The organism is Gammaproteobacteria bacterium, assembly GCA_022450155.1.
Taxonomy (GTDB): Bacteria; Pseudomonadota; Gammaproteobacteria; order Arenicellales; family UBA868; genus REDSEA-S09-B13.
The window spans coordinates 1-57671 of sequence record JAKUQR010000004.1 but is presented as its reverse complement, the minus strand read 5'-3'; the positions used below and the strand labels follow the sequence as shown (position 1 = coordinate 57671).

Here is a 57671-nt window from a genome sequence, read left to right as displayed (position 1 = left end):
CCGTGGCGAGAGGCCAAAGTTCATGTGCTCACCCATTCACTGCATTATGGACTGGGTGTGTTTGAAGGCGTGCGGGCCTATCAGAGCGAACAGGGGACAGCCATTTTTCGTCTGCACGACCACACGAATCGGTTTTTTCGATCAGCACACATTCTCGGTATGAATATGCCCTATGATGCCGACACACTGAATGACGCCCAAAAACAGGTGGTCCGGGCCAGCGGCCTTGAAGCTTCCTATATCAGACCACTGGCTTTTTATGGATCCGAGGGCATGGGAATTCGTGCCGACATGCTCACAACACATGTGGCGATAGCGACCTGGGAGTGGGGTGCTTATCTCGGTGATGACGGATTGAAAAACGGCATCAAGGTCCGCACTTCGTCCTTGACGCGGCATCATGTCAACATCACCATGTGCAAAGCCAAAGCTTGTGGTAACTACATCAACTCGATTCTGGCCCTGCAGGAAGCCGTCTCGGCCGGTGCAGACGAAGCACTGATGCTTGATGCTGAGGGGTATGTCATGGAAGGCACTGGCGAAAACATCTTCATTGTGCGCGATAACAAGATCTACACGCCTGATCTGACCTCCGCACTGGAAGGTATTACCCGCGATACAGTAATTACGTTGATCAAAGAACTCGGTATCGAGTTGGTGGAAAAACGGATCACCCGTGATGAGGTCTATATCGCAGATGAGGTATTTTTCACCGGTACAGCCGCTGAGGTCACACCTGTCCGGGAACTCGATAACCGCACCATCGGTTCGGGTAAGCGCGGTCCGATCACTGAAAAAATCCAGTCATTGTTTTTTGACTGTGTCCTGGGTCGCCACCAAGCGCATCGTGACTGGCTGACCCCAATATAACAAACACTGCCGAGATGCCAATTCCAACAAAGTTCCCGATCGACCCGACCGAGACGGTAACACCCGATCAGCCTACGCCAGTCCAAACCAGGGAGATCACACATAGCGAACTGCCCCTTTTCTGCCCCCGTGAAGACACGACGCTATGGAGCCAACACCCGCGTGTTTATCTACCGATCGAGCAGGGTGGCGATGCCCTATGTCCTTATTGCGGTACGCGATTCATTCTTAAAGACAGCCCCTGACAGGCCAACCTCGGGAGGTGGGTCCACCTGATCTGGTACCGCCATGACCACAATCGCCTCTAATATTCTGGTGGTGGGTCCGGCCTGGGTCGGTGACATGATCATGGCGCAGAGTCTTTTCATTAAATTAAAACAGATCCGGCCCCAGTGCCGGATAACGGTCGCCGCCCCAGAAACAACTTTACCCTTGTTGAGCCGCATGCCGGAAGTCGATGACGCCATTGCGACGCCTTTTGTACACAATCACCTGCAACTCACTGACCGTATCCGCCTCGGCCGGCAACTGCGACACCACAAATTTGATCAGGCCATTGTCCTGCCGGGCTCGATCAAATCGGCGCTGGTACCGTTTATTGCGGGTATCTCGCACCGGACTGGCTACCGGAAAGAACCCCGTTACGGATTGCTCAATGACTTGCGCACACTCAACCAGGAGAACCAGCCCCTGCAGGTACAGCGCTTCGTGCAACTTGGGCTGTCGGCGGATGCCCCGCTTATCGAAAACACCCCGAGACCCCGGTTAGCATCTAGGCCTGAATCTGTGCCCGACATCCTGGCGAAACTCGCCGTCCCAGTCGCCGATACCCCGGTCCTGGCGCTGTGTCCCGGTGCAGAGTACGGCCCGGCAAAACGCTGGCCAGCCAGGCATTTTGCCGAACTTGCGTCTCTCAAATTGGACGAAGGCTGGCAGGTCTGGCTACTGGGCGCTACCCGGGACGCGCCTTTTGCCCAGGCTGTCAATGACACCGTCAATGGGCGCTGTGTCGACCTCACCGGGCGGACCAGTCTTGGCCAAGTTGTTGACCTGCTGAGCGCAGTAACCCAGGTCGTCAGCAACGATTCTGGACTGATGCATATTGCAGCCGCTGTCGGTAGACCGCTGGTAGTCGTTTACGGTGCGTCCACCCCTGAATTCACACCACCCCTGAGCCGTATGGCTCGAAGCGTGTCACTGGAACCCGACTGTCTTTGTTTTCAGCGATCCTGTCCACTGGGACATACTCGATGTCTTGAAGACCTGTTACCTGAACGCGTCGTCAGCGCATTGACCGAACTCAATCAGATACGGGAATGATCAAACCAGAAAGGGTCGCAGGCATAGATATAATGCCCGTTGTTGCAACCGCCTGAGGCCTAGATTTGCCGACATCACCCCTAAAAATCCTGGTTACCGGTGGTGCGGGATATATTGGCTCGCACACCGTCCGGCAATTGCTGGCAGCCGGACATCAGGTGACCGTTGTCGACAACCTGTACAGTGGCCATCGTTGGGCAGTGCCACCAACGGCTGACTTTCACCAGCTTGATGTCAGCGATAAGACCGCCATGTCGTCACTCCTACGCCAGCAGCGGATCGATGCGGTCATCCACTTTGCCGGGCATATCGTTGTACCCGAATCCGTCGCTGAACCAGCAAAGTACTATCGCAACAACGTGGTCGCATCGTTGAACCTGATCCGTGCATGTTGTGAATCAGGAGTAGGGTACTTTATTTTTTCTTCCAGTGCCGCTGTTTACGGAGACCCCGAACAAGTCCCGGTTGCAGAACACCATCCCACGATACCGGTCAACCCCTACGGCCGGACCAAGCTGATTACCGAATGGACGCTGCGTGATATGGCGCTCGGCGGTGGGCAAGGCGATACGGGTCTCAAGTACGTTGCACTTCGCTACTTCAATGTTGCCGGTGCCAGTCTTGACGGCACTCTGGGTCAGGCGACTCCGGAGGCAACCCACTTAATCAAGGTCGCCTGTGAAACCGCAACCGGGCAGCGCCCGTCGATATCGATATTCGGCCACGATTACGCTACACCCGATGGCACCTGTATCCGGGATTACATTCATGTCGAAGATCTCGCAGCAGCCCATCTGTGCGCGCTCGATCACCTGCAGTCAGGGGGCGAATCACAGGTTCTGAATTGTGGTTATGGTCGGGGTTTCAGTGTCCGTCAGGTCCTTGATACCATCGAGCAGGTCAGCGGCAAGCACTTAGCCATCGTAGAGGCGGACCGTCGGGCGGGGGATCCTGCCCAATTAGTGGCCGATAACCGTGCGATTCGGGAGGTCTTGAAGTGGACACCGCAATACGATGACCTGGCGATAATCTGCCGCACGGCCTACAACTGGGAGTGCCGTTAGCTGCAATAGCCGGCTATCTACTTGCATTAATTCTGATCCCGAAAATCGGCAGTAAAGACGGTTAAACTATCCACAATGGCCTATCGAATAAGGGGCCGTTCTCCTCATGAAAATCGCATTCTGTCTGTTTAAGTATTCGCCCTACAGCGGTCTATCACTCGACTTTGGCCGTATTCTGGAGGAGTGCCTGAACCGAGGACACAGTGCACACGTTTTTGTGTCGGAGTGGCAGGGAGAGCGTCCGGAGGGGGCCCAGTTTACAGTTCTAGAGTCTCCGAAGATATCGTTGAAATTCTCAAATCATGCCCAAAATGAGCAGTTCCATAACAAACTACAGGTAGAGCTCAAGAAACAGGCCTTTGATGTAGTCGTCGGCTTCAACAAAATGCCCGGTCTTGATCTTTACTATGGAGCAGACAGCTGCTACGTCGGGGATAAAGGTACTCAGTACCCCGCCATCTACAAACTGACGCGACGCTACAAGGGTCGGTATTCATTTGAAGAAGCTGTATTCGGCGTGAAAAGCCAAACACTCATTCTTTCGCTGTCAGAGCGACAAAAAAGCGAGTACCAAGAGTATTATTTCACTCCCAATGAGCGATTCCACTTGCTTCCTCCGACACTGGACGCAAGTTTTTCACCAATTACAGATCGCGTTCACCAAAGAGAAAAGCTCCGCGTAGAACTCGACCTGCCTATCAACGATCTATTGCTGATGTTTATTGGTTCTGGCTTCAGAACTAAAGGGCTTGATCGGGGCATCACTGCTCTAGCCAGTCTGCCAATAGATATCCAAGAACGCACTAGTCTGATTGTTGTTGGTGACGATGATGATGAAAAACAATACCGAAAACAGGCCGATAGGCTGTCGGTATCTAAGCAAGTCCTTTTCCTAGGTGGGCGATCACGAGAAGACATCCCCAAACTGCTTGCCGTCGGTGATCTGATGGTGCACCCGGCACATAACGAAAATACAGGTACGGTTCTGCTTGAAGCTATATCTGCAGGACTCCCCGTCTTAGCAACGGATGTGTGCGGTTATGCGGACCATATAAAAGCCGCCGAGGCAGGTATCGTGTTGGACTCACCGTTCGACCAGGAAGCGCTGAATTCCCAGTTGGAGAGCATGCTAACCTCACCTTATCACGACCGATGGTCTGAAAATGGCCAACGCTACGGCAAGAATCCGGTCCTTTACAAAATGCCAGCTAGAGCCGTTGACGCAATTGAGACTTACGAACGTAGAAAAATCTCCCCGATAAACTGCATACCTGACACCCAAAATATACATAACATCTACTTGCGCGAAGATCTTGGCCAATTGAATTTTGATGAGCTCTTGGATATCGGGAAGAACGCAATTGGTGGTCGCCATAACGTCGTAGAGGCTCGAGACAAGCTAGCTGATGAGGGTCGCCGAACTGTTTCCTTCAGTCACAACGGTCAACGTTACTACTTGAAAATCCATGATGGTGTGGGTTGGAAAGAAATTGGGAAAAACCTGACCTCCCTCCGGTTGCCCGTACTCGGTGCGGAAAATGAATGGAAAGGTGTCCACCACCTTCGTCGCCTGACACTGCTCCAGAATATTGGACTGAATACCCTCAACATCGCGGGTTATGGCACCCGGGAACGCCGCTTTGGGAAGATATTAAACAATCCTGCTAAACGCCAATCGCTGATCGTGACAGATGAGATTCCAAGAGCTATAAGTCTTGAAGATCTGTTCAAAGATAAAAAATTTTGGGGGCGTAATGCCAACAAGCTACCCGACAAAATTTGCTTTAAACGCTGGTTAATCGAACAACTAGCACAAACAGCTCGAATTCTGCACAACAGCGGTGCCAACCATCGGGACTTCTACCTCAGTCATTTCCTGCTGCAGCGGACCAAAGAGTCGCATGAACCAACTCCCGAAAATTGCAGTCTTTTCCTTATCGACCTACACCGAATGCAGATTCATAAACCAACGAAAAGCGCCTGGATCAAGGCGATCGTACAAGGGGCGCTAAAACTGCAGCGACCCCAACCACCACAGAGCGTAACTCCCTCCCGCTGGAAGATGAGAGACGTGTCCGGACTGCACTACTCCAGTATGGGTCTCGGCCTAACCAAACGCGACCTTATAAGATTCATGTCTACTTACGAAAATATCAGCAACCGACAGGTACTCGAGGCGTTGCAAAACAACAACCGCTTTTGGCGCAAAGTGCGATCACGCGCCCAGAACCTGTATCGTTCTGAACCGCGTCGGACGAGAAAGACAGGCAATGTTGCTAACACCCCTCTGACACCGGCCAGGATCCAGCACTGACCTTACCAAGGGGCGCGACACGGTCTGGGATGCGCGATTTACAGATGGAAACACAATCGCAGATCCCGACGGACAACCTCACGCTGCTCTCCGATATGGCGAATCAACTTTCCTCAGGTCATCTACATATACACCATTATTTACGCGATGATTCACCGCTGATACGCCACACTCTCAAGAACCCAGATCTAGCACTGTCCGATCCAGAATGTCACATCGTAAAAAACGACAACACAACTACGGTTGGACTAATCTTCCGAGATAGTCACACATTTGTAATCAAGCGTTACAACACCAAGAATGCCTGGCATCGTCTCCGCCGCACCGTTCGCAGCTCACGAGCTGAGAACTGCTGGCACTTCACCCGAACCTTGCGGAGCCTGGATATTTCTGTGGCACCGGCCGTTGCCTGGATCCAGGAAATCCAGGTTGGTTTAAAGGGTAGATCCTGGTTTGTATCTGAATTTGTGGATGGAATCAGCTGTCTAGACCATTTCAAAGGTGATGTTCCCCCTGCCGAGATCGAAAGAACCTTGGGCGAGATAGTCGAGATCCTGTGCAAGCTGAGGCGTGAGCGGATCTCACATGGTGACCTTAAAGCCAGCAACATTTTGCTGTCGAGCCGTGGGCCGGTACTGATCGATCTCGACGTCATGCGGCAGCATAAGAGTGAATCAACTTATCAACAGGCCGCCAGAAAAGACATCAACCGCTTTCTTCGAAACTGGCAAGACAACCCGGTTTTACTGGCGACCGCCCGGCAATTGCTGTCGGCCCAAGGTTTCCTGACCGACCACCCGTCTTAGAAGGAAACGCGCACCGCGTAGAACGGATGGTCTGATGGTCCGGCCGGGGTGTACCACGCATCAATAATCTTCAACCCGCGAACAAGCAACCAGTCAATGCGCCCGGGTGGCCCTCCGGCCTGGCTAGCTGCGTCCTGCGCTGCAAGCGTTCGCAGTCGGTCAAGGCACTCGTGACCCGCTTCAACGTTAAAGTCACCGAGCAGAATCGCGTGATCGTATTGTTCAAAAACATCCAATACCCGTTCAAACGGATGGCGTTGACGATCCGGATGAGATAGGTGCGTGTTAATGACATGCACCGTCTTGCCGTTCACACCGATCTCGTATCGTGTCAGGTTGCGATAACGCTTGCCGTGCGTCGGCAATAAGGGTTCACGATGCCAGCGTTCGACGGGAATACGCGTAAGCAGGGCATTGCCTCGATTCGCCACCAGACATCGCCGCCGGGTGGGCGCGAAATGAACCGCGCAAGCGAGCTTTTCTGACAACAAGTAGGCCTGGTTGTTCAGTCCGCGCCAGGTTGATCCTTCGACTTCCTGCAATCCAACAATGTCACAGTCTTTAATAACCTCGGCAATACGATTAAGGTCGCGTCGGCCGTCAGTCCCCCGGGACCGGTGAATATTGTAGGTGCCGATGGTAAAGCTGTCGCCGGTCGGCGGATCCACCCAGGTCATGTGCTTAACTCCTGAGCCTGCGGCGGGACCCAACGGCCAGTACTTAAACAGCAGCAGATAACCGCCAACTGCTGCCACTGCCGAAACCACGACATCAAGCAGCGGCATCCGACCACTCGGTTTGAGTATCTATCACGTCTGGTCCATCGTCATCGACCAGTGTTGCGTCAAAACAATGGGGTCTTGTCGATAACATCAAGTCTGCAAATCCGGTCAGTTCAATCGTGCCGCATTGACGAGGCATGCTTGATCAGGGACCATCATTGTAGCGAGGTTCTTGAATTCGGATAAACACCCTATGAAAACCGCTTTTCTGACCGACCCGAGGTTTGCCGAACATGAAACCGGGCCTGGACATCCGGAGCGCGCCGCCCGCCTGACCCACACGCTGGACCACCTGCGCGCACAACAATGGTTCAGCCAGCTGCTGCCCGTCGAATCACAGACCTGTGACGAGCGCTGGCTACGCAGCATCCATGATCGTACGCTGATCGAGCGGGCTCGACAGGCGTGTAGCCAGGGACGGGCGTATCTGGACAGCCCCGACGTCGCGGTGAGCCAAGCCTCATTCGAGATCGCGCTGCTGGCCGCCGGCGGCGTACTTGCCCTGGCCGATGCCGTGATCCAAGGTAAAGCAAATAACGGCTTTGCTCTGGTCCGACCTCCTGGCCATCACGCCGAGCGAGACGTCGCACTTGGCTTCTGCCTGTTCAACAACATTGCGATCGCCGCCCGTTATCTGCAGCAAGAATACGGGCTGGAGAAGATCGTTATTCTGGACTGGGACGTCCATCATGGGAACGGGACGCAGCACAGCTTCGAAAGCGATCCCAGTATTTTCTATATCAGCCTGCACCAATACCCACACTATCCTGGAACTGGCGCTTATTCCGAAACCGGAATCGGCGACGGGTCCGGTACCACACTGAACTGTCCAATGCCCGCGGGCAGCGACGACAGCCACTACGAACAAGCCTTCCGAGAAAAGATCCTGCCGGCTGTCAACAGCTATAGCCCCGACGTGATCCTGATTTCAGCGGGATTTGACGCCCACCAGGCGGATCCTCTCGGCAGTATCAACCTGTCTACCGCGTTCTACGCGTGGATGACCGAGCGGATGCTGGAAACCGCCGACCAGCATGCCAATGGACGACTTATTTCTGTGCTTGAAGGGGGCTATGCACTGGATGCACTGGCCGCCAGTGTCAGCGGTCATCTTCAGTCCCTGGCCGGCATTTCGCGACCCGACGGGCGCTCATCCGGAGAGCCCAAGTAACAGAAGAACCAGCGAGATCGTAATCATCGACACGGCTGTGCTGACAACAGTCGACGCAGCAGCCAAAGGCACCCCTGTCGTGTAGCGTTCCGCAAACAGATAAGTGTTAATGCCTACCGGCAGGGCCGCCAGCACCACGGCGACCGACAGCCACAGCGGGTCTAACTCCAGCACAAAGCGCAGAACCAGCCAGACGCCTGCTGGAAAAACCATTGTCTTCATCACGCAGATTGCAACCGATGCGCCCAAGGAGCCCGCAACGCGGTACTGGCTCAGTGCAGCACCCAATGCAAACAACGCACACGGGGTTGCTGATTGAGCGAAAAGCTCAAGTACACCCACCAGCACCTCAGGTAAAGGCACGTCCATCAGGTTGACCAACGTGCCCAGTGCAATCCCGGCAAGGTACTGATTGGCAATAACACCCCGGGTAAACGACCACAGACGCGAATCCTGGTCTCTGTGGGCAGCACCCGAGACCTGAACCAGCGTCATCACGGGAAACATCACCAGCGCCTGGGTCGCCACCAACGTAAACAATGGCAGGGTCGCTCGCTCACCGAAGATAGTCAGCACCAGAGGGATGCCCAGCGGGATGAAACTGCCGTAACTGCTGCCAAACGCAAATATACCGGCCTCCCTAGGACGATAGCCGAAGACCCGGCCAGATAAGGTAAATGCCAGAGCGAAAAAGCCCAGCGCGCATCCGTAGTAGCCCAGCAGATAACTCCAGGGCAAAACTTCGGGCAGATCAATCTTGGCCATGGCGTAGAACAACAGCAGTGGAATTGCGAGGTTGAATACATAGATCGAAATGCCACGGATGGCCGCCTTGTCCAGCAACCGGACACGACCTGCGATATAGCCACAGATCACGACGCCAAAGATGGGGGCAACGATAGCAATGACCACATCAGCCATAGTCGGATCTCCTGTCAACCAACCGCAACGCGACACACATCATAGTGCTGCCGGTGCCTGGGCATCGGCAAGTCGTTCCAGGCCTAGCCTCAGCTAAATCTCCATTGCAGTTAAACAAAATAGGTTTGCTGGTTTACAGTTTGCTATTTGCCGATCGCGCGGTTAGATTTTGCTCCACTGTAGGGCATTTGTTAGAAGAAATGCCACAGTCAAGGCGATGATGGGGACGAGTAACCGATCGTGCTCGCGCAGCAGAGACCGGGGGGCGCTGAAATCCCCGGGCCGGACCCCGGTGAATATCACCCCTGAGCCACTGACCGAACAACGCCACGGCGTTCACTAGACTCAGTCGGTTGACCCCCGAAACCGGGTTGCGGACAGCACGCTGTCCATGAGGTCGCCGAGCTTTGACCGGTGACGAAGCCGGGTGGTACCGCGCGCCGATTCTGATTGACCCCACAGGTTCGAGTCGCCCCGGAGGCCGCAAATCAAGGCATCCCGGGGGCTCACTCATGGAGAGCGATGAGATGGTATTCCAGAGGGCTTCTAGCCGATACGATGGTCCGACACTGGAATCTGATGTGCTCGATTTCTGGCGAGAAAATCAGGTATTCGAAAAAACCCTAGCCAATACCGAAGGCCGCCCTCTGTTTACCTTCAACGAAGGGCCGCCAACAGCCAACGGGCGTCCCGGCATACATCACGTACTCGCCCGTACATTCAAGGATATTTACCCACGCTATAAGACAATGCGCGGTTTTCATGCTCCGCGGAAGGGCGGTTGGGACACCCATGGCCTGCCAGTAGAGCACGAAATCGAGAAAGAACTGGGTATTTTCGACAAACAAAAAATCGAGTCGCAGATCGGGGTCGCAGAATTTAACCGACGTTGTCGAGAGTCTGTTATGCGTTATATCGGCGACTGGGAAAAAATGACCGAGCGGATGGGTTTCTGGGTGGATCTTGACCAGGCCTACTACACCCTGGATAACCAGTACATTGAATCGGTCTGGCAGCTGCTGAAAATCATCTGGGACAAAGGTCTGATCTATCAGGACTACAAAGTTGTCCCCTACGACCCCCGAATTGGTGCAACCCTATCTTCACACGAAGTGGCGCAGGGTTATCGCGAGGTCGAAGATCCGTCAGTCACCGTCCGTTTTAGACTGACCGAGACCGACAACACCGCCTTTCTCGTCTGGACGACCACTCCCTGGACCCTGCCATCCAATCTCGCCCTGGCTGTGGGTGCGGACATCGACTATGTCTACATCCAATACGGTGATGAGGTTCTGATCCTTGCCGCGGCACAACTTCAAAGCACCATGCGAGAAGCCGATCACAAAGTCATCAAAACCGTCAAGGGCCGGGATCTGGTTGGACTTCGCTACCAACGCCTGTTTGACCACTTGGCAGCCGACGGCGACATCTGTCGGGTACATGCGGCAGACTTTGTCAGCACAGACAATGGTACCGGGATTGTGCACGTTGCACCCGCCTACGGGGTCGACGACCTCGAGCTGGGACAACGCAATGATCTGCCGGTCGTCCACGGCGTCGGGCTCGATGGCTATTTCAAATCCGAGGTGACACCGGTAGCGGGCTTGTTTTTCAAAGATGCCGATCCCGTCATTATCGACCTGCTCGAAACACAAGGCCTGTTGTTCCGCCAGGAAAAATATCTGCACAACTATCCATTCGGCTGGCGGACGGGTGACCCGCTGATCTATTACGCCAAAAACGCCTGGTACATCCAGACGACTGCTGTTCGGGAACGGATGGTGTCACTGAACCAGACCATCAACTGGGTGCCACATACCATTCGCGACGGGCGATTTGGCAACTGGCTCGAACACAATGTCGACTGGGCGCTCTCACGCGAACGGTTCTGGGGTACGCCTCTACCACTGTGGACCGACGGAGAAGGGGATTTTGTGTGCATCGGCTCGATTGCGGAACTCGAAGCGCTGTGCGGTCGGTCTTTGGACGAAGTTGATCTCCACCGACCCGCCGTTGACGATATCGTATTCAACCATCCTGAGACGGGTCAGGAGTATCGCCGTGTTCCGGAAGTGATTGACTGCTGGTTTGACTCAGGGGCAATGTCTTATGCCCAATGGCACTACCCGTTCGAAAATCAGGAGATCTTTGACCGACATTTTCCAGCTGAATACATCTGCGAAGCGATTGACCAGACACGCGGCTGGTTCTACAGCCTGCACGCCATTGCAACACTGGTCTCTGACAGTGTCGCCTACCGCAACTGTGTCTGTCTGAGTCACATTGTCGATAAAGACGGCAAAAAAATGTCCAAGTCGTTGGGTAACATCGTCAACCCCTACGATGTATTTGACCACATAGGCGCAGACCCACTACGCTGGTATTTCCTGGCCCGTCTTGCTCCGGAAGTTCAGAAGCGGATCTCCATCAATATTATTGCTGAAGTCGCAAGCTCCTTCATCAATACACTCTGGAACACCTACGCATTTTTCACGCTTTATGCGAGCCTGGACAATATTGATTACTCCCAAACATTAGATGTTTCAAAGCGACCGGAAATCGACCGTTGGGTCCTGGCACTGCTCCACCGCACCACTGAAACCGTCACCGCGGCGCTGGATCAATACGATGCTCGGGCGAGCGGAGAAGCAATTGAGAGTTTTGTCGGTCAGTTGAGCAACTGGTACGTGCGGCGCAATCGCAGGCGCTTCTGGAAAAGCGAAGCCGGTGAAGATAAGGATTCAGCCTACCTGACACTTTATCTGTGCCTCAAGACAATTAATCGATTGATGGCGCCGTTCATGCCTTTCCTGACTGAGTCGGTCTACCAGAACCTTGAACGGACTGTGGACACGGCAGCCCCACTCAGTGTCCACATGACCGATTGGCCAAAGCCTGATCCAGCGTGGAAAGATGACGACCTGATCGCCTCGGTCGATGTTGTCCAGAAAGTGGTCGGACTTGGCCGGGCAGCCCGGGAAAGTAGTCGAATCCGAGTACGCCAGCCATTGGCCAGACTGCTGGTCCGCGTTCCCACCGACAGCCACGCTGCCGCCATAAAACACCAGCAAACACAGGTTCTGGAAGAACTCAATGTCAAGTCCCTCGAGTTTATTGCCCGAGATGCTGAGCTTATCTCCTACCGGTTGAAGCCCAACCTGCCGCGAATTGGCAAACGCCACGGCCGCCTCATCCCCGCTATCCGCGAAGCATTGTCCAAGGCCGACGCTGCAGCTGTTGCGTCTGCTCATGCTCGGGGCGAATCGGTGACCCTCGACGTCGCGGGTCAGGAGATTGAATTTGAGCCCGATGACCTGTTGCTTGAAACCACCTCGGCCGCAGGCTATTCAAGTGCCGAGTCAGAAGGATTCCTCGTCGGCCTGGATACAAAGCTGACGCCAGAGTTGATCGATGAAGGGTTGGCCCGCGAGATCGTCCGCAGTGTTCAGGAAGCACGCAAGAATGCGGGTCTTGAAGTCTCGGATCGCATTCGGCTGCATGTCTCCGGTTCAGCCGATATCGACCGTATCTTGCTGTCCTACCGCGACTGGATCATGGCCGAGACGCTGGCTGAATCCTGGACTGACTCTGGGCACAACCCAGATTATTCAGTCGACGGTTCGCTTGAAGTGCACAACTGGCATATCGAACTGAGCAAACACTGATGCTGACCAATCCCATCTCACTTCGATGGGCGACACACTACATCAACAGGTCGACATGAATGGGCAAAAGCCCACGCCAAACACTACCATCTTTTGTTATTAAACTATTCGCTGCACCAACAGGCTGTGATCAGTTTTTGGGTTTGCGCAGCGTGATTAAAATAACCATTGTCGGGGTTGGGTGTCTGATAAAATTCCTACCCAGAATTGCCTTACGCTCATAACGCCCAAAGGAGGCCCAATGTCGCGTCGTTTTCTTTTCACCTCTGAATCAGTTTCCGAAGGCCATCCCGACAAAATGGCTGATCAGATTTCTGATGCCATTCTCGATGCCGTGCTTGAACAAGATCCGAACTCGCGCGTGGGATGCGAAACGCTGGTCAACACCGGACTCGCTATGGTGTCCGGCGAAATCACGACCACCGCCCAGATCGATACCATCGACGTAGTACGCGACACGATTAAACAGATCGGATACTGCTCATCTGATATGGGCTACGATTACAATAGTTGCTCCGTAGTTGTTGCGTTGGACAAACAGTCACCAGATATCGCACAGGGTGTCAACGAGGGTGAGGGCGTAGACCTTGAACAGGGTGCAGGTGATCAGGGGCTGATGTTCGGCTTTGCCTGTAACGAGACCGACGTTTTGATGCCCTTTCCGATCACTTATGCTCACCGACTGGTTAAACAGCAAGCTGACGTGCGCCGGGCCGGCACTTTGCCATGGCTGTGTCCGGATGCCAAAAGCCAGGTATCCGTACGTTACGAAGACGGCGACCCGGTCAGCGTCGAAACCGTGGTTCTATCCACCCAACATCTCGATGACGTCGATCATCAAACGCTCAGTGACGCTGTGATTGAAGAAATTATCAAGCCCATCCTGCCGGAAAATATGATCACAGCCGACACACGGTATCTGGTGAATCCGACTGGCCGATTCGTGGTTGGCGGCCCGCATGGAGACTGCGGATTGACTGGCCGAAAGATCATAGTCGATACGTACGGTGGGTCCGCTCATCACGGTGGTGGTGCGTTTTCCGGCAAAGACCCCTCCAAAGTCGATCGATCGGCAGCCTACGCTATCCGCTACGTGGCCAAAAACATTGTGGCCGCGGGCCTTGCCGACCAATGCGAGGTACAGGTGGCGTATGCCATTGGGGTCGCCCAACCGGTCTCCTTACTCGTCAATACCGCGGGCACCTCCAAAATACCTGAAGAGGAGATTGAACGCCTCGTACGGGAACATTTCGACCTGCGACCCAAAGCTATCATCCAGATGCTGGACCTACTGCGCCCGATATACAAAAACACGGCGGCTTACGGACATTTTGGCCGCAGCGAGGTGGACGGATTCCCCTGGGAACGAACTGACAAGGCTGCCGCGCTGCGGGACGCAGCCGGGCTGTAGTCCAGCTCGGGCTGACTGGGGCCTTTGCGGTACCGTTGGAGGCCTTCGTACACTTGTTCATCACACCGAATGGATATAATCTGACACCAATTCCATACACAATTTGTTAGTAGTCCTATGACGCTGCCGAGAAGCGCTGCAACGGGCACTGGCCCGCCAGGCTCGGATTCCCAGTCGTCATTTTCGATTTAACGGCGTTTTCTAAGACTGGAGCGTAACCATGAGTGCTGCTGTTAAACCAGAATTTTCTGATTTCCAGGTCGCCGACTTGTCGCTGGCAGACTGGGGTCGGAAAGAAATATCCATTGCCGAAACCGAAATGCCCGGGCTGATGGCGATGCGGGAAAAGTATGCGGGCCAATTTCCACTCCAAGGCGCTCGTGTTGCCGGCAGTCTGCATATGACCATTCAAACCGCGGTTCTGATCGAAACCCTTGAAGCGCTGGGTGCCGAGGTCCGCTGGGCATCGTGCAACATTTTCTCAACTCAGGACCACGCCGCCGCCGCCATCGCTGCAGCGGGCACACCCGTATTTGCTTTCAAGGGAGAATCCTTGAGTGAATACTGGGCCTATAGCCATCGCATTATGGAGTGGAGTGACGGTGGAACGCCAAATATGATTCTAGATGATGGGGGCGACGCGACTATGCTGGTCACGCTGGGGAGTAAAGCCGAACAGGATCCCAGCGTGCTGGACAACCCTGGGAGTGAGGAGGAAGCGGTGCTGTTCTCGTCAATTCGAGAGCGCCTGAACCAGCAACCCGGCTGGTACTCGAAGATCCTTCAGAACATCCGTGGCGTAACGGAAGAAACCACCACCGGCGTACATCGTCTATACCACATGGAAAGTTCCGGCGAACTGCCGTTTCCGGCCATCAACGTCAATGATTCGGTGACAAAGTCAAAATTCGATAACCTCTATGGCTGTCGTGAGTCCCTGGTCGACGGAATTAAGCGGGCGACCGATGTCATGGTGGCCGGGAAAATTGCCTTGGTCATGGGTTATGGCGATGTGGGAAAAGGCTCGGCGCAATCGCTGCGGGGTCTTGGCGCTACCGTCTGGATTACCGAGATCGATCCGATCTGTGCACTTCAAGCCGCAATGGAGGGCTATCGTGTGGTCACTCTGGATGACGTGGTCTCAGAGGTGGATATATTCGTGACAGCCACCGGTAATTACCAGGTGATCAAGCACGACCACCTGTTGCAGATGAAGAATCAGGCGATCGTCTGCAACATCGGCCACTTCGACAACGAAATTGACTGCGCGTCGCTGAAACAGTACACCTGGGAGAACATCAAACCTCAGGTCGACCACATCATTTTTCCTGACGGCAAGCGGATCATATTGCTGGCCGAAGGGCGACTGGTCAATCTGGGCTGTGCCACCGGTCATCCCAGTTTTGTAATGTCCAATTCCTTTACTAACCAGACTCTGGCGCAGATCGAATTGTGGAACAACCCAGATCAGTACGACAACAAAGTATACGTTTTACCCAAGAAACTAGACGAAATGGTCGCGCGGCTTCATCTGGAAAAGATCGGTGTAAAACTTACGCAGCTCAATGACCAACAAGCCGCTTATATCAACGTCGACAAAGACGGCCCCTATAAACCAGACTACTATCGCTATTAAGCCGACGTCAAAACGAAAACGCCCCCAAGTTGGGGGCGTTTTTAGTATCGTTTAATACATCGCTTCAAGCTGTTATGTCAGGAACGAGTCTACTTTCGAGCAGTGTAATACTGTCCTTGAGAAAAAGCTTTCGTTTTTTGAGTCTTCGAATCTGAAGGTCATCGAATGTTGGATCGTTGCTCATGTTCTGGAGTTCTTGGTCCAGCGCGCGATGCTCGGATTTGAGTTCCTGGATCTTCGCCGCAACACCAGCACCTTGCTCTTGTGTCATAGGATCGCTTTCCTCATGCGCTCTTGGTCAAAGCGCTGTGCCTAATAATACCCCGGGGATCATGTTTTCAGTTTCAACCGCAGGTCAGGTCCCGTGTTGCCTGCCCTAAAATCCATGTTACTCCTTTTTCACACGGCTTTCACCCCTCTGTTTGGTACTGCCCCCCAGACTCTTACGCAGCTTGTTCAAACCAGAGATCTCGCCCACAATCCGGGTAATCCCGGCCAATCATGGCTATGGCCGGTACTCGAACGACCGGAAGAAAATGGAGCCGATTGCTACCTGGGAAAAGCTGCTGTTGGGTGTACTGGTCCTACTGGTAATTCTGTGGTTTTCCCCGGGTATCAAGAAGATGATGAAGGTCAGTCGTGAGGCAAAAAGCGACTGGATTGGGTTAATCATACCCATCGCGATGATAAGTCTTTTCGTGTTTGTGTTGATCCAGATAATCTGAAATCAACGCTGCGGTGAAAATAAAGCTGACTATTACAGTAACGCCATAACCCTAACCCGGATACCTCATGACACCTGAAAAGACCACGCTGGACCGTATTTATCTGCGTGACTACCAGCCACCGGATTTTCTGATCACCAAGACGGTGCTCCACTTCGAGCTGTCAGCCAATAACACTCGGGTCCGCTCGCAACTGTCAATCAGACGACTCAGTGGTGACCAAGGTTCGCTGCGTCTCGATGGCGAGGCACTTGTATTGGAGAGTATCAGGCTCGATGGCAAAGAACTGACATCCGATCAGTACACCATCGATGACCACTCGCTCACAGTACACGATGTGCCAAGTCAGTTTACGCTGCAGATTGAAAACTGGATAAACCCAGCAGCCAATACCACACTAGAAGGGCTGTATCTGTCCAGTGGTAATTTCTGCACCCAGTGTGAACCGGAAGGGTTCAGACGGATCACCTATTTTATCGACCGGCCGGATGTGCTCTCTGAATATACCGTGACCCTCAACGCGTCCGCGACTGATTGTCCCGTCCTATTGAGCAACGGAAACAGGTTATCAACAAAAACGCTTCCAAACGGTCGTCATCAGGTCATTTGGCACGACCCGCACCCTAAACCCAGCTACCTGTTTGCATTGGTTGCAGGAAATCTGGGGTTTATCGAGGATAGTTTCACAACCGCAGGTGCCCGGGATGTTCGCTTGCGAATCTACGCTGTTGAGCGAGACCTCGGACAATGCCGTCACGCGCTGGATGCGCTTATGCAAGCAATGCGGTGGGACGAACTGCGCTATGGCCGGGAGTATGACCTTGATTGTTTCAACATTGTTGCGGTCGAGGATTTCAACATGGGAGCCATGGAAAACAAGAGTCTCAATATTTTCAACACCCGTTACGTCCTCGCACTTCCTGAAACAGCGAGTGACCAGGATTATCAGGCGATCACCGGGGTGATCGGTCACGAATACTTCCACAACTGGTCCGGGAACCGCGTCACCTGCCGAGACTGGTTTCAACTCAGTCTGAAAGAGGGTTTCACTGTTTTCCGTGACCAGGAATTCAGTGCAGAACTGGGTTCGGCCGGTGTCAAGCGGATTGAAGACGCCAAACTAGTACGCGGCCAACAATTTCTCGAAGACAGCGGGCCGATGGCTCACCCTGTCAGACCTGCCTCTTATGCCGAAATCAACAACTTCTATACACTGACGGTTTACATCAAAGGCGCTGAAGTGGTGCGAATGCTGGCGAACCTACTTGGCCCGGTTCTGTTTCGAAAAGGCTGCGACCAGTATTTTGATCACCACGATGGCCAAGCGGTGACAACTGAGGAGTTTGTCTGCGCTATGGAACACGTCAGTGGCCTGGATCTCTCGCAGTTCAGACTCTGGTACGAGCAGGCTGGCACCCCCAAACTGACTGCCCGAGGCACTTATAATGCCGAGGCGGCATGCTATACCCTGACTGTTGCTCAGCAGTGCCCGCCCACCCCTGATCAGGATCACAAGAAACCGTTTCACATTCCCCTCGCCACGGCCTTATTTGATCGCTCCGGACGGGCGATGAAGACAACCGTCGAGGAGCAGGGCGAACCCAAACATGAACATATGTTGAGCCTGTACCAGAAAGAGCAGCAATTTGTATTTGAAGGCGTCGTGAAAGAACCAGTGGTTTCCTTGTTGCGACGGTTTTCGGCACCAGTAGAACTTGAACCTGATCTGTCAGATGACGAACTCGCGATTCTGATGGAGCATGACGACGATCCATTTAACCGGTGGGATGCGGGGCAGCGCCTTTCCAGCACCGAAGTATTGCGAGCGTTTGAGACAACTGTTGAGAGCAGTACGTTTTCGCTCAATGATCGTTTTGCAGTGGCCTTTGAAAATACGTTACGGCACGACTTCGATGACAGATCCTTTCAAGCCTACGTTTTAACCCTACCCGATCATGCCCACCTTTCGCAGATCACCCCCGTTATTGAGCCGGACCGGCTCCACCAGGCCAGAAAGACGGTCAAACTGGCACTAGCTAGACGATTTACAGCCGATTTTGAAGCGCTCTACCACCGGTTCGAGACGACAGGGAACAATCCGACAGACAGCATCAACAGCGCTCGGCGGGCTCTGCGTAACGCCTGCTTGTCTTACTTGATGGCGCTTGAACAACCAGAATTCACACGTCTTGCCAGCCAACAGCTGTACGCAGCCGATAACATGACTGACGCCCTGGCTGCTTTAACCTTGCTCGCCTGTTCACCACATCCAGAACGCAGCGCTGCTCTGGCTCACTATTTCGATCGCTGGCACGATTACCCGCTGGTCATGGATAAGTGGTTCCGGGTTCAGGCAATGTCGGATTTGCCTGGAACGCTTGATCACGTAAAAGCGCTCACATCACATGACCTGTTTCAGCTGGAAAATCCAAACAAAGTGTTCTCCCTGCTCGGAGCCTTCGCCCATGCCAACCCGGTACATTTTCACCAGATCGATGGTCAAGGCTATGCATTCATTAGTAAATACATATTGAAACTGGACCATACTAATCCGCAGGTCGCAGCCCGACTACTGTCAGCCTTCAATCTCTGGCGGCGTTACAACAGCGAACGACAGGAAATGATGCGGGGGCAGCTTGAACACATTCAAGCACAACCCGATTTGTCCAAAGATGTGTCTGAAATCATTGATCGTATTCTCTCTTAAATGGCAGTTCGGATCCTCACCTCGACCACCTGCTGACAGACTCTCTACAGTGTTATGATCCGTCTTGATCACCTGATTGTTAAGCGCTGTTGCAATTGAAAAAACCGCCCAACAGATCGCTGGAAACATCAAGCCGCGAGGACATTGACAACTTTCTGCAGCAGGTGAGGTCCACGCCACTGGCTTCCCGCCCAGCTGGCCGGGGACGACTGCTGTTCGCCATGGATGCTACGGCCAGTCGGGAACCCCTGTGGGACAGGGCCTGTCACATTCAGGGTCGGATGTTTGAAGAAACCGACGCATTGGGCGGTCTCGACATACAGCTGGTTCACTACCGCGGTTTTATGGAGTTCTCCTCGACACCCTGGATGAGCAACACTGAGGCATTGCTCAAACACATGACGGCCATACGTTGTGCCGCAGGACAGACCCAGATTGCCCGCGTTCTCTCACACGCCACAAAACAGGACCAGCCTGTCAACGCTCTGGTATTTGTCGGTGATGCCATGGAGGAAGACCCGGACGTTCTGTGCAAACTGGCTGGTGAGCTTGGCATCCTCCGGATCCCGGTGTTCATTTTTCAGGACGGTGACAACCCAATTGCTGAGCGAACGTTTCGCCAGGTTGCACGGCTCAGCTCGGGTGCCTGGTGCCGGTTCGACGCCAACAGCGCTGCACAGTTGCGCGATCTCCTTTGTGCTGTGGCGGTTTATGCAGCCGGTGGGCAGAAAGCGCTTGAAAAATTCGGCCGTGAACGGGGCGGCACTGTACTCAAACTCAGCCACCAGATCAGCAAAAAGAACTGAAAACGTGATCAGACTGGTACTCGCTTTACTCGCTCTGGTGGGTCTGATGTGGCTGGCATCGTGGCTCGGCAAGGTCTCGCCGGCCCAACGCAGCAAGGCGCTCAAGATGATTTTGCTCTACGGCGTCGCCGGTGTGCTGTTGCTGCTGGTGGTCACTGGGCGAATTCACTGGATGTTCGCAGCAGTCAGTGCGGCACTTCCCTGGCTACAACGAGTATTAATGGCACGGCGGGTATGGCAGATGTTTAAATCGACACGGAGCCCTGCTTCTGGCCAGGTCTCAAAGGTGGAAACCGCTTTTCTGCGCATGACACTGGATCACGACAGCGGCGATCTGGCAGGTGAAGTAATTGCCGGAGCGTTTGCCGGACAACAGCTCGAGCAGATGAGCCTCGAAAATCTACTCGAGTTGCTGTCCACCTGTCAGGTGCAGGATGCCCAGTCTGCTGCTTTGCTCGAATCCTATCTTGATCGCCACCACGGCGAAAACTGGAGAGCGGATACCGACACCGGGGACACGGCGGCGGTGCCACCCAGCGGCTCCATGAGCCGGCGGCAAGCTGCGGAAATTCTAGGTGTGGCCGAAGACGCATCGAATAAAGAAATCAAGGCCGCACATCGCCGCCTGATACAGCGTCTGCACAGCGATCGTGGGGGATCGGATTACCTGGCTACTCTGATCAACCAGGCCCGAGAAACCATGACCAGCTGACCAAACAGCCATCGATATGTTTTCTTCCCTTCAGTCGCTTTATACTCAGATATCATGTGGACCGTGCGGGCTAAACGCAGGGCGATTCACGAAAAAGGTGCTGCATGAGGCACCGCCGAACGCCGGCGCAACTGCCATCCTGGTCAAGAACTACACACCCCGTGCATATGAGCAACCAGCGCAGTCGTAAAACTGTCAGACAGACAACCCTGTCTGGTCCGCTGCAGATTGCGCTTGTAACCGTGATCCTGATCGGTGGCATGTTGTCCTGGCCGGAGCATCTGAGTTCCACAGAATGGCAACGCAGCGCCGTGTGGGGTGTGGACCGGCACGTCATCAGTGACGCAATAACGCCATCAGTGCAGAACAATGCGTATCCGCGCGAGATCACCATTACCAGCCAAGGCCGGCGACTCCCGGCAACAATCCACTACAACACCGATCGGGTACTACGTGATTCTGTCAACGCGATTTTTGAAAAATATGGACCGGATTACGGGATGTTTGTTGGACTGGACCCGGATACCGGCAAGATTCTGGCACTGGTCAATCACCGCCGAAAAACAAAGCCCGCTGCCAATTTCGCTTTACAGGCGACGTATCCGTCTGCTTCGGTCTTCAAACTTGTAACGGCCAGCGCTGCTATCGATCTGGGGAAGGTTAATGCTGACACCGTCATTCCATTCAACGGCAAAACCACCAGCCTTTACCGCCAACAAGTACTGCACCACAAGGACAATCAATGGACCCGGCACTTGCCTCTGAAAATGTCCTTTGCCAAATCTGTCAACAGCGTATTCGGTCGACTGGGCGTCCAGCATGTCGGCGGTAAAGCACTGCTGGATTACGCTCAGCGACTGGGGTTCAACCGGGAGATAAAAAGTGATGTCGAGATCAGCCCAAGCCGCCTCGCGTTAAACCTGGACAACCCCTGGTCTATCGTAGAAGCCGCGTCCGGCTGGACCCAAAAAACCACGATGAGTCCGGTTCATGCTGCGGTCCTGGCCGCGGCGACCATCAACGGCGGGTTTATTGTCCAGCCGAGTCTGGTCGATGCGATTACCGATACCAACGGTATCGTTCTATATGCTGATGATGAGCCCTATGCCCGCCAAGTGTTCAGCGAGTCAACCGCCCACCAACTGCAGAATATGATGACTTTAACTGTACGCAAAGGATCGGCAAAAAAGTCTTTTAACAACTTTTTCACCGGCAAGATGTCAAACGTCGAAGTCGGTGGCAAAACCGGCACACTCAACGGGACAGACCCTGCCGGTACTTACGATTGGTTTGTGGGCTATGCCAAGCGCGGTGACCGTAAGCTCGCTTACGCGGTACTTTGCATCAACAAGGAAAAGTGGTATGTAAAATCGGCCTACGTTGCACGTATAGCGATAGAGCATTATTTCTCTGACCAAGCGCTGTAGCCACTGGCTCAGCAAATCCCTAGCACAGGTAGAGCACAGCATATTGCAGCAGTATCTTGATGTCGTCGAAACCGTACTCGGTAGCGGTCATCGAAAGACCAATCGAACTGGCGTCGATACTCTTTCAACTTTTAACTTAAATTTTCAGATTGACCTGCGCCAGGGTTTTCCACTACTGACCACCAAAGAGATTTCCTGGAAAAATATCGTCGTTGAAAATCTGTGGTTTCTCTCCGGCAGCACCGATATTGGCCTGCTGCGCCGGCATGGCTGTAAGTTTTGGGACCCTTGGGCGGATGAAGACGGCCGCGTGCCCAGTGCCTATGGCAACTTCTGGCGACACTTCCCCGTACATAATCAAGACGACGCCTCGTTTAACGATCAGGTGGCCTGGGTTGTGAACGAACTCAGGCAAAATCCGGACAGTCGCCGTTTGGTGGTATCCGCCTGGGCACCAGGCAATGCCCAGTTCAGCGGTTTACCCCCCTGCCATGCGCTGTGGGTACTCAATGTTCAGCGCGATGAGGCTGCCGAGCCGCTGCTCTGTCTGCATTTAACCCAACGAAGTTGTGACGTTGCGCTAGGGCTGCCCTATAACATCGCCGGCTACGCTTTCCTGCTCGAGCTGTTTAGTCGTTTTGCGGGTATACCGGTGGGTTACTTTGGTCACACCTTGATCGATGCGCACATCTATACCGCCAAGCCTGATGGCAGTATGGCAGAGTACGACCATGTACCCGGTTTACGTGATCAGCTGCTGCGGAAACCCAAACCATTGCCACAGTTGACCATAAACAGTGCTGTTCGATCACTCAACGACGTGGAAGATCTCCTCAGTGCCACGACGGACGAGTTGCTCGGCACTTTTTCTCTGGCCGGCTACGAACCCCACCAGGCGATTGCTTTCAAGGTGGCCGTGTAGTTGTACGATGACAGCAGTAGCTGCACGGATTGCCAGAAATCTTCTGCTGGCTCAAGTTAGGGGCTGACATTGCGCGCAGCAATTGTGGCAATCACTCAAGACCGTGTCATTGGGGTAGATGGAAAACTGCCCTGGCACTATTCGGCCGACCTGAAACGATTTAAGCGGCTGACTCTGGGCGCCACCATCATTATGGGCCGGGGCACGTGGGAATCGATTGGCGCAAAACCACTGGCAGGACGACGCAACGTTGTGATCACCCGCTCGGTGCTCGATGATGTCCAGTGCTATACAACGATCCCGGCTGCACTGGCCACCTGCACTGGCGATGTCTGGTTTATCGGCGGCGGACAGCTCTATGCAGCGGCTCTCGAATATTGTGATTTCATCGATGTCACGCAGGTGCCTGACAAAATCTCGGCTGGAAATACCGTGTTTTTCCCTGAACTGGACCCGTCTGTGTGGCAGGCAGAACCGATGACGCCGCTGGTGGAGGATCCCAGGTTGTGTCATGGCCGCTATTACCGACAATCGACTGTAACCCGAAGTGCCGACGGGTAACATTCAACCTCGTGTCCTTGACTTGAGTGTTTAGCGGGTATGGACGTGTCTTTCATTTTTGATGATCTGAACGACGCTCAGCGTCAGGCAGTATCCAAGGATCCCGGTCCGATGCTTGTTCTTGCCGGCGCCGGCAGTGGCAAGACCCGCGTTCTGACCCATAGAATCGCCTGGCTTGTGACAGCACTCGAGGTGTCGCCACTGTCTATCCTCGCTGTTACGTTTACCAACAAAGCGGCCCTGGAAATGCGCCACCGGGTAGAACGCATGATCGGTTCTCCAATGCGCAACATGTGGCTCGGCACGTTTCATGGTTTGTCACACCGTTTCCTGCGCACTCATTGCGCCGACGCCGGTCTTTCGGATTCTTTCGAGATCCTTGATGCCCAGGACCAGCACCGTCTGGTGCGCCGTTCACTTAGAGAACTTAATCTTGATGAGGGATTCTGGCCACCGCGACAGGTACAGTGGTTTATTAACAGCAACAAGGACGAGGGCCGGCGTCCCCCACAACTTGAAGGGACATCAGATAACCAGCATCAGACTCTGACCCAAGTTTACGCCCACTACGAATCACTGTGTCAGCGCTTTGGACTGGTTGACTTTGCAGAACTTCTGCTGCGGTGCCTAGAGCTATTTCAGAACAACGGGCCAATCCGAGACGCTTATCGGGAACGTTTTCAGCACATCCTCATCGACGAGTTTCAGGATACCAATACCATACAGTACCGTTGGCTGAAGCTGTTGGCACAGCCGCGTAACAGCATCACTGCTGTAGGCGATGACGATCAGTCGATCTACGGCTGGCGGGGTGCCCGAATTGAGAACATGGACTTGTTTCAGAAAGACTTTCCCGATACGCAGATCCTACGGCTGGAACAGAACTATCGATCGACTGGAACAATTCTCGCGGCAGCAAACAGCGTAATCGACCACAACGTCGGCCGAATGGGGAAAAAACTGTGGACTGAAGATCAGGCTGGTGCGCCGATCAGGCTTTACGCTGCTTTTAACGAAATCGACGAAGCTCAGTTCGTCGTGGAACGCCTCCGCGAGTGGGTGCATGAAGGCCATCGCCGTGATTCTATTGCTATCCTCTATCGCTCGAACGCACAGTCCCGTGTTTTTGAGGAACTCCTGCTCAGTGAAGGCATTCCTTACCGGGTCTATGGTGGACTCCGGTTTTTCGAGCGGGCCGAGATCAAAGATGCTCTGGCGTACCTGCGCCTGATCTCAAATCGCCACTCTGATCCGTCTTTTGAACGGGTCGTCAATGTCCCCACTCGCGGCATCGGTGCGCGAACAGCTACCGCAATCCGTGAACATGCCAGGGCGTCTGACACCTCCATGTGGTCCGCTGCGATTGAATTGGCAAGTAAAACACAAATACCGACCAGAGCCCGGACCTCGTTGAAGCACTTTACCGATCTCATCGAAGCGCTTGACGCATCGACACAAGATCTTGATCTGACGGAACAGACGGACATCGTTGTGCAGCGCAGCGGGCTTATCGATCACTACCGTAAACAGCACGGTGAAAAAGCGCAGACGCGGGTAGAAAACCTCGAAGAACTCGTCACTGCAGCCCGTCATTTCAATTACGATCCGGCCGACGACCAACATCCGGATCCACTATCGGAATTTCTCGCACACGCTGCACTGGAGGCTGGTGAAGGGCAAGCAGAAGAGTGGGAAGATTGCGTACAGCTGATGAGTCTTCATTCGGCCAAAGGGCTTGAGTTCCCGCTTGTATTTCTGAGCGGCCTGGAAGAAGGCCTCTTTCCGCATCAGCGCTCGATCGATGAACCGGGTCGACTCGAGGAGGAAAGACGTCTGTGTTACGTCGGTATGACTCGGGCCATGGTGCAACTTTTTCTGACCTGGGCCGAGGTCCGGCGGCTGCATGGCAGGGAAAGCTATACCCGCCCGTCTCGTTTTCTAAGAGAAATCCCAGCAGAACTGGTTGCTGAGGTACGTTCGTCCACCGTATTGACCGGAGCTATCTCGACACCTGCCGAAGCCTTGAACAGCAAGGCTCAGACAAGCAGCCCGGGTATTGACCTGGGTGCTCGCGTACATCATGTCAAGTTCGGTCATGGTACTGTCCTTAGTGTAGAGGGGCAGGGTGAGCATGCCCGAGTTCAGGTTCGATTCGAAACTGCTGGCAATAAATGGCTGGTGTTGGCCTACGCCAACCTGGATCCCGCTTGATTGACGTCGGTGGGTGTGTGTTTGCTGCTGCTACTCAGTTCAGGCGGTAGGAAAAAACAAGACCGGCAAATACACAAGCACCGAACCAGGTATTGTTGATAAACGCCTTCAGACACATGTCTCGATCGCGACCGCGACACAGTCGGTATTGATAAACAGCCGTTCCCGCAGCGCCGACCAGGCCCAGATAGTACCAACCGTTCAGATGCAGCCCCCAGCCGATGATGCCAAGTACCGCCAGTGCGAGAGCCTGCAACACTGCGTTAACCAATAGATCGTATTGGCCGAAAAGAATGGCGGTAGATTTGAGCCCGATTTTGAGGTCGTCAGGCCGATCAGCCATCGCATACATGGTATCGTAAGCGACCGTCCACAACAGATTGGCGCACAGAATCCACCAGGCCAGCGCCGGCACACGACCGGTTTGCGCAGCAAATGCCATCGGAATCCCCCAGGAAAATGCAATCCCTAGGTACAGTTGTGGCAGGTGTGTAAAGCGTTTGAATAAGGGGTAACTGATCGCAATCGCCGCCCCGATCAAGCCCAGTACAATGGTTTGTCGGTTCAGGGTTAACAACAATCCCAGTGCTCCCATGATAAGGGCTGCAAACAGGATCAGTGCCTCCCGGGTAGAGACCTTGCCTGTTGCCAAGGGTCGGTTTCGAGTTCTTTGGACGTGCGGATCAAATGCGCGATCAAAGTAATCGTTTATCACACATCCTGCTGCACGCATAACAATTACGCCAGTAACAAACACTGCGACGATCTGCACTTGTGGTTGACCATCACCTGCGATCCAGACAGCCCAAAGTGTGGGCCACATCAGCAACAGCCAGCCGATCGGTCGATCGAGCCTTGCCAGGCGCACGTAAAGAAACAGGCGATCACGCACTGTAAAAGCCGTCTTCAGTTCTGAGCCAGCGACGGATCAACCGATCGATCAGCTTCGTCTCACCGTTTTCAAGCAGTTGAGCAGCAACCTCCCGGACGTCTTGTAATAACATGTGATCGCGGGTCAGATCAGCAATGCGAAATTGCGGCAGGCCACTTTGACGCGTGCCCAGTAACTCGCCCGGACCACGCAGTTCGAGGTCCTTCTGCGCGATCTCGAATCCATCATTGGTCACGCGCATCGTCGACAGCCGCACCTTCGCACGTTCTCCAAGTGGGGCCTGATACATCAAGACGCAGGCTGACTTTCGGTCTCCGCGGCCCACTCGACCACGTAACTGATGTAACTGGGCCAACCCCAGTCTTTCGGCGTTCTCGATCACCATCAAACTGGCTTCAGGCACATCGACACCGACCTCAATAACCGTAGTTGCGACCAGCAGGTCGACCTGGCCGCTCCTGAACCCGTTCATGACGGCGTCTTTTTCTGTCGGTGTATTGCGACCATGCAACAGCTCGATCCGCAGTTCAGGCAGGTCCTGGCGTAAGGACTCTGCACGTTGCGTGACCGCCTCTACGTCTAACAGCTCTGACTCATCGATCAAAGGACAGACCCAGTAAGCTCGCATACCCCGGGCACAGGATTCTCGGATACGTTCCTGTACTGCCTGACGTCTGGAATTGGGCATCACAACTGTCTCTACCGGTTGTCGCCCAGGCGGCATCTCATCGATGACCGAAACATCCATGTCTGCATACATCACCATAGCCAAAGAACGCGGTATCGGGGTGGCTGTCATCACCAGCTGGTGGGGTGCACAATTATCTGTGCGCCCTTTGTCCCGCAGCGCCAGTCGCTGCTCGACACCGAAGCGGTGCTGTTCGTCTACGACCACCAGCCCCAGGTTGTGATAGTGAACACCGTCTTGAAACAACGCATGGGTACCAATACCGACCTGAACATCACCATTGGCCAAGCGCTGACAGGCTTGTCGACGAGTCGCAACTGTTGCCCGACTGGTCAGCCACACTACATCTATTCCTAGGGCCTGGAGCCAGTTTTCAAAACTCTCGAAATGCTGTCTGGCCAACAGTTCTGTCGGCGCCATAACCACAGCTTGGCAACCGGCTTCTACTGCGGCGAGCACTGCAGCAGCAGCCACCACAGTTTTCCCGGATCCCACATCCCCTTGAACCAGTCGCATTGCAGGAACCGTACTGGCCAGGTCGTTGAACACCTCTTCAACAACCCGTACCTGTGCACTGGTCAGCGGAAAATGCAGTTGTTCACAGAGTTGTGGCCAAAGCCTGGTGGACGGCGGCATCAACGGAGCACACAGTCGATCGCGGTAGGATCGCCGTTGTCGTATCGCAATATGATGCGAGAGCATTTCCTCAAATGCCAGCCTTAGCCGGGCAGGATGAGATCCTTGCATCAGCAAAAGAGGATCGGTTCCCACAGGCGGGCAATGCAAAATGGTGAGGGCGTCGGCCAACGATATCTCCACGCCCGGGACGTCGACACCCTTAGGTAATAACTCTTCAATCTCCGTTACACAAAGTGGCAGCGCCTGTCTGATCATATCCCGCCATTTGCGCTGGCCGACGCCATCGGTAGTCGGATACACGGCCGTCAATGTCTGCTCCGCAGTGGCCTCTGACTCGCTCTGCAGCAAACGGTATTCAGGGTGGACCATCTCCAGGCCAGTTGAACCTTGGCGGACTCCACCAAAGCATTGGATCAAGCCGCCTCGTGCCAGTGCGCGTTGCTGGGTTGCTGTGAATCGGAACTGTCGCATAGTAATTCTGCCGGTATTGTCTGAAATAACCGACACCAGGCTACGACGACGGCCCAGGCGTACGCCGGAGAGCTCGATCACACCGGTCACAAGTGCTTCGCTACCGGCCGTAAGTCCACCCATAGGTGAAAATCGCGTGCGATCCTGGTAGCGCAGTGGCAAATGAAACAGGACGTCCTGGACTGTGCGGATACCCAACCGGGCAAGCCGGGATTGGATTTGGGGACCCACTCCCTTAAGCGCGGTGATTTCCTGCGACGCTAACCTGGCCCCAGCGGGTTGGGGCAAATGTTGGTCAGCCACAGGATGGGTCAACCGGCAGCATGAGGCGAGTCTAGCTCTCCACCAATCAAACGGGTGTTCGCAGCGTCCTATGCCGGCAGATAAACTATCGCCTCAATTTCGACCGGAACACCCTTGGGCAGAGCAGCCACACCGATAGCGGCACGGGCAGGATACGGCTCATCAAAATACTCGGCCATGACTTGGTTAACCATCGGAAAGTCAGTCAGGTCGGTCAAGAAAACTGTCAACTTGACAGCATCGGCAAGGCTCGCGCCGGCAGCCTCAGCAACTGCCGACAGGTTATCAAAAACCCGTCGAATCTGAGTTTCCATGTCACCTTCGACCACCTCCATACTTTCTGGGTCCAAGGGTATCTGCCCGGATACATAGAGCGTCTGACCGGCAACAACTGCTTGCGAATAAGCACCGATCGCATCCGGCGCCTGCGAAGTGCTGATAGCCTGTCTACTGGTCATCGTTTTTTGTCCCCGTTCAGTTGGCTACATCTGGATGTATTATCCCCGTGCTCGGAATACGCGAATTACTGACCGGCGCGCTCTTAACCGGCGGATAATCCGGGCAAGGTGTTGGCGGTTTGAGACTTCTATCGTAAAACGAATCGTTGAGTTACGATTATCCCGTGCATTGACCGCAACACTGTTGATATTGGATCCTTCTTCGGCGACCAGTGCAGCCAGCTGAGCAAGTACACCCCGGCGGTTGAGTACTTCCAGTCGTATGTCCGCCGCGAATTCCCCCTTAACTTCATCCGACCACTGTACGCTGATCCAGTTTTCAACAGTTTTTGCTTGTTTAGCGGCATTAGGGCAGGTTGTGGTGTGAATAACAATGCCACGACCAACCGAAAACAGGCCGGTGATCTTGTCGCCGGGAATGGGCCGACAACATCGGCCATAAGACACACTCATACCCTCAACACCCTTGATCGGGAGCGGCCCACTTGTTGATTTCTTCAAAGGTACACTGCTGCCGGGCAACAACTGGCGCGCGACGACCATGGGTAGGCGTTTGCCCAAACCGATATCCGCCAACAGCTCATTCCAGTCTTCTCGATTGAGCCGCTTGAGCAACCCAATCTTCTGGCTGGTCTTCAGCCGAGCCGTCAGACCCACAGATTTCAGTGCCTGGTCAAGTAACTGACGACCGAGTTTGGCAGCATCACCTTCCCGCCGGGACTTGAGGTAAATTCGTATTGATGCGCGGGCTTTGCCGGTGACAACATAATGAAGCCATAACGGTGTCGGGCCTGCAGACCGTGCTGTGAGCACTTCGATGTGATCCCCATTATTGAGCACCTGGTGCAGCGGTATGGCTTCATTGTTGATCTTGGCACCGATGCAGTGATTTCCGATGTCCGAGTGAACCGCGTAGGCAAAATCCAGCGCGCTGGCGCCTTTGGGGAGCTTCTTTATATCGCCTTTAGGTGTAAACACATAGATTTCATCGGGGAAAAGGTCGGTCTTTAGGTGCTCGAGAAATTCCGAGGGATTACCGGACTCTTGCTGGGTTTCTATCAGATCGACTACCCAGCGATGGGCCAGTATCTGCGGTGGTGCTTCGCCGTCATGAGATTTGTAACGCCAGTGTGAGGCAACGCCCGACTCTGCGACCCAGTGCATGTCGGTGGTCCGGATCTGTACTTCGATACTCTGGCCAAAAGTGCCGAACAACTGCGTATGCAATGATTGATAGCCGTTGATTTTGGAGATCGCGATGTAGTCCTTGAACTTACCGGGTACCGGTTTGTACAAGTTGTGAATGATACCCAGCACCCGATAACATTCGTCCACTGTGTCCACGATAATGCGAATCGCAAAGATATCACCCATTTCCGCCATCGGTACCCGCCGATCGTGCATTTTTCGGTAGACGCTGTAGATGTTTTTCTCACGACCGACCACGGTCGCGTTTATCCCAGTCTCCTCGAGCTCTTCAGTAATCTTCAAACGTGTGCGGTCGATAACCCGCTTGCGATTACCCCGACGTTTACTGATCTCTTTGTGAATCGCAGAGTAACGTTTGGGATAGAGGTGTTGGAAACTTAAATCTTCCAGTTCCTGAGTCCAGGTATGCATACCCAGACGGTTGGCGATGGGTGCAAATATATCGATTGTTTGTTGGGCGATTCGCTTGCGCTTATCTGAACGCAAAGAATCTAGGGTGCGCATATTATGAATTCGATCAGCCAGCTTGATCAGTATCACCCTGATATCCTTCGCCATTGCCAGGAGCATCTTGCGGAAGTTCTCCGCTTCCGCATGTTCCTTAGATTCAAACTCGATCTGGTCGATCTTGCTGACACCGTCAACCAATAACGCGACGTCTTCACCAAACGATTCCGCCAGCTGCTCGCGCAAAGTGGGGGTGTCTTCTATAACATCGTGAAGGATGGCAGCAGAAATGCTGGGACTGTCAAGCCGCATATCCGCAAGAATCAGCGCAACAGACAGGGGATGGGATATGAATGCCTCACCGCTGCGGCGGCGTTGGCCATCGTGGGCATCCGCACCGAACAGATAAGCCTCATAGACGGCTTTTACTTCTTTGGGATCTAGATACTCCTCAAGAACCTCGATCAGATCACTGATGACCGCCTTGCCTGTTGATGCAGGCGGTTGTCCTGCTTTACTGGACTGAGGTTCTTTCCTCCTCGTTGTTGTTGCTGCTGTCGTCGGCATTGCTGTCACCTGTATCGTCGTCTGCCGCATCAGATTCGTTGGCTGCGGTATCTTTTTTCAGACTCAGATCTTTTGTCTCCGTCCCAGCTTCGGCTTGAACCTCTTCGCTTTCACCGAACAGTACTTTCTCGAGATCGATTTCCTCTTCTTCGAGAATAGCCGGCGTTACCAACCCTTCTGCAATCTCTCGCAGTGCAATGACTGTCGGTTTGTCACGGTCTTCCGGTACCAAGGGATCGGCACCAAATACCAGTTGCCGAGTGCGTTTTGCGGCAACCAACACCAGTTGAAATCGGTTCTCGACGTTTTCGAGGCAATCCTCGACGGTAACTCTGGCCATTTTGTTTCTCCGGCAAACCAGGGGATGCAGCCCGTTTCCGTCCGGGGCCACGAACAAACGCGCGACTGACCAGGTCTGTATTCAATCCGGTCGAGAAGGCTGCGCTAACTGTCTGGGGTATCTAAGTTTTTAGTGTAACGTTTTCTGTGGAATTCACAAGGGCAGCCAGGTCTAAGCCAGCTGCTGACGTCGGTGGCTGCTGATGGAGCACGAGTTGTTTGAGTTCAGCCACGGTATCGTCAAACTTGTCGTTGATCACGACATGATTGTATTCAACGTAATGCCGCATCTCAGTGATTGCTCGTTGCATGCGATGGCCGATCTGATCCCGGTTATCGCGTCCGCGCCCGACGAGACGTTCTTGGAGCGCTTCAATGGAAGGCGGCAGGATAAAGACACTGACCGCATCGAAATTTAACGCTCGAACTTTTCGCGCCCCCTGCCAATCGATATCCAGAATCACTGTCTGCTCTGCTGCCAGAGCTCTGTTCACACTACCGCTGGATGTCCCATAGTAATGGTCAAACACCATCGCATACTCAAGAAATTCCCCGCGTTCGATCATTTGTTCGAAAACAGCTGGACTGACAAAGAAATAATCAACACCGTCTACTTCTCCTCGGCGCGGACTACGGGTCGTGTGGGATACGGAAACCACAACATGCGGGCAGCCATCCGCGATGGCCTGGGCCAGACTGGTCTTGCCGCCCCCTGAAGGTGCTGAAAATATCAACAGCTGCGGTATCTTCTGCCGGCCAGTCACGCACTGCACCTACTCAATGTTCTGGATCTGCTCGCGCATCTGTTCGGTAAGTACTTTCAGGTCGACCGCTGCAGTTGTGGTATCGGGATGATTTGATTTTGAGCCCAGGGTATTGGCTTCTCGGTTGAGTTCTTGCATCAGGAAATCGAGTCTTCGGCCCACGGGGCCCGGTCCGTTGAGAATTTTTTCAACCTCGGCCAGGTGAAGTTGTAGCCGGTCGGTCTCCTCAGTTACGTCGGATTTGGACAGTAACAGTACCAGCTCCTGTTCGAATCGTCCGGACTCCAACTGTTCAGCGAATTCACTGACACGTTCGTTGAGGCGCTGACGGGCGTAACGCTCCAGTTCGGGCACGCGGCCTTGCACACCGACGACAACATCTTGAGCAGCCGCAATTCTCGCGTTGATCACCGCGGCCAACTGTCGACCCTCACGCTGCCGCTGACTGACCAGTGCAGACAAGGCATTCGCTAGAGCATCTTTAGCAGTTACGCTCAGCTGGTCCTCGTCAATCCGCGCGGCTGTCAGCACCCCAGGCCACTTAAGAATATCTGCTATAGATAATTCACCCGCAACGGGCACTGTGGACTGCACGGTTTTCGACCACGCCATCAGCTGCTTTATTGTGTCCAGATTGAGCTCGGGGCCACTGGATAATGTTTCAGCTGACTGGTATCTGAGCACGGCGTCTATCCGGCCCCGGCCCAATGACGCCTTTATAGTCTCACGGAACATCATTTCTGCACTACGAAGTTCCTCCGGCAGCCTCATGGAGACTTCCAGATACCGATGATTTACGCTACGAATTTCCCACACCAACCGGCCCTGTTCTGACTGTGATTCGTGCTGAACAAAAGCTGTCATACTGCTGATCAAACGCAGGTCTCCGATATTAGGTTGAAGGGATCGGTCTCATCGACCCCGCGTACACCACCACACCTAATAGTGTAGTTGATGCCGGGTAACGCTTTCTCCCCGGCCAGCGGACGGTCTGACAGCAAAAGTGGTTGCTTGTCATTTACCTGAAACGCCCGCAGTGTTATGGTCGACATTTCTATGGTCTTACCAAATTACCAAAAAACTGATGGATACTCCGCGCGTTTCAGACATCGTCGTCGAAAAAATTGAGCAGTTGATTCTCGAAGGCACGCTGAAACCAGGTCAGCGCCTACCCGCCGAACGTAAATTTGCTCAGCAAATGGGTGTCTCCCGCCCGTCGTTGCGTGAAGCGCTTCAGAAACTGTCCGCCCGCGGTATGCTGGTCGCAAAGCGCGGTGGGGGCACCACCGTGACAAAATCCCTGAATCCCGCACTTGAGAATCCACTGCTGGAACTCATCAGTAATTCACCGGACTCTCATGCAGACGTGCTTGAACTGCGGCATGCGATTGAATCATTGTCTGCCTATTACGCAGCCAGTCGAAGAACCGAGTCGGATATCGAACAGATTCGAACCTGTTACAAGCGGCTGATTATTTCCCACAGCCTCAAGGATGCTGCGCTAGAAGCCAAAGCCGATGCACACTTCCACCTCGCCATTGCGGAAGCATCACACAATGTTGTTCTGGTACATGTGATGCGCAGTCTGTTTTCGCTACTGCGGAAAAGCATCCGCTACAACCTGGAGAATGTCTACAAACAGTCAGGGCGCTTTGAACACGTGCGAGACCAGCACTATCACTTGATGACCGCAATCATAAACGGTGAACCTGATGATGCGCGCTCTGCATCAGATCGACATATCGACTACATAGAGCGGGTATTGATTGATACTGATTCTCAGCGGCAACGAGAAGCACGTGCTAACCGACGAGCATTAGGGGTAGCCGCAGCCTAGAATCGGCGCGAGACACCCACCATCTCGCTCGATCGCGACCGACTACTGGACCACCGACTTGTTACGTCTGTTAATACTTTTTTTCCTAACAACCGGCTTGTGGCTCGCGTTGTCCGGACATTTCGATCCGCTTCTGCTCAGTCTCGGACTGCTCTCCGCGGCAACCGTATCCTTCGTCAGCCGGCGCATGGGTATTATCGATGCAGAAGGACAGCCTTTGGAACTGATGCCCGGGCTGCTTCGCTATGCACCCTGGCTGGCCAAAGAAATCGTCCGCGCCTGTATTGATGTCGCATGGCGGATCGTGCAGCCCAGTCTTCCGATTCAACCGACCATAATCCGAGTGCCCGCAAATCAGCGGACGGTGACGGGTCGTGTCAGCTTTGCCAACTCGATCACCCTGACACCCGGGACCATCTCCCTCGATGTGCTCGAGAAACAGATTGAAGTACATGCTCTGACTGCAGAATCTGCGGCGGACCTCGAAAGTGGAGAAATGGGCAAGCGCGTCGAGCATCTAGAAACTGGCTAATGCTGCTACTGGTGACCACAACTTTGCTGGCAGCGATGGGGCTGGCGCTGATTCGAGCGATCAAGGGACCGACCGTTTACGACCGTATTCTTGCTTCAAATACGTTCAGCACAAAAACTGTCCTGATGGTATGTGTGCTGGGATTCTTGACCGGGGAAGCCGAGCTCTACCTTGATATCGCTCTGATGTACACGCTGGTAGGATTCATCGTCACCGTTGCCGTGCTCAAGGTTTCTGAGTTCGGTGACCTCGGGCAATCCCGACCGGATTCAGGAAAAAACACACCGTGAGCCAAGCTCTCAATATGTTGAGCGGGATGCTGCTTTTCCTCGGTGCGCTGTTTATCCTGGTGGGCAGCATCGGCCTGCTGCGCATGCCTGATGTTTTTACCCGCATGCATGCCGCAGGCGTCACCGACACAATCGGAGCCGCAGCTATCATCCTGGGCCTTATGCTGGTGGCTGGATGGACGATTGTTCTGATCAAGCTCTTGGTTGTTTTGCTTTTCCTGATGTTGCTGAATCCGACAGCCTGCCACGCACTGGCTCGTGCAGCTGTCCATGGCATTCGAAGTCCATGGCAGGGAGAGTCAGAACAACAGTGATCGAACTGATCAACATTGTATTACTGGGGCTGCTGGTTATTACCGCTATAGCGGCGATTCGCCTGCACGATCTTTTCGCCGTGACGATTATGTTCGGGATCTTCAGTCTTCTGGCCGCCGTGTTGTTTGTAGTTTTAGACGCGGTCGATGTTGCATTTACTGAAGCAGCCGTGGGCGTTGGTATTTCCACCATACTCATGCTGGCAACTATCGGTCTTGTCGGTCGGCAGGAAAAACAACCCACGCACCGGCCACTGCTGCCGTTGATCGTGGTAGCTGTCACCGGCGCGGCTCTAGTTTACGGCACCTTTGACATGCCGCACTTTGCTGCCCCGGACGCACCTATACAACAGCATGTTGCGCCCCGCTACCTTGAACAATCTCCCAACGAGATCGGAATACCCAATGTGGTAACCGCAGTACTCGCCAGTTACCGTGGCTACGATACGCTAGGTGAGTTAACTGTGATTTTCACCGCTGGCATCGGTGTACTGGCGCTACTGGGATTGAGACGGCGGCGTAGTCGCCTGGCCGACTCCCCGGAAGAAGAACCGTGAGAGACAACCCTGTACTTCGGGTAGTTACCAAGATCACCATCCCGATCATCCTGCTGTTTTCGCTGTACGTGCAGTTTCACGGGGACTATGGACCCGGGGGGGGGTTCCAAGCCGGCGTCATTTTCGCCGCTGCGTTTATTCTATACGCCCTGGTCTTTGGTACTCAGGCTGTCCGGATTGTAGTTTCACCGTCAATTTTGCGACTGCTGACGGCATCGGGTCTGTTGTTGTTTGCCGGTGTCGGCATGGTCACCATGCTGCTGGGTGGCCATTATCTGGACTACGACACACTGGCCCAAAATCCTTTACATGGCCAGCATCTGGGGATCTTCCTGGTCGAACTCGGGGTCGGTATCACAGTCGCCGCTGTCATGATCACTGTTTTTCTGGCCTTTGCCGGACGCAGGGACTGAGCATGGATATGTTCGCGCTGTACAATTACTGGGTCGTCATATTTCTGATGATGACGGGGTTTTACGTGGTTATTGCGAGCGGTAACCTCGTCAAAAAAATCATCGGTCTTAATCTGTTTCAAGCCTCGGTCTTCATCCTCTACATCAGCATGGGCAAGGTCAGTGGTGGTGCTGCACCTATTCTGCGCGAGACAGTGCAAACCTACTCCAACCCACTGCCCCATGTGTTGATTCTGACTGCAATCGTGGTCGGGGTGGCCACCACGGCACTGGGACTGGCCTTGGTTGTTCGTATAAAAGAGGCCTATGGCACGGCCGAGGAAGATGAAATCCATAGCCAGGATGAATCTCTGTGACACTGACCCAACTGCCTGCGCTTCAGGTCATACTGCCGTTGATCGCAGCACCTGTGTGTCTACTGCTTCGCAGCGGCCGTCTGGCCTGGTTGCTGAGCATCCTGGTCAGTACAACAGCCCTGATAATTGCCGTACTGCTGCTCAGACTGGTTCTTGAAAACGGCACTGTCATCTATTCCTATGGTGGCTGGGCAGCTCCCTGGGGAATTGAATATCGCGTGGATATTGCTAACGCGTTTGTGCTGGCGATCGTTGCTGGTATCAGCACCGTCGTATTGCTGTTTTCACGGGTTGGCGTTTCCTACGAAATTAAGTCTTCCGACCAAAGTCTTTTTTACACGGCTTATCTGCTGTGCCTGACCGGTCTGCTGGGAATGACCGCGACCGGTGACGCCTTCAATCTTTTCGTTTTTCTGGAAATTTCATCGTTGTCCAGTTATGTCCTTATTGCGATGGGGCCAGATCGACGAGGACTGACTGCAGCTTACCAGTACCTCATCATGGGCACGATTGGTGCAACCTTCATTCTGATCGCAGTTGGCCTGCTCTACATGGTCACGGGTACCTTGAATATGGCCGATCTGGCCAATCGGCTCCCCGCTCTGGCACAGAGTCGCACCCTGCGTGTCGCGTTTGCTTTTCTGACGGTCGGTATAGGGCTTAAGCTGGCATTGTTTCCGCTGCACCTGTGGTTACCCAACGCGTACGCGTACGCACCACACGTAGTCAGTGCATTTCTCGCCGCAACCGCAACAAAAGTCGCGGTCTATGTTCTTTTGCGTTTCATGTACGGTGTTTTCGGATCAAGTTTTACCTTCGACAGTATGCCGTTGCAGTTCATATTGATGGTGCTCGGCGCATTGGCTGTGTTGTCTGGGTCCACCATTGCAGTATTTCAGCACAATATCAAACGCATGCTGGGATATTCCAGCGTGGCTCAGATCGGCTACATGATTTTGGGCCTTAGCCTCGCATCAGTCAGCGGCCTTACAGCCACGTTGGTACATATTTTGAACCACGCGCTGATGAAAGGCGGCCTGTTTTTAGCGGTGGCTTGTATGGCCTATCAGTTGGGCGGTGTGCGCCTGGCCGATCTGGCTGGCACCGGACAACGTATGCCCTGGACCTCGGCTGCGTTTGTAGTTGGAGGACTGAGCCTTATCGGTGTGCCGCTGACTGCTGGCTTTATCAGCAAGTGGATGCTGGTCGTTGCCGTCCTGGAGACCGGCTGGTGGCCACTGCTGATTGTCATCGCCGCGGGTTCATTGCTGACCGTCGCCTATATCTGGCGAGTGATTGAGATGATCTACTTTAGGTCAGCCGCAACGGCAGACGGGCCGCCGCAAGAAGCACACTGGTCTTTGCTCGCACCGGTTTGGCTGTTGATTGCTGCCAACATTTACTTTGGAATCGACACCCAATGGTCGGTTGACGTGGCTCGGCTTGCAGCACAGTTATTATTTGGAGTTCACGCATGAACGCCCTCGCGCTGATAGTGTTGCTGCCTTTTATAGGCGCCGTGGCGGTGTTGGCAACTGGTTCTCGCCCTAACCTGCGTGAATGTTTGAGTCTTGGTGCCGGGATAACCCTGGTGGGATTGGTCGTCAGCCTGCTACCCGCAGTATTCGCCGGCGAGCGGCCCGTCAGCGTGCTTGCTGAACCCATCCCCGGTATACCTATCGCACTGGAAGCGGAACCGCTTGGGATGCTCTTTGCGTTGATTGCCAGTGTGCTTTGGATCGTCACTACCCTCTACTCGATTGGCTACATGCGTGGTCACGGTGAAACCAATCAGACCCGCTTCTATGCGTTTTTTGCCGTGGCCATTGGCAGCACTATGGGTATCGCTTTCTCACAGAACCTCTTTACTTTATTCATCTTCTATGAATTGCTGACGTTGTCGACCTACCCGCTTGTCACCCACGCCGGTACCCAAGAAGCGATGCGAGGCGGTAGAGTTTATCTGGGCATTCTCCTGTCGACTTCAATCGTTTTCTTCCTGCTGGCAATAATCTGGACCTGGACTATTGCTGACACGACCGATTTTCGCGTTGGTGGCATCTTGGCAGGCAAAACATCACCATTTGTGATTGGGCTTCTGTACGCCCTGTTCGCCTTTGGTATTGGAAAAGCTGCGCTGATGCCATTTCACCGCTGGCTGCCGGCAGCTATGGTGGCACCTACACCCGTTAGCGCGCTATTACATGCGGTCGCCGTGGTCAAGGCTGGCGTTTTCTCTATTCTTAAAGTAACCCTTTATGTGTTTGGACTCGACCTCGTCAGTACGAGCTGGGCATCCGGCTGGCTGCTGTGGATCGCAGCAGGCACTATCATCATAGCTTCACTCATCGCTTTACAGCAGGATAATCTCAAGCGTCGTCTGGCCTACTCGACTATCAGCCAGTTGTCCTACATCATCCTGGGTGCATTACTTGCCAACGCCAGTAGCATCATCGGTGCAACTACTCATATCGCGATGCACGCGTTCGGAAAGATCACGTTGTTTTTCTGTGCTGGCGCTATCCTGGTCGCCACCCACAAATCCGAAGTCAGCGAGATGAATGGCCTGGGTCGACGTATGCCTTTCACCATGGGAGCATTTTTTATCGCCAGCATCAGTATTGCCGGACTGCCACCGCTTGGTGGCCTCTGGAGCAAATGGTACCTGGTTCTTGGGTCACTGGACGCGGGTTATGGCGTACTGGTGGGGGTCCTGATGTTGAGCACACTCTTGAACATCGCCTACCTGCTTCCGATTCCGATTCGAGCGTTTTTTGCTGGTGATCGAAACACTGCCGGGGCAATTACGGAAGCGCCTGTACCCTGCCTCATCGCAATCGGTGCCACAACCGCGATGTGTTTGGTACTGTTCTTCTATCCGGATCCGATCCTGCAGTTGGCTTCCCTGCTGGTCCGCTGAGATCGACGACCCATGCCGGCGCCAGTCATCAGAACACAAGTGATCACAAGAACATGATTTTCCGTTTGCTTCTAGCACTGTGCGTTGTACTGGTGGGCGTGGAGATCATTGTGAATCGACACCCGATATTCCCATGGGAGGGGTGGATCGGGTTTTACGCGGTTTGGGGCTTCGTCTCCTTATTCGGCATCGTCATCCTCGGCAAGCATCTGCGCCGGGTCATAAAGCGACATAAGGACTACTACGATGAGTAGTCTCCCGCCAGGACTGATCCTAATTCTCGGTGGCCTAGTCCTGCCTGTGTTGCCCCGGTCAGTCCAAGCGAAAGGTGCACTGGTGCTGCCGGCACTGGGGCTGTTACAGCTGCTATTTCTGTCTGAAGGGATGTCTGTCGATGTCGAAATCGCTGGCTATAGCCTGCTCCCGGTGCGGGTAGACAGACTGAGCCTGGTGTTTGGCTACATTTTTTATATCGCTGCTTTTCTCGCGGCGCTCTACGCACTGCATGTCCGGGACACAACCCAACACGTGGCCGCGATGATGTATGTCGGGAGTGCCATAGGTGCAGTGTTTGCGGGAGACCTGATCACCCTGTTTGTGTACTGGGAAATCACCGCGTTGACGTCGGTTTTCCTGATCTGGGCTAACCGCAGCGAACGCGCCTACCGGGCGGGCCTGAGATATCTGCTAATCCAAATCGGTTCTGGGGTGTTGTTGCTCTCCGGCATCTTGTTTTACTTCCATGAGTCGGGCTCGCTGTTATTCACCCAACTGATCGGCCCGGGAGAGAGTCTTGTCACAGCTGGCCCGGGCGTATGGCTGATCTTTCTCGCGTTTGGGATTAAGTGCGCCTTTCCACTGCTGCACAACTGGCTACAGGACGCCTACCCACAGGCCACGATAACCGGCGCAGTATTTCTGAGTGCGTTTACAACCAAGCTCGCAGTTTACGCGCTGGCCAGGGGATTCCCGGGCACAGAAGCGCTCATCGGTATTGGTGTCGTGATGACCCTTTTCCCGATTTTCTTTGCGGTGATTGAGAATGATCTGCGCAAAGTATTGTGCTACAGCCTTAACAACCAACTGGGATTCATGGTCGTTGGAATTGGGATCGGCACCGAACTGGCCCTCAATGGCGCTGTCGCCCATGCTTTCGTACACATCCTTTACAAGGCACTTCTGTTCATGTCTATGGGCGCTGTGCTTTATCGCACCGGAACGATCCGCGCGTCTGACCTCGGTGGACTCTACCGGTCGATGCCCTGGACAGCGGCGTTCTGCATCGTCGGTGCGATGTCGATTTCTGCCTTTCCGTTGTTCAGTGGGTTTGTCGCAAAGTCGTTGACCATGTCCGCAGTGATCGAAGGATATTATGTTTTGACCTTTATAGGGCTTTTGGTAGCATCTGCTGGCGTCATGGAGCACTCGGGTATCAAAATTCCGTACTTCGCATTTTTCGGACGCGATTCGGGGATTCGATGTCGGGAAGCACCGATTCACATGTGCCTTGCCATGGGCGCAACCGCTGTGCTGTGCGTCGGCATTGGCTGGTTTCCTGATCCTCTATATGCCCTTTTGCCTTATCCGGTGGACTACGAACCTTACGCTGACTTTGGCCACTCGTTGACACAGATTCAGCTACTGCTCTTCGCCGCTTTAGCCTTTGCCGTACTCCTACGAATGGGTCTGTATCCGCCCGAGCAGAATGCCATCAACCTCGATACCGACTGGTTCTACCGTCGACTGGCGCCTAACGTTATCCATAGCATTACGAACAACCTGGCAAATGTTACAGACCGGTTGACCGCAACGACACGGTTAGCTGGTCGAACCCTAATGCGTTCCGTAATCCGCCACTATGGGCCCGAAGGTACGCTGGCCAGAACCTGGCCAACCGGCAGCATGGTGCTGTGGATCGCGGTGCTGCTGGCCGCCAGCCTAGTGCTGTACTTTGTTTAGTCCAAGATCCACTGGCGCTGATGACCACACCAACCGCTGTAGGCATCCTAAAAGTGGATAAAATAAGCTGATGAGCGCCTGGCCTGATACTGAACTGACCGACCATCTTGGCATTCGCTATCCAATTATTCAGGCGCCGATGGCTAGTGCGTCAACACCGGCGCTCGCTATCGCAGTCTCGACCGCCGGCGGACTGGGCTCGCTTGGCCTCGCCATGCACACCCAAGAGGCCCTGCGCAATGACTGTGCCACAGTATCCAATGCCACCGATGCGCCCTATAACGCCAACTTTTTTGTCCACAGCGAGCCGGTCGATGACCCAGAGCGCACTGAAGAGACCCGCTCACTGCTGGCACCCTACTATCGTGAACTGGGACTCGGCCAAGTACCGGATGTGGTTACGCCAGCACCGTCTTTCAATGAAACCCACCTGCAAGCCGTGCTTGATCTTCGTCCGCCGGTGGTGAGTTTTCACTTTGGTCTGCCAGGTGATGATGCGTTCAAGGCGATCAAGGCAGCTGGTCTGTTCACTCTGTCGTCGGCAACCAACGTGGCGGAAGCCCGTGAACTCGAGGCCCGAGGTGTCGATGCGGTTATCGCCCAGGGTTTTGAAGCCGGCGGGCATCGCGGCACGTTTTCAGAACCTTACGAAAGGGGTCACGTGGGCACTTTGGCGCTGGTTCCCCAGGTTGTCGACGCGGTATCCATCCCCGTGATTGCTGCAGGGGGCATCGGCGACGGCCGCGGTATCGCTGCTGCGCTTGCCCTTGGCGCTAGTGCCGTGCAGCTTGGCACGGCGTTTCTAACCTGTCCTGAATCAGCCGCGCATCCGCTTTACCGTCGGGCACTCAACGCGGCCCGCGACGATCAAACACGGATCACACACGCTTTCTCCGGTCGGCCGGCTCGAGGCCTGGAAAACCGTTATCTGCTTGAGATGGCAGGTCATGAAGCCCGTTATCCGGATTTTCCGATTCTCAACACCCTGACAGGACCGCTGCGTAAAGCCAGTGCAAAAGAAAACAACCCCGATTTTCTATCTCTATGGTCCGGTCAAAGTGCCGTGATGTCGAGAAACCTGCCTGCCTCCGAACTGATACAGCTGCTGGTCACAGAAACAGAATCTGTCCTAGAGCGTCTGGCACCAGAACGTTAATTGTGCCCGGTCACTGACGCCGACAGAATTTCATTTGTCCTGACGGATAAAGCGTATCGCCTGACGGGCTGTCCGCTTCACCATCTTTCGTCGAACCGGGGCCGAGAGCAGTCGGTTCAATGCCGCCAGCGCGATTTGGCCGGCTGCGCCAACCTGAGGCAAAGCTGAAAGTCGTTTCACCGCCTGAACGGTTTTGAGCAAATGAACTGACACTATGTACTCCGATTGTCCGTGGTCCATCAGCATGCCGGTCGTTTCTTGAAAAAATGTCTGTGGTTCACTCACCACCCAGTCTTCAAGCGCCACGGCCGGATCAGCATGGCCAACATTACGACCCGCAAAACAGGCCATCTGCAGGAGGCCTGCCGGCCACAATTCCGGATAACGCCCACACAAAGTGTAGACAGCATCCGCGAAAGTCAGTCCGTGCGTAAAATCGAGCCACCCCCGATCACTGCCATAAGGCTGGTCGATATCGTCCAGGCACGTAAGATCAAAAGTCAGCATGTTCTGGGCGTTCACTGCCAGCAGACTGCGGTAGAGTTCCTCCGGTGGAGCGCTGCCGTGTTCTACCGTCAAAGCCATGGCTTTAGCTGGATTAAGGCCAACATAAGCCTCGGGTGGTGGTGAGTGACCATTTAGGCCCCGACCAAAACTAGTAAGTGCCTCACCGTAGTGCCGGAACTCGGGAATCAGATCTTCCCGGAACCCAGTGACAATACTGCGCACCAAAGAGAGCAACACGGGTGCCGCCACACCCTCACCCAAGCGATGGATCAACTCGGCAGCCCTGGGGATGTAAATCAGGGCATGCCCAAAACTGTGGTAGTGCGCCAGGGCTGCTCGGGCAAGACCACGTTCCATGGTGGCAAAAGCACCACCGTCTACGAGCGCTCCACGGGTGCGTTGTAACGCTGCTGTCTCGTCTTCATGCTCTACGGCCGCAACAAAAGCATCTTCATCCCAGGCAAGCGCGCCGGAAACGAACGGGTAACGGGACTCGCGCAACGTATCTTCCGACATGTGCCCAATCGCTTCTAGCAGGCAAATCAGCTGTTGTTCCCGTTTCCCGTCGTGATCATCGTAAAGCTGCAACCACTCTGCAGCCCCCGCATAGGCGTGTGTCCAGCCAAACTCCATGCGCTCACTGGACCATTCAATCGCCTTGGTTATCGCTACGGTAGGGTCTACACCCATCTGGAACAATCGGGCGAGTTCCCGAGCCAGGCGTTCGTAATCATAATTACAAAAAGCGTGGTTTAGATCATTAATCGTTTTCTCCTGTTGTTCGGCCAGTGGCGGATCGATGATCTGTATCCAGATATGATCACCGCGTACTTCAACCGGATAAACCCGAAGCTTGTCACCATCCCGTTGGTTTTCGCCTGTCTGAAGATCGAATTTCCAGTTGTGCCAGTTACAGGTCAGCCGACACTGTTCATCCAATACTCCTTCTCGCAGTGGATAGCCTTCGTGTGGACAACGATTGTTGCACGCGTAAATTCCCTGCCTGGTATCGAACAGCACGATCTGACGACCCTCAAAACGGAACACCTTTCGGCCGCCGCGCTTGAGTGCATCGCAGCTGACTGATTTGATCCAGCCTTGAGTCATGATGTGATCGCTAGTGCTGTGATCGACCATTACGGGCAAAATCACTCACGAGGTGTGAAACGTTATGGCGTTGTACACGCTGGGGCTCGTTCAGACTCATCTTCATCATGTGCTCATGAAAACCCAAACTCATCAACCACCATCCCCCAGCCTTATCTCAGGGTTTTCGCGTATGCTACGCGGATTCTTTGCGCGGATTCTGCCTGACAGTAACACATGACCCTATCACGTTATAACGCCCGAAATGCCAGCACTTCGCCGCAGACTTTCGGTGGCAGCCAGAAGCGCAGAACATAGGCTTAATTATTCCACCGTGCGACTACCGAAATTTCTGAGTGCATTTCGGATTCAGAGTTACCGCTTCCAGTGGGGATCGGATCTGCTTAACTCATGGGCATTCGAAATGGAAACGCTCATCCTGGGCTGGTTTGTACTGGTTACCACCGATTCACCTTTCTTGCTGGCCGCATTCGCGGCCCTGACTTTCAGTGGAACTCTGCTCAGCCCGTTTTTCGGCGTGCTGGCAGACCGGGTCGACCGCCGGGCGATACTGATCATACTGCGGTTGATTTACGGCGCTCTGGCTAGTGCCATCCTATTGCTGGCACTTGTCGGTACCGTACAGCCGTGGCAGGTCTTTGTTATTTCCGGTATAGCTGGGCTAGTACGACCATCGGATTTTGCTGTGAAGTTCGCGCTGATCGCCGACACAGTACCCACTAGAGATCTGCACAATGCGATGGGCTTTTCACGGGCGACCATGGACTCAGCGCGCATATTCGGCGCACTGCTGGGTGCGGGCCTGTTTTCTACTCTGGGTATCGGCGCAGCCTATGGCGCTGTCGTGGGGCTTTACCTGGCGAGCGTACTGCTCGCCTGGCGGATCACGCCAATACCCAGACAACCCACCGAGAATTCAAGGCCCTGGACAGACCTGAAGCTGGGTTTTTCTTACATCCGCCGTAATGAAACTATCGTCGCGATCATGGCGCTGGCTTTTCTCGCCAACTTCACTGGGTTCCCGATGATCCGCGGTCTGTTGCCCGCCCTGGCCCGTGACGTATACGCAATGGATGAAACCGGTCTGGCACAGCTGATCGCGCTGTTGGCAATGGGTGCATTGCTGGGGTCCCTGGCAACAGCGACGGTCCTTCGTGTCACAAAACCCGTCCGCATGATGGTGATCTGGTTGGTGATATGGCACCTGTTTATTTTGTTGTTGGGTCTATTCTCTATACCGATGGTTGCCGGCGTGGTAATTACAGTGATCGGGCTCGCGCAGAGTTTCGCGATGATCCCAATGTCTGTTCTGTTACTTAAGATTACTGATGAGGTCTATCGGGGACGGGTATCCGGTGTGCGCATGCTGGCCGTTTACGGTATGCCAATGGGACTACTCACGGGCGGGGCGTTGATTGAGTGGATTGGCGTACCGGCGACTACCGTCATATTCGGGTTGACCGGTATACTGACGACCTTAGTAATCGTCGCCCGGTGGCGCACTATACTGACTACCTGATCCTGTGACGGTCATTGTTCTAACGATGTACTTCCGTTGACCCCTGCCTGAGTGTGAAACTATTGCGATATCTCGCCGGACTGCTGGTATTTCTGCTGGCAACTGCCGTTACTCCTGCTCAGCATTATGAAGCTGGCCAAGCTGTTGCGGATATCATCACCAGCCCATCCGATGATCGGGATTATCTCGCACATCGTCTCAAAAATGGACTGCGGGTATTGTTAATATCCGACCCCCATACGGACAAGGCGGCGGCGGCGCTCGATGTTCGGGTGGGCAGTGGCAGTGATCCGGAAGAACGGCCGGGTCTTGCTCATTTGCTTGAGCATATGTTGTTCCTGGGTACAGAGCGGTATCCGGAAGCGGGGGAGTATCAGGCCTTTATCCAGCTGCACGGTGGCAATGATAACGCTTACACGATGCCGGATCACACCAATTATTATTTTGATATTGAGTCCCAATATCTTAGGGGTGCACTGGAGAGGTTCTCCCAATTTTTTGTCGCCGCGCTTTTCAACCCCAGGTTTATAGAGCGAGAACGCGGTATCGTACACGCCGAATTCAGCGCCAAATTGCAGTCGGATGGAAGACGCTATCTGGCAGCCAGACGCCAAGCATTTGACCCACGGCATCCCGAGTCGGGTTTTGCTGTTGGGAACGAGAATACTCTCGCTGATCGTGAAGGAGACTTGGTGCGGGAAGACCTCATCGGTTTTTACGAGGCACATTACCGGGCTGAGAGTATGACTTTGGTCGTTTTAGGCCGGGAATCAACGGTCCTGCTGCGTGACTGGGTCGAAGAATTGTTTGAAGGCGTGCCGGCCGGGAAGGCCATTGCCCCACAGACGGAAGTTCCAATCTACCCGCTCGGGACATTACCGCTGCTTCAGAAGATCATCCCTGTTAAGGAAATCCGGCAAGCTGTTTTCTCGTTTGCAATACCTTCGGCGCTCGACGACTATGCGGCAAAACCGCTGTCTTACATTGCGAGCCTCCTCGGAGATGAGGGGCCCGGTTCGCTGTTTGCGTTATTGAAAGAACAGGGCTGGGCCGAGGGGCTATCGGCCGGCGGCGGGTTGAGTTACGAACATTACGGCACCTTTGAAGTCACGATTTCGTTAACCGAGTCGGGCCTCGAGAACTACCAGCGTATCGGGGCTTGGTTGTTTGCACTTATCCGGCAGATTAGTGAAGAGGGCGTAACGTCGTGGGTATTCGATGAGCAGCGCAAACTGGCCGAGATTGATTTTCGATTTCGAGAGGACGTTGAAGCCTACACTCTGGTTCGGGCATTCGCGGCTCGCATGCATGATTACCCAGTTCAAGATCTTTATTACGCGCCATATCGTTATGACAAGTTCAATAGGGAACTGATTCTTTCCTACCTTGATCGATTGCAACCCCGCAATCTCCACTTGTTACTGGTCGGGCCGGAGCTCGAAACCGACCAGGTAGAGACCCACTATGGGGTTCACTACAGTTTGGAGACTTTGCCTAGCGATGTACTCGAGGATTGGTCAGGTCTATCGACCAATCCTGATCTTTACCTTCCGAAGCCCAATCCGTTTCTTGCTGTAGATCTGGAGTTGCGCCAGGAGCAACTAGAGGTATCTAAGCCCACACGCATCGACATTCAAGATGGGTTTACGTTGTGGTTCGACCACGATACCTCCTACGGGTCGCCGCGCGGAAATTTTTACGTAAGTATTCGCTCGCCTCACGCGCGAACGACGCCAAGAGAAGCCGTGTTGACAAACTTGTATGCGGCGGTGGTGGCCGATCAGTTGAATGCATTTTCATACCCCGCCCAACTCGCCGGGCTTGGATTTGAGTTATACGATCACCAGCGTGGGTTCACCTTGAAGATCTCGGGGTATACGGATAAACAGGCAGTGTTGCTGGAGACGATCCTCGCCGCACTTCGAGTTCCCGAGGTAACATCGGAACGCTTCGACCGACTTCAGGATAATCTAGTCCAACAACTTCGTAACTTGGCACTCGAACAGCCCTACGAACAGGCCATAGCGGATTTACGACGTTTGTTGCTCGATACGATCTGGTGGCCCAACGTTAAGATCGAAGCTGCTGAAGCTGCAACCCGCGAAGCCCTAGAAGCTTTCGTTCCGCAGTTGTTGGAGTCGGTCGAATCAGTGGCGCTCGCCCATGGGAATTACACCCGGGAGGAAGCACTGTCGCTTGCTGCGCTTGTTGCTGGAGAATTGCTGGGGACGAACCGCGCCGCTGTCGTTCCCCACGGCCAGGTAGTCCGACTAGCGGCGAGTGAGGCACGGGTTCGAACTTTATCGATCGACCATCCCGATGCCGTGCTAGCACTGTATCTGCAGGGGGAGAGTCACGAACTTAGCGATCGGGCGAAATATTATTTAGCGGGGCAAGTCATGAACGCACCGTTTTATCAGAGTTTGAGGACTGAACAGCAGATGGGGTATTTCGTGTTCAGTGGGGCTATGGACGTGATGCAGTTGCCGGGCCTGGTGTTTATAGTGCAGTCGCCGAATCAAGCACCTGACGCGATAGAGGCGGCAATGATTGAATTTTTGCATGATTATGCAGCGTCGATCGATAGCATGACCAGCGCCGAGTTTGAACAGCACCGCAGCAGTTTGGTGGGTGATGTGATGCGCCAGGAGGAAAAATTGTCGTATCGAAGCAGTCGCTACTGGCTCGAGATCGATCGGAACGACTACGGATTTGATAGTCGTGAACGGCTCGCAGCAGCAATCAACGAAGTTTCACTGGACGACTTCCGTAAGTTCTTCCAAACATCGGTGCTTGATCTCGCTCGTCCGCACCTGGTAGTCCGCAGTTTTGGTGCAGTGACGGGCGCCGAGGCAGCGCTGCCTAGAAATGAAATTGTCGATCCACTGGCATTTCGTTCGAGCCTTGGTCGATTTTTTCCGGTCGATGAATAAACATAGGCTCCGTGTAGGGGCAAGTGTCTTGAGCAGTCAGTAATGGGGAGTCTGATCGAATTGTCTGTGAAAGTCGGTCGTGTTCTGGCCGCGCGGCATTTCAAACTCGCGACCGTTCAGTCCTGCCTGAGTGTGAAACTATTGCGATATCTTGTTGGACTGCTGGTATTTCCGCTAGCAGCTGCCGTTACCTTTGCTCAGCATTATGAAGCTGGCAACATCCATATCCTGTCGCCCTGGTCGCGAGCGCTACCCCCCATCAGCCCCAACGGCGCCGTCTATCTGACACTGACAAACCACGGCGCTCATCCTGACAAACTGTTGGGTGCATCGGCTGAGATTGCCGAGCGCGTAGAAGTTCATTCGCATATCCTCGAGGACGGAATGATGAAGATGCGTCGGGTCGATTCGGTGATCCTGCCCCCCATGAAGATGTGCTGTTTGCGCCAGGTGGTCACCACATTATGCTGATGGGTCTTAAGCAACCGCTCGTGGTGGAAGACCGCTTCCCGCTTTTGCTGATATTTGACCAGGCAGAACAAACTTTGGTCCAGGTCGTGGTGCAGATGGTCGATACGTAGGGCGCGGGGCAGACGCCCCATAAACATGACCAGACTGGCTCAGTAGCGGCAAATGGCCCCGGACCGGTCAAGCGGTTTGAACTGTACATACAGCATGGCAAAATCTTGACCGACGAGCGCACGATTCGCGTGAGCCAGGGCGACCAGGTTGAACTGTACTGGTCCAGCGACAAACCCGATGTGCTGCATCTCCACGGTTACGATATACACACCAAAGTAACCCCACATGTCCCCGCAGCAATGCAGTTCAAAGCCTTCGCCAGCGGACGCTTTTCGGTCAAAAGCCACGGCGAGTCTGGCCACGCCAGCCTAATTTATCTCGAGGTACACCCCAAGTAGCACCCGGTAGGATTACCAGTAAGTAATGCCCCTATTGTGACCGGAACCGTCGTATTAAAGACCTCCCTTAAGCAGGTGCTGGGACCGCATAGCGGTCGAGATTGTCTTCAAACTCATGCAGGCGTTTCCAGATCGAGCGTAGTTCGGTGATGGTGGTCCAGTTATGTAGAAACAGCGAAAAGCTGCCGTGCACTTTACCGAACGCATTGGACACCTGAACCATGACACCTAATGTAATAACGCCTGTGAATAATCCGGGCCCCATCACGAGGTAGGGGGCAATAACCATAAACTGGTCATAGGTAGAGATCCAGGCGTCGAAGTAACCGTAATGTAGATACAGTCGATGGTAGTTGTATCGTATACCCCCGAAGAATCCTCGAAGTGCTATGGGGTCTGCGTGACGAGCTTTGTCGTCCTCACCCAGCACCAGGTCTTTACGGAAGGCCGCCTCAACCTTCTGGTTGTTGTATTCCAGGCCCGGCAGCTTCCAGCCCACGAACCAGGAAATAACCAAACCGCCGAGCGAGACGATCAAAGCGCCCCAGACCAATGACCCTTCGATATCTCTTAACACCGGTAGGTCGACCTTGTCAGACAGTCCATAGAGCACCGGTATAAAAGCGATGAGGGTCATGACTGCGCGGACAACCTGCAGCCCCAGAGACTCGACGATCCGGGCAAAACGGTTGCAGTCCTCCTGCATACGCTGGGATGCACCCTCGATCTCCTGCTGAACGCTACGCCAACGCGGCACGTAATTAAAGGTGATGGCTTCGCGCCAGCGCAGACCGTAGATGCGTGTAAACCAACCTGTAAAAATCGCCAGCAGAATATAGGGAAACGCTATGACGACAAATGACAGATCGCCTTCAAATCCGTTTCGGATGTAACTGATAGAGACCAGCTCTGCTATGAACAACGAGATGCCGTCGTCGGGATTATCTTTGTAACTGGCCGCATTCTGCAGCAGATCGTAGAATCGTCCATACCAAGTGTTTATGGCCACAGTCATTTGTACCTGTAGCCAGATCGACGATAACAGCAGCAGGCCGCCACCGTAGGCCCACAATGCCCATTGACGAGTTGCGTAAAATGACTTGATCATTCGATGTTCTCCTGTTGTCCCTTATTCGGCCAACATGATCTTCAATCTGAATATGAGCCAATAATAAACAAAAGACAGACAAACGCGCCTGCGATTTGCGTACGATCGAATTACAAATTAGGCTTGTGCATCCTGACGCGGGTCTGTGGCACAGTGTAATTCACGCTCTGCCAACATGGCCAACACGCCCACCTGAATACCATGTCGAATAAACCCATCTGGTCATTACCCACACCGTTCACTCACAATGTCTGTGCCTCTGCCGGCGCGCTGTCGTTCGTCGGCGGCGCCGGTGACTTTGATTCGACCGGCGCCCTACGCAACCCCGGTGACATGTCCCGGCAGATTACAGGGGCTGTCGAAAACATTGCCGCAGCGCTTCATCAGGAACACTGCTCACTGGCTGATGCCGTGCGGGTAAAAGCGTTTTACAGGCCCGAGGATAACCGCGATGAAATCGCGATCGTTCAGGCCCTGCAGGACGCATTTCCCAACGCGCCCTCACCCGTGATCTCGACCTTGCCGGTACCGCTACAGCCCTTCAAGGGCCAGGAAATCCAGGTACAGGTCATTGCCGTGCGCAACTGGCGCGACTCAGGAGATTTCCAATTTGAAACCCAGTCGCTGCAGGTGGCAGGCAACAATGCATCGACATGCCCTGTAGTCACGACCGCCCTACGGGCGGGGGAATTTATAGCTGTGGCCAACCGGACCGCGGCGCACTTCAACGCCACGTTCGATACGGCCCTGGATGGGGCAGGTCAGTCACATATCATTATGCCCTCGCTCCAAAACAGCCTGACCGCAGTGGGTGCCTCACTTCAGGACAGTGTGAAAATGGAGGGCTATTACTTCGGCACCACACGTAAGGACTGGGCGCCACTGGCTCAGGCTCGGGCATCCTACTTCAGCGAACCTGGTCCGCCAGCAACAGTCGTCCCCTGTCACACGCTGTGGCCGGATAAAACGGTGACCAAGATCGAGGTGCTCGCCATGCGCGAGCGCCGCCACAGTTATGACAAGTACATCCCTCGAGAAGACGCCTGGCCAGATCGGGTCTGGGACTGGCCGTTGAGCCTGCCCTACCGTCAGGCTCAGAAATTGCGCGGCATGATCTGGCTGGGCGGGCAGGTGCCGGCCGAGCCGTTTTCCAACACTGGCAAACGGGTCTTGTCCGGTCAGCTATTACCCCAGACACGCTTCACCATGAGTTACATCGACGATCTACTGCGCCCATTCGGCCGCAGTCCGGCAGACCTCAAACTGATAGTCTGTTACTACACCGCTTCAGATGAGGAAGACAACACTCCGCATTTGTTACAGCTGCTGCGTGATTGCTGTGGCGGTGTTCTACCCCCGGTCACGCTGGTGCCGGTACCCCACATGCAGACCGCAGACTCGATGGTCGAGATCTGGGGCGTGGCACAGGGTTAACAATTCGGTATTGCAGCCTAAGATCATTGAATACAACTGAGGGCTTTGAGTTCTGGCGCCATGTATACGCATGTTTTTTGTTCCGGGCAGGATCCAGCACAGCACCCTACCGTGATCCTGATACACGGTCTGGGCGGCACGCTCAATATCTGGGACCCGATCGCGGGTGTTCTGGAGAATCGTTTCAGTGTGCTCCGGTACGATCTCAGGGGCCACGGTCAAAGTGATGTGCCGGCTGGTGACTGGTCTCTTGAGGATTTCGTACACGACCTTGAAGCGATCTTTATCGACGAAAGCCTGCCGCACGCGCATCTGGTCGGTTTTTCATTGGGTGGTTTAATCGTTCAGCAGTTTGCGCTTAGCTATCCTGAGCGTGTTGGACAACTCGCAATTCTCAGTGCAGTTGCCGGGCGTACGGATGCCGAGCGACAACACGTACAGGAAAGGATTTGCAACCTGGAAAAAGGGGATTTAGACACCAACATCGAGTTGGCACTGGAACGCTGGTTCTCCCCTGAATTTCGGCAGAATCATCCCGAACGAGTTCAAAAACGAATTGCTGAGTTACGTGCCACTTCACCGGAAGGTTATTTTCAGGCCTACCGGGTATTTGTGCTCAGTGACCTTGCAGAACACCTGTCTCAGATTCAATGTGAAACTCTAGTTATGACCGGTGAATATGACCCCGGTTCAAATGTTCGCATGGCCCGTTTGATGCATGAAAAAATTCCCGCCTCACAGCTCGAGATCCTGCCCGGTCTGCGACACAGTGTTCTGGTGGAGGCCCCGCAACTCATCGCTGAAAAACTCGATTCATTTCTGCGATAAGCTTCAACCCTTGCGCTAAACCCGCCCAGGAGCAGATCAGATTGGCAGAAGACAAGCTGTTTGATTACATCATTCTGGGTGCGGGCTCTGCAGGTTGCGTACTCGCCAACCGCCTTTCAGAAGACCCGGCATTGGATGTTCACGTGCTTGAAGCCGGGCCGATGGATCATAAACTGATGATTCACATACCCGCCGGGGTCTATAACGTTTATAAAGATCCGAGTATCAACTGGAACTACAACAGCGAATCAGAGCCAGAGTGTGACGGGCGAAAGATTCAGCTGCCAAGAGGAAAGGTCATTGGCGGATCGTCGTCGATCAATTCGATGGTATACATGCGCGGCCATCCGCTGGACTACGACCGCTGGGCACAAACCCCTGGTCTGAAAGCCTGGCGCTATGCGCAGTGTCTTCCCTACTTCAAGCGCTGTGAATCTTCAGATCGTGGAGAAAACGAATGGCGCGGCGGCCATGGCCCCCTTGGAGTGACCCGGGGTCATCTCGAGAACCCGCTGTTTGATGCGTTATGGGAAGCTGGCCAACAGTCTGGCCAGGGTACTTCCGAGGACCTGAACGGCTACAAGCCAGAAGGGATCGCCCGGCTAGACAGTACCACCAAAAACGGGCGCCGCAGCAGTGCCGCGGTTGCCCATCTCAAGCCTGCACTGACGCGGCCAAATTTGAGTCTCGAGACAGGTACACTGGTCAATCGCATTCTTATCGAGAACAAACGAGCTGTCGGCGTGGAATACGTTTCACGCGGTAACACTCGTGAGCTGCGGGCCGCCAAAGCAGTGATTGTCTGCTGTGGGGCGATCAAAACACCGCAACTATTGATGTTGTCCGGTATCGGGCCTACTGACTATCTGAAGTCCATGAATATTCGCTCCGAGTTAGATTTGCCTGGCGTGGGACAAAACCTGCAGGATCACCTGACCATCATTACAGGTTTCGAGTGCACCCAACCGGTCACCCTGCATCATTTAACTCAGCCGCTGTCAAAGCTGCGGGTCGGTGTACAGTGGCTGCTGACACGCTCAGGTATTGGTGCCTCCAATATCTGGGAAATGGGCGGCATGGTCTACGGCAATACTGATGCCGCACATCCGAACCTCCAATACCACTTCACACCCGTATACAGTGAGTGGGCCGACCGTAAACTCCTGTTATACCCCGGATATCAGCTCAATTGCGACCAGTTGCGACCACTCAGCCGTGGGCAAGTAAAACTCCATTCCGCTGACCCACGTGACAGGCCTGCAGCACATTTCAATTATCTCAGTCATCCACAGGATCTCAAGGAACTGATCGAAGCCTTGAAGGTGATGCAGGACATCCTGACACAACCGGCGTTCGATGGATTTCGGGGCAAACGAATAACCCCGGCACCGGAGGTCACCTCAGATCGGGAGCTTGCGGACTACGTGCGTGCTACCGCCGACACCGACTACCATCCCTGTGGCACCTGCAAGATGGGTAGTGATGATCAGGCAGTTGTCGATTCCGAGTTGCGGGTGCACGGTATAGACGGTCTGCGCGTGGTGGATGCTTCGGTGATGCCGAGCATAGTCAGCGGGAATCTAAACGCGCCTACCCAGATGATCGCCGAGCGTGCAGCAGATTATCTACTGGGCAAACCACCGCTGTCGCCGGAACACCCCCACTTCCACTTCGGAGATCACAGCGCCACCTGAGGATGTCAGTTCGCCATACAAACCGTCTGTTGGCGACGTGACAATACCTCGTAGATCACTGTACGGTCGTATTGCACCCTGATTGAAATTTCAACTGGTCATCAACATGGAGCGGATGGCACCTGATGTCGATATGTGTTCAGTCAACAAGCATACTCCAGAGATGGTGCAGATAGCCGATGCCGGATTACACAGTCGGGTTCGGTAATCCGGCTGGTGTACCAAAAGCTTGTCCCACGCCGTAGCACAGGCGTTTTTCCAAGTCTTTTTTGCCCATCAATGACGCCATAGCTGAATATTGTACGTACATGGAGACTGAATCATGGGTTATATCAGAGTACGCGAGGGCCGTTATCAGGCTAATGTCAGACGCAAGGGTTATGCGCCAGTAACCAAGACCTTTACCAGCCGTGACTTTGCAAAGCGGTTTTTTTACGTCACGCTCCACCATGTTTAAAACGTCAATTTATTGTAGCTATAGAAACGGCTATGCGGCAGGGGGAAATCTATAACATCAGGAAGCACGATATTAATTTCAAAGATCAGACGCTCCTTATTCCTCAGACTAAGACGGATACACCTCGCACCATCTTTTCATTTGTCCAAAAGAGCGTTAAATGCGCTTACAGAGCAACTGAGAGCGCCAGGGAAGGTAGTCCAGCTGGCTGATAGACCAATTTTTTGTGTGAATAGATGGACAGAATGGAATCGTTTTACAAAACTGAACGATGACTGCGGTATTGATGGTCTGCGGTTCCACGATTTACGGCATGAGGCTACATCACGATTATTTGAGAGTGGATTCAATGTCATAGAAGTTGCCAGTATCACTGGTCACGTTACTCAATGGGTAGGTTCAGTGCCTTTAACTCGGCCTCACGAAGCGGCAAATCGGAGCTGAGGAAAAACTCGTCAAGCTGCGGCGGCGCCACTGATGTTGCCGAGAGCATATCGTGCACCTGACCACGATGATGAATCTGGTGCGTGAACAGATGCGCAAGCACGCTCCAGACAGCCTCCGTGTACTGTGTACCGTCCAAAAGCTTGAACGACACCTCTGAGGCAAGGGTTTCGGGCGTCGCGGCGTCGCAGTACTCGATCAGCGCTCTATCGGCTGTCACCTGATCTTCCACTAGTGGCGCGAGTTCGTTGTGCAATTCGTCCCCAACGTCGGCGGGCAGGTACTGCTCTCCAGTTAAGCGCTCTAAGTAGAGCCAATCTACGAAGACGATGTGATCCAGGTGGATGTGTATGGAGCCGAAAAAGCTCGGGCGGTTCGCGTAGTACTCCGAGGCAGGCAGTCGCAAACATGCCGAATGCAGGCGATGATTGCTCCAGTGGTTGTTTCTGGCTTGGGCTATGAGGTAATCGCCGAGTCCAGGACACAACGCGTTTTCATTCATCGGTTGATCCTCGCTGTCTTCCACTGCTCTTCGGAAAGTCTAGCCGGGGTCAACTATGCTTGTGAACAGATGGGTATAGAACCGCTAGAACCAGAACTACCACCTGAACCAATTTCAAGCGTGACGGTACATTAAGCAAACGGGGAATCGGTCAAGCCTGTCGGTGTTCCAGCAATCTGGGCATCAGTTCGACCAGATTACACGGTCGGGTTCGGTAATCCAGCTGGTGTACCAAAAGCTTGTCCCACGCCGTAGCACAGGCGCCGGAAGACCCGGGCAGACAGAAAACATAGGTGCCATTGGCGACCCCTGCGACGGCCCGTGATTGCAACGTTGATGTGCCGATCTCCTCGTAGGAGATCATGCGAAAGACTTCACCAAATCCGTCCAGCGTTTTTTCGAGCAGTGGACACACGGCTTCCGGGGTGCCGTCAAATCCGGTCACACCAGTACCCCCTGTGGTGACAACAACCTGAGCGTCAGGTTCGGCAATCCAGTTTGAGACCACTGCCCGCACTGCAAAGATGTTGTCTTTGACAATGGTCTTCTCGAACAACTGGTGACCCGCGTCATTGAGGCGCGACACCAAAAGCTTGCCGGACTTATCGTCGGCTTCAGTCCTTGAATCCGAGACCGTCAATACGGCAATGTTCACCGGTATGAATTCACGTTGGATCGCCGTCATTGCTCCCGATACCTGTTGTGGCCTTGTCGTTGACAGCCTATTATAGTTTGCCTTCTCTGAACACCGTATGCAGAGGTTATCACCTTAGTATGACGATCAATGTTCGGTTTTTTGCCAGCCTGCGCGAACGCATTGGTGTTGCGCGGACCGAAATTCCCGCTGATTCTGTCAATGATGTCCGTGATGTCTGGCAGGCGATCAGCCGGCAGCCGCTCGATGAGGAAGTGCTCGTTGCGATCAACCATAATTACGCGAGCCTGGATCACACTGTGACAGACGGTGATGAGGTGGCTTTCTTTCCGCCTGTGACCGGCGGCTAAAAGGAAATTCCATGCACATCGAACTGCGCGATCAGTGTTTTGACCCGTGGGCCGAGGTCACAGCATTTCGT

The 57671-nt window shown here is 54.0% G+C and carries 54 protein-coding genes, 1 pseudogene and 1 riboswitch (1 of these 56 running past the window's edge); of the genes and pseudogenes, 38 read left to right on the top strand and 17 right to left on the bottom strand.

Going from position 1 to position 57671, the window contains the following annotated elements:
* From MK323_02970 to MK323_02945, 6 genes are all read left to right on the top strand, one after another.
* Positions 1-870 carry the 3' portion of a branched-chain amino acid transaminase gene (locus tag MK323_02970; GenBank protein MCH2481122.1) on the top strand. Its footprint begins 51 nt before the window's first position, so only the last 870 of its 921 coding nucleotides appear in the window; its start codon lies beyond the left edge, outside the window; it ends in the stop codon at positions 868-870.
* 38 nt (positions 871-908) lie between these two features.
* Complete coding sequence (locus MK323_02965) at positions 909-1115, top strand: zinc-finger domain-containing protein (protein ID MCH2481121.1); 207 nt, start codon at positions 909-911, stop codon at positions 1113-1115.
* A 43-nt stretch (positions 1116-1158) separates the two neighbouring features.
* Entirely contained in the window at positions 1159-2190 is a 1032-nt protein-coding gene (gene waaF / locus MK323_02960; GenBank protein ID MCH2481120.1) for a lipopolysaccharide heptosyltransferase II, read from the top strand.
* Between the two features lie 65 nt (positions 2191-2255).
* On the top strand, positions 2256-3254 hold the full coding sequence (gene galE / locus MK323_02955; GenBank protein MCH2481119.1) for a UDP-glucose 4-epimerase GalE: 999 nt from the start codon (positions 2256-2258) through the stop codon (positions 3252-3254).
* 106 nt (positions 3255-3360) lie between these two features.
* Complete coding sequence (locus MK323_02950; GenBank protein ID MCH2481118.1) at positions 3361-5568, top strand: glycosyltransferase; 2208 nt, start codon at positions 3361-3363, stop codon at positions 5566-5568.
* Positions 5569-5612: 44 nt separating this feature from the next.
* The gene (locus tag MK323_02945; protein ID MCH2481117.1) at positions 5613-6374 is read left to right on the top strand and encodes a hypothetical protein; all 762 of its coding nucleotides are present in this window, start codon (positions 5613-5615) and stop codon (positions 6372-6374) included.
* Here the strand turns inward: MK323_02945 and MK323_02940 are convergent.
* Positions 6371-7159: an endonuclease/exonuclease/phosphatase family protein gene (locus tag MK323_02940; protein MCH2481116.1), complete on the bottom strand. Its 789-nt coding sequence runs from the start codon at positions 7157-7159 to the stop codon at positions 6371-6373. The two genes, MK323_02945 and MK323_02940, sit on opposite strands and share 4 nt — an antisense overlap.
* Positions 7146-7295, bottom strand: coding sequence for a hypothetical protein (locus tag MK323_02935; GenBank protein MCH2481115.1), 150 nt, complete (start codon positions 7293-7295; stop codon positions 7146-7148). Before MK323_02935 ends, MK323_02940 begins: the two co-directional genes overlap by 14 nt.
* Before the next feature lie 33 nt (positions 7296-7328).
* Between MK323_02935 and MK323_02930 the strand changes: the two genes are divergently transcribed.
* On the top strand, positions 7329-8327 hold the full coding sequence (locus MK323_02930; GenBank protein MCH2481114.1) for a histone deacetylase: 999 nt from the start codon (positions 7329-7331) through the stop codon (positions 8325-8327).
* On the opposite strand, the gene MK323_02925 is transcribed toward MK323_02930, so the two are convergent.
* On the bottom strand, positions 8307-9248 hold the full coding sequence (locus MK323_02925) for an AEC family transporter (GenBank protein MCH2481113.1): 942 nt from the start codon (positions 9246-9248) through the stop codon (positions 8307-8309). The two genes, MK323_02930 and MK323_02925, sit on opposite strands and share 21 nt — an antisense overlap.
* A gap of 407 nt (positions 9249-9655) precedes the next feature.
* Here MK323_02925 and ileS point away from each other — a divergent pair, with 407 nt between their 5' ends.
* From ileS to ahcY, 3 genes are all read left to right on the top strand, one after another.
* The gene (gene ileS / locus MK323_02920) at positions 9656-12913 is read left to right on the top strand and encodes an isoleucine--tRNA ligase (GenBank protein ID MCH2481112.1); all 3258 of its coding nucleotides are present in this window, start codon (positions 9656-9658) and stop codon (positions 12911-12913) included.
* A gap of 241 nt (positions 12914-13154) precedes the next feature.
* The gene (gene metK / locus MK323_02915; GenBank protein MCH2481111.1) at positions 13155-14324 is read left to right on the top strand and encodes a methionine adenosyltransferase; all 1170 of its coding nucleotides are present in this window, start codon (positions 13155-13157) and stop codon (positions 14322-14324) included.
* Between the two features lie 121 nt (positions 14325-14445).
* Positions 14446-14531, top strand: a riboswitch (S-adenosyl-L-homocysteine riboswitch).
* Positions 14532-14544: 13 nt separating this feature from the next.
* The gene (gene ahcY / locus MK323_02910) at positions 14545-15960 is read left to right on the top strand and encodes an adenosylhomocysteinase (GenBank protein ID MCH2481110.1); all 1416 of its coding nucleotides are present in this window, start codon (positions 14545-14547) and stop codon (positions 15958-15960) included.
* Positions 15961-16024: 64 nt separating this feature from the next.
* Here the strand turns inward: ahcY and MK323_02905 are convergent, their stop codons facing one another.
* A complete protein-coding gene (locus tag MK323_02905; GenBank protein ID MCH2481109.1) occupies positions 16025-16231 on the bottom strand; it encodes a YdcH family protein in 207 nt (68 codons plus the stop codon).
* Between the two features lie 265 nt (positions 16232-16496).
* On the opposite strand from MK323_02905, the gene MK323_02900 reads away from it, so the two are divergent.
* From MK323_02900 to uvrD, 8 genes are all read left to right on the top strand, one after another.
* Positions 16497-16685 (top strand): hypothetical protein, encoded by a 189-nt coding sequence (locus MK323_02900; protein MCH2481108.1) that lies wholly within the window; start codon positions 16497-16499, stop codon positions 16683-16685.
* Positions 16686-16752: 67 nt separating this feature from the next.
* Positions 16753-19392: an aminopeptidase N gene (gene pepN / locus MK323_02895; protein ID MCH2481107.1), complete on the top strand. Its 2640-nt coding sequence runs from the start codon at positions 16753-16755 to the stop codon at positions 19390-19392.
* Positions 19393-19556: 164 nt separating this feature from the next.
* Positions 19557-20198, top strand: a complete 642-nt coding sequence (locus MK323_02890) for a VWA domain-containing protein (GenBank protein MCH2481106.1) — start codon at positions 19557-19559, stop codon at positions 20196-20198.
* A gap of 4 nt (positions 20199-20202) precedes the next feature.
* Positions 20203-20910 (top strand): molecular chaperone DnaJ, encoded by a 708-nt coding sequence (locus tag MK323_02885; GenBank protein ID MCH2481105.1) that lies wholly within the window; start codon positions 20203-20205, stop codon positions 20908-20910.
* Between the two features lie 167 nt (positions 20911-21077).
* Positions 21078-22337, top strand: coding sequence for a hypothetical protein (locus tag MK323_02880; GenBank protein MCH2481104.1), 1260 nt, complete (start codon positions 21078-21080; stop codon positions 22335-22337).
* A 43-nt stretch (positions 22338-22380) separates the two neighbouring features.
* Positions 22381-23259: a thymidylate synthase gene (thyA, locus tag MK323_02875; GenBank protein ID MCH2481103.1), complete on the top strand. Its 879-nt coding sequence runs from the start codon at positions 22381-22383 to the stop codon at positions 23257-23259.
* An 84-nt stretch (positions 23260-23343) separates the two neighbouring features.
* Positions 23344-23820 carry a dihydrofolate reductase gene (locus tag MK323_02870; GenBank protein ID MCH2481102.1) on the top strand — a complete coding sequence of 159 codons (477 nt, stop codon included), beginning with the start codon at positions 23344-23346 and terminating at the stop codon, positions 23818-23820.
* Between the two features lie 39 nt (positions 23821-23859).
* Complete coding sequence (gene uvrD, locus MK323_02865; protein MCH2481101.1) at positions 23860-26031, top strand: DNA helicase II; 2172 nt, start codon at positions 23860-23862, stop codon at positions 26029-26031.
* A gap of 34 nt (positions 26032-26065) precedes the next feature.
* Here uvrD and ubiA read toward each other — a convergent pair whose 3' ends face one another.
* From ubiA to MK323_02825, 8 genes and pseudogenes are all read right to left on the bottom strand, one after another.
* Positions 26066-26923 (bottom strand): 4-hydroxybenzoate octaprenyltransferase, encoded by an 858-nt coding sequence (gene ubiA / locus MK323_02860; protein MCH2481100.1) that lies wholly within the window; start codon positions 26921-26923, stop codon positions 26066-26068.
* Positions 26916-29024 (bottom strand): ATP-dependent DNA helicase RecG, encoded by a 2109-nt coding sequence (gene recG / locus MK323_02855; GenBank protein ID MCH2481099.1) that lies wholly within the window; start codon positions 29022-29024, stop codon positions 26916-26918. Before recG ends, ubiA begins: the two co-directional genes overlap by 8 nt.
* Before the next feature lie 68 nt (positions 29025-29092).
* Complete coding sequence (locus tag MK323_02850) at positions 29093-29482, bottom strand: RidA family protein (protein MCH2481098.1); 390 nt, start codon at positions 29480-29482, stop codon at positions 29093-29095.
* Positions 29483-29521: 39 nt separating this feature from the next.
* Complete coding sequence (locus MK323_02845) at positions 29522-31705, bottom strand: bifunctional (p)ppGpp synthetase/guanosine-3',5'-bis(diphosphate) 3'-pyrophosphohydrolase (protein MCH2481097.1); 2184 nt, start codon at positions 31703-31705, stop codon at positions 29522-29524.
* Between the two features lie 115 nt (positions 31706-31820).
* A pseudogene (gene rpoZ / locus MK323_02840) lies at positions 31821-32045 on the bottom strand (DNA-directed RNA polymerase subunit omega).
* A gap of 121 nt (positions 32046-32166) precedes the next feature.
* Positions 32167-32808 carry a guanylate kinase gene (gene gmk, locus MK323_02835; GenBank protein ID MCH2481096.1) on the bottom strand — a complete coding sequence of 214 codons (642 nt, stop codon included), beginning with the start codon at positions 32806-32808 and terminating at the stop codon, positions 32167-32169.
* Between the two features lie 9 nt (positions 32809-32817).
* Positions 32818-33672 (bottom strand): YicC family protein, encoded by an 855-nt coding sequence (locus MK323_02830; protein MCH2481095.1) that lies wholly within the window; start codon positions 33670-33672, stop codon positions 32818-32820.
* Between the two features lie 8 nt (positions 33673-33680).
* Positions 33681-33860, bottom strand: coding sequence for a hypothetical protein (locus tag MK323_02825; protein MCH2481094.1), 180 nt, complete (start codon positions 33858-33860; stop codon positions 33681-33683).
* 32 nt (positions 33861-33892) lie between these two features.
* Here MK323_02825 and MK323_02820 point away from each other — a divergent pair, with 32 nt between their 5' ends.
* From MK323_02820 to MK323_02765, 12 genes are all read left to right on the top strand, one after another.
* Complete coding sequence (locus tag MK323_02820; GenBank protein ID MCH2481093.1) at positions 33893-34645, top strand: FCD domain-containing protein; 753 nt, start codon at positions 33893-33895, stop codon at positions 34643-34645.
* 58 nt (positions 34646-34703) lie between these two features.
* A complete protein-coding gene (locus MK323_02815) occupies positions 34704-35177 on the top strand; it encodes a Na+/H+ antiporter subunit E (protein ID MCH2481092.1) in 474 nt (157 codons plus the stop codon).
* The gene (locus tag MK323_02810) at positions 35177-35467 is read left to right on the top strand and encodes a monovalent cation/H+ antiporter complex subunit F (GenBank protein ID MCH2481091.1); all 291 of its coding nucleotides are present in this window, start codon (positions 35177-35179) and stop codon (positions 35465-35467) included. Before MK323_02815 ends, MK323_02810 begins: the two co-directional genes overlap by 1 nt.
* Positions 35464-35781, top strand: coding sequence for a monovalent cation/H(+) antiporter subunit G (gene mnhG, locus MK323_02805; GenBank protein ID MCH2481090.1), 318 nt, complete (start codon positions 35464-35466; stop codon positions 35779-35781). Before MK323_02810 ends, mnhG begins: the two co-directional genes overlap by 4 nt.
* Positions 35754-36338, top strand: a complete 585-nt coding sequence (locus tag MK323_02800; GenBank protein MCH2481089.1) for a DUF4040 domain-containing protein — start codon at positions 35754-35756, stop codon at positions 36336-36338. The genes mnhG and MK323_02800 overlap by 28 nt, the downstream gene beginning before the upstream one ends.
* A complete protein-coding gene (locus tag MK323_02795; protein ID MCH2481088.1) occupies positions 36335-36751 on the top strand; it encodes a Na(+)/H(+) antiporter subunit B in 417 nt (138 codons plus the stop codon). Before MK323_02800 ends, MK323_02795 begins: the two co-directional genes overlap by 4 nt.
* Positions 36752-36753: 2 nt before the next feature.
* On the top strand, positions 36754-37107 hold the full coding sequence (locus MK323_02790; GenBank protein MCH2481087.1) for a cation:proton antiporter subunit C: 354 nt from the start codon (positions 36754-36756) through the stop codon (positions 37105-37107).
* Positions 37104-38585, top strand: coding sequence for a monovalent cation/H+ antiporter subunit D family protein (locus MK323_02785; GenBank protein ID MCH2481086.1), 1482 nt, complete (start codon positions 37104-37106; stop codon positions 38583-38585). Before MK323_02790 ends, MK323_02785 begins: the two co-directional genes overlap by 4 nt.
* Positions 38582-40027, top strand: a complete 1446-nt coding sequence (locus MK323_02780) for a monovalent cation/H+ antiporter subunit D family protein (protein ID MCH2481085.1) — start codon at positions 38582-38584, stop codon at positions 40025-40027. The genes MK323_02785 and MK323_02780 overlap by 4 nt, the downstream gene beginning before the upstream one ends.
* Before the next feature lie 53 nt (positions 40028-40080).
* Positions 40081-40281: a hypothetical protein gene (locus tag MK323_02775; protein ID MCH2481084.1), complete on the top strand. Its 201-nt coding sequence runs from the start codon at positions 40081-40083 to the stop codon at positions 40279-40281.
* On the top strand, positions 40274-41986 hold the full coding sequence (locus MK323_02770) for a Na(+)/H(+) antiporter subunit D (GenBank protein ID MCH2481083.1): 1713 nt from the start codon (positions 40274-40276) through the stop codon (positions 41984-41986). The genes MK323_02775 and MK323_02770 overlap by 8 nt, the downstream gene beginning before the upstream one ends.
* A gap of 70 nt (positions 41987-42056) precedes the next feature.
* Positions 42057-43142 carry a nitronate monooxygenase gene (locus MK323_02765; protein ID MCH2481082.1) on the top strand — a complete coding sequence of 362 codons (1086 nt, stop codon included), beginning with the start codon at positions 42057-42059 and terminating at the stop codon, positions 43140-43142.
* Between the two features lie 30 nt (positions 43143-43172).
* Here MK323_02765 and MK323_02760 read toward each other — a convergent pair whose 3' ends face one another.
* Complete coding sequence (locus tag MK323_02760) at positions 43173-44756, bottom strand: Rieske (2Fe-2S) protein (protein ID MCH2481081.1); 1584 nt, start codon at positions 44754-44756, stop codon at positions 43173-43175.
* Between the two features lie 271 nt (positions 44757-45027).
* On the opposite strand from MK323_02760, the gene MK323_02755 reads away from it, so the two are divergent.
* The 3 genes from MK323_02755 to MK323_02745 are packed head-to-tail and all read left to right on the top strand — an operon-like array spanning position 45028 to position 49679.
* A complete protein-coding gene (locus tag MK323_02755; GenBank protein MCH2481080.1) occupies positions 45028-46275 on the top strand; it encodes an MFS transporter in 1248 nt (415 codons plus the stop codon).
* A gap of 53 nt (positions 46276-46328) precedes the next feature.
* Positions 46329-49208, top strand: coding sequence for an insulinase family protein (locus MK323_02750; protein ID MCH2481079.1), 2880 nt, complete (start codon positions 46329-46331; stop codon positions 49206-49208).
* Between the two features lie 42 nt (positions 49209-49250).
* On the top strand, positions 49251-49679 hold the full coding sequence (locus MK323_02745; GenBank protein MCH2481078.1) for a copper chaperone PCu(A)C: 429 nt from the start codon (positions 49251-49253) through the stop codon (positions 49677-49679).
* Between the two features lie 149 nt (positions 49680-49828).
* On the opposite strand, the gene MK323_02740 is transcribed toward MK323_02745, so the two are convergent.
* Together MK323_02740 and MK323_02735 are read right to left on the bottom strand one after the other, a co-directional pair.
* Positions 49829-50092, bottom strand: a complete 264-nt coding sequence (locus MK323_02740) for a hypothetical protein (GenBank protein MCH2481077.1) — start codon at positions 50090-50092, stop codon at positions 49829-49831.
* A gap of 103 nt (positions 50093-50195) precedes the next feature.
* Positions 50196-51236: a putative transporter gene (locus tag MK323_02735; protein MCH2481076.1), complete on the bottom strand. Its 1041-nt coding sequence runs from the start codon at positions 51234-51236 to the stop codon at positions 50196-50198.
* Between the two features lie 201 nt (positions 51237-51437).
* Between MK323_02735 and MK323_02730 the strand changes: the two genes are divergently transcribed.
* The 4 genes from MK323_02730 to MK323_02715 all read left to right on the top strand — a co-directional run bounded on the left by MK323_02730 (position 51438) and on the right by MK323_02715 (position 56093).
* A complete protein-coding gene (locus tag MK323_02730) occupies positions 51438-52670 on the top strand; it encodes a Rid family hydrolase (protein ID MCH2481075.1) in 1233 nt (410 codons plus the stop codon).
* 60 nt (positions 52671-52730) lie between these two features.
* A complete protein-coding gene (locus tag MK323_02725; GenBank protein MCH2481074.1) occupies positions 52731-53498 on the top strand; it encodes an alpha/beta fold hydrolase in 768 nt (255 codons plus the stop codon).
* A gap of 41 nt (positions 53499-53539) precedes the next feature.
* Complete coding sequence (locus MK323_02720; GenBank protein MCH2481073.1) at positions 53540-55192, top strand: choline dehydrogenase; 1653 nt, start codon at positions 53540-53542, stop codon at positions 55190-55192.
* Positions 55193-55790: 598 nt separating this feature from the next.
* The gene (locus MK323_02715; protein MCH2481072.1) at positions 55791-56093 is read left to right on the top strand and encodes a tyrosine-type recombinase/integrase; all 303 of its coding nucleotides are present in this window, start codon (positions 55791-55793) and stop codon (positions 56091-56093) included.
* On the opposite strand, the gene MK323_02710 is transcribed toward MK323_02715, so the two are convergent.
* Together MK323_02710 and moaB are read right to left on the bottom strand one after the other, a co-directional pair.
* Positions 56032-56595, bottom strand: coding sequence for a DinB family protein (locus MK323_02710; GenBank protein ID MCH2481071.1), 564 nt, complete (start codon positions 56593-56595; stop codon positions 56032-56034). The two genes, MK323_02715 and MK323_02710, sit on opposite strands and share 62 nt — an antisense overlap.
* Before the next feature lie 151 nt (positions 56596-56746).
* Complete coding sequence (moaB, locus tag MK323_02705) at positions 56747-57280, bottom strand: molybdenum cofactor biosynthesis protein B (protein MCH2481070.1); 534 nt, start codon at positions 57278-57280, stop codon at positions 56747-56749.
* An 89-nt stretch (positions 57281-57369) separates the two neighbouring features.
* Here moaB and moaD point away from each other — a divergent pair, with 89 nt between their 5' ends.
* Positions 57370-57600: a molybdopterin converting factor subunit 1 gene (moaD, locus tag MK323_02700; GenBank protein MCH2481069.1), complete on the top strand. Its 231-nt coding sequence runs from the start codon at positions 57370-57372 to the stop codon at positions 57598-57600.
* Positions 57601-57671 lie beyond the last annotated feature (71 nt).

Excerpts from the sequence above, each read along its gene's own strand:
- waaF (MCH2481120.1), top strand. The coding sequence starts at position 1,159 with ATGACCACAATCGCCTCTAATATTCTGGTGGTGGGTCCGGCCTGGGTC.
- MK323_02950 (MCH2481118.1), top strand. The coding sequence starts at position 3,361 with ATGAAAATCGCATTCTGTCTGTTTAAGTATTCGCCCTACAGCGGTCTA.
- MK323_02945 (MCH2481117.1), top strand. The coding sequence starts at position 5,613 with ATGGAAACACAATCGCAGATCCCGACGGACAACCTCACGCTGCTCTCC.
- MK323_02940 (MCH2481116.1), bottom strand. The coding sequence starts at position 7,159 with ATGCCGCTGCTTGATGTCGTGGTTTCGGCAGTGGCAGCAGTTGGCGGT.
- MK323_02935 (MCH2481115.1), bottom strand. The coding sequence starts at position 7,295 with ATGCCTCGTCAATGCGGCACGATTGAACTGACCGGATTTGCAGACTTG.
- MK323_02925 (MCH2481113.1), bottom strand. The coding sequence starts at position 9,248 with ATGGCTGATGTGGTCATTGCTATCGTTGCCCCCATCTTTGGCGTCGTG.
- metK (MCH2481111.1), top strand. The coding sequence starts at position 13,155 with ATGTCGCGTCGTTTTCTTTTCACCTCTGAATCAGTTTCCGAAGGCCAT.
- ahcY (MCH2481110.1), top strand. The coding sequence starts at position 14,545 with ATGAGTGCTGCTGTTAAACCAGAATTTTCTGATTTCCAGGTCGCCGAC.
- MK323_02905 (MCH2481109.1), bottom strand. The coding sequence starts at position 16,231 with ATGACACAAGAGCAAGGTGCTGGTGTTGCGGCGAAGATCCAGGAACTC.
- MK323_02900 (MCH2481108.1), top strand. The coding sequence starts at position 16,497 with ATGGAGCCGATTGCTACCTGGGAAAAGCTGCTGTTGGGTGTACTGGTC.
- pepN (MCH2481107.1), top strand. The coding sequence starts at position 16,753 with ATGACACCTGAAAAGACCACGCTGGACCGTATTTATCTGCGTGACTAC.
- MK323_02880 (MCH2481104.1), top strand. The coding sequence starts at position 21,078 with ATGAGCAACCAGCGCAGTCGTAAAACTGTCAGACAGACAACCCTGTCT.
- uvrD (MCH2481101.1), top strand. The coding sequence starts at position 23,860 with ATGGACGTGTCTTTCATTTTTGATGATCTGAACGACGCTCAGCGTCAG.
- MK323_02850 (MCH2481098.1), bottom strand. The coding sequence starts at position 29,482 with ATGACCAGTAGACAGGCTATCAGCACTTCGCAGGCGCCGGATGCGATC.
- MK323_02845 (MCH2481097.1), bottom strand. The coding sequence starts at position 31,705 with ATGCCGACGACAGCAGCAACAACAACGAGGAGGAAAGAACCTCAGTCC.
- MK323_02830 (MCH2481095.1), bottom strand. The coding sequence starts at position 33,672 with ATGACAGCTTTTGTTCAGCACGAATCACAGTCAGAACAGGGCCGGTTG.
- MK323_02825 (MCH2481094.1), bottom strand. The coding sequence starts at position 33,860 with ATGTCGACCATAACACTGCGGGCGTTTCAGGTAAATGACAAGCAACCA.
- MK323_02820 (MCH2481093.1), top strand. The coding sequence starts at position 33,893 with ATGGATACTCCGCGCGTTTCAGACATCGTCGTCGAAAAAATTGAGCAG.
- MK323_02810 (MCH2481091.1), top strand. The coding sequence starts at position 35,177 with ATGCTGCTACTGGTGACCACAACTTTGCTGGCAGCGATGGGGCTGGCG.
- MK323_02800 (MCH2481089.1), top strand. The coding sequence starts at position 35,754 with ATGGCAGGGAGAGTCAGAACAACAGTGATCGAACTGATCAACATTGTA.
- MK323_02790 (MCH2481087.1), top strand. The coding sequence starts at position 36,754 with ATGGATATGTTCGCGCTGTACAATTACTGGGTCGTCATATTTCTGATG.
- MK323_02780 (MCH2481085.1), top strand. The coding sequence starts at position 38,582 with ATGAACGCCCTCGCGCTGATAGTGTTGCTGCCTTTTATAGGCGCCGTG.
- MK323_02775 (MCH2481084.1), top strand. The coding sequence starts at position 40,081 with ATGATTTTCCGTTTGCTTCTAGCACTGTGCGTTGTACTGGTGGGCGTG.
- MK323_02770 (MCH2481083.1), top strand. The coding sequence starts at position 40,274 with ATGAGTAGTCTCCCGCCAGGACTGATCCTAATTCTCGGTGGCCTAGTC.
- MK323_02765 (MCH2481082.1), top strand. The coding sequence starts at position 42,057 with ATGAGCGCCTGGCCTGATACTGAACTGACCGACCATCTTGGCATTCGC.
- MK323_02760 (MCH2481081.1), bottom strand. The coding sequence starts at position 44,756 with ATGACTCAAGGCTGGATCAAATCAGTCAGCTGCGATGCACTCAAGCGC.
- MK323_02745 (MCH2481078.1), top strand. The coding sequence starts at position 49,251 with ATGGGGAGTCTGATCGAATTGTCTGTGAAAGTCGGTCGTGTTCTGGCC.
- MK323_02735 (MCH2481076.1), bottom strand. The coding sequence starts at position 51,236 with ATGATCAAGTCATTTTACGCAACTCGTCAATGGGCATTGTGGGCCTAC.
- MK323_02730 (MCH2481075.1), top strand. The coding sequence starts at position 51,438 with ATGTCGAATAAACCCATCTGGTCATTACCCACACCGTTCACTCACAAT.
- MK323_02725 (MCH2481074.1), top strand. The coding sequence starts at position 52,731 with ATGTATACGCATGTTTTTTGTTCCGGGCAGGATCCAGCACAGCACCCT.
- MK323_02710 (MCH2481071.1), bottom strand. The coding sequence starts at position 56,595 with ATGAATGAAAACGCGTTGTGTCCTGGACTCGGCGATTACCTCATAGCC.
- moaB (MCH2481070.1), bottom strand. The coding sequence starts at position 57,280 with ATGACGGCGATCCAACGTGAATTCATACCGGTGAACATTGCCGTATTG.
- moaD (MCH2481069.1), top strand. The coding sequence starts at position 57,370 with ATGACGATCAATGTTCGGTTTTTTGCCAGCCTGCGCGAACGCATTGGT.